Genomic DNA, 56,696 nt, shown 5'->3' with positions numbered 1-56,696 from the left:
CTTCTTTACAGGTGCAATGCCGGACGGTGAAGTTTATCCTCACCACCACCCGAAATTTGATTTTAAAGAAGAAGCCATGCTGTTGGCCGCTAAAACACTAGGCGCGGCAGCAGTCAATTTCCATAAATAACAAAAACCAAGTCCGGCATCGATTTCAGATGCCGGACTTGGATTATTTTTTACCGCTTTTTAAAACGGCAGCAGTTATGAAAGAAACAGCTAGAATGACAGCAAAAGTCAACAAGGCCGTAATTGGCTCTCCCATCACCAACAACACTGCCGCAGCAGCAATGCTTTGCAAAACTTGCATCGCCAGGATCAATTTCCGCACAGCTTGTTGCCTGCTGAACCGGGTCAACGGAAACAAATTGTCCATCCGAAAATGCTGGGTATGCGTCAGCCCCTGCCAAATTTGAATGACCGTCGCGAATGCCAGTGCACCCGCAAACAACGCGACACCAATTTGGAATGGAATAAACCATGCCCCCACCATGATGATGGCCGTTAGGCGCACCCATAAATAAAACAATTCATCGGACCGGACAAAAGTTCTCCAGACCAAAAACAAATGCGCATTTTTTGGACCCGGTTTCACCAATCGGTAAATCCAGTTCAGCCACGTTCTCGCTTTGATTTTGCCTTTCAGATGGGGAACATCGGTAAAATAATTCGCAAACTGGTAAAAACGCAGCATGCGATTTTCTTCTAATCCAATGAAATGTTCATAAGCAAAAGGTTTTCCCACCGCTTTACGGGCAACCCATTTCCCATAAAAAATGATAACGAACAAGACGAGCACAGCGATTATGAGCTGCTCCTCTATATAAAAGTAAACGAACAATCCAACTAAGACGAATCGCACGAGCCGGTCCAGCCACACACGCTCACCTGCGCCCTGCCGGCGAAAAGCAAACTCCGTCTGAACGTTCCACCACTTGATCAATAACAGCAATATGGGAAAGCCGATCAAGAAAGACGATGGCAGGCCATAAAGCGCATTAACCATCGGCAATGACACAATAAACACAATAACCGGCAAGTACAATTGAGAAAAGAATGACCATTTCAAAGCCGGCTTTAAAAACGTATCCAACTTGCTTTCCAATGGCAAAAAATACACCGAATCGGCTTCCTTCAACAAGGTCGACGGCGGACTGAGTGCCAGCAGCAAGCCGAAGATCACTGCCAGTACCAGTGCTCCTGGAAATTCTGGCGGAATGTCTTGAATCCATTCACTGTATGCAAATCCAGCCGCTCCGATCGCAAACAGCAGGACAACAGCAATATGGCCAGTAAATATATACTTCAGGTAATTTTGGACTTCAACTGTGTATTTATGAAGCCGCTTGGACCAAACATCATGCAAACTCTTCATTTAGCTCATCCTCGGTCATCGCAATATATAAATCATCCAGTGACGCTTCCGGCATATCAAAGGCTTTCCGCAAATCATCCATCGTTCCACTTGCCCGCACCCGCCCATTGTGAAGCAAAATAATCCGGTCGCAATAGCGTTCAGCAGTAGAGAGAATATGTGTCGACATCAGCACCGATGCCCCTTTTTTCTTTTGCTTTTCCATTTGGTCCAATAAGGATTTGATGCCCAGCGGATCAAGCCCCACAAAAGGTTCATCAATTATATAAAGCGCTGGATTCACTAAAAATGCACTCATGATCATTACTTTTTGGCGCATTCCTTTCGAGAAATGCGAGGGAAACCACTTTAAGCGCTTTTCCATCCGAAATTCCTTCAGGAGTTCGGCAGAGCGTTTTTCAAACTGCTTCGGTTCTAAATTATAAGCCATTGCAGTGAGTTCCAGATGCTCGCGAAGCGTCAATTCTTCATAGAGAACCGGTGTTTCCGGAATATACGAAAAAGACGAGCGGTACGTGTCCATATCTTCTTCAAAGGTTTTTCCATTCAAACGAATCTGTCCTGATTTCGGTTCCATCAATCCGATAATATGCTTGATAGTGGTACTTTTTCCGGCACCGTTCAAACCGATCAGCCCAACAAGTTCTCCTTTTCCAATCGAAAACGTTACTTCCTGCAAGACCGGTTTGCGTGTGTAACCGCCTGTCAACGCCTCAACTTCTAAAATATCCATGCAACACACCCTCTTTCTTTCTAAATAAGTTAGACTACTCAGTCTTTAAGTTAGCTTGGAATAATCGTAAATGAACATTATACTACCAGCAACTCTTTAGGAGATGAAGTAAATTGCTGCACATGACTTCGAATAAATTCCATAACTCATGCATTTACCTATTGTATCAAAACCAGCTATCAAATTCTTTTCTGATATGGCAAATATGGTAAAATGAGAAAAATAGAAAGGATGATCCCGATGACAAATTGTATTTTCTGTAAAATCGTTGCAGGTGAAATTCCGAGCGTAAAAATTTATGAAGATGAACACGTCTTTGCTTTTATGGATATCATGCCCTTATCTAAAGGCCATACCCTGCTCATTCCCAAAACACATCGTGAATTTGTCTATGACATGACGCCAGAAGAAGCAGGCAACCTGTTTTCTGTTGCACCGAAAATTGCCAGCGCGATCAATGAAACCTTTCAACCCGAAGGCATGAACCTATTAAACAATAATGGTGCAAAAGCCGGACAAAGTGTTTTTCATTTTCATTTGCACTTTATCCCCCGCTACGGTCAAACCGACGGCTTCGGAGCCAAATGGATGACCAAAGAGAAAGAATTCACTTCAGAACGCATTCAGGAGCTTGCAGAGAGTGTTAAACAAAAGTTAAACGCTGACGCTTGATTTCCGAAAGTGGACAGGATAAAATCAGAAAGAGTTTTTCGCCGGCGGTCATGAGGACACGACCGGGAAAAAGATCTAGCACATAGCTGAGGAGAGATGAGAAATGAATACAAAGAATTTAGTTTTAATGGCGCTGCTGGTCAGCGTTGGAGCCACACTTTACGTGGTGATTCCAGGCATCAATGGTGGAATGAAACCCGATTTCATGTTGACGATGATGTTTGTCGGCATTCTGTTATTCCCAAATGTAAAAAGCGTGTTTTTATTGGCGGTCACTACGGGCGTCCTATCCGGGTTGTTTTCTACTTTCCCAGGTGGATTTTTCCCGAACATCATCGATAAATTCATCACTGCTTTTGTTTTTCTTGCTTTGGTAATGATCCTGAAGAAATTTGTTTCCAAACTGCCAGTCACGATTGCCCTTTGTGCAGTCGGTACGCTATTGTCCGGAACGATTTTCCTTTCTGCAGCCATTTTCGTGATTGGTGCCAATATTCCTTTCAGCCTGTTGCTTGCAACAGTGGTCTTGCCTGCAGTACTGATGAACGGAGTCGCTTTCGCCTTTATCTATCCGATTGTCATTACATTGGTCAAGCGTTCCAAATTCGATACGGCTGTTTCTCAAGCCGCTTAAAAAAGAAGCTTTTCGCCATTATTTGGGGCGAAAGCTTTTTTTTATTGAATAGTCATTCATCTTTATGTTTTAATTAGGTAAAATAAAGGAAAAGAAGCATATAGGATGAAAGGGGCGTTTCATACATGAAAGCATCAAGATTTTTCTTAGGATTAGCAACAGGGTTAGTGGCTGGAGCTGCAACAGCGTTATTCTCTGCTCCACAATCAGGGCCAGAGTTCCGTACGACGGTGAAATCGACATCGGCTGAGTGGAAAGAGTACTTAAATGACCTAAAAGAAAAAGTAAATGGCTTAAAAGAGTCGATTAATCATTTGACAGAAGAAGCCAAAACACAGCTTCCTGAAGCAATTGATGGGTTGAAAGCTTCACTTGAAACTTGGACAGAGAGCACCGCTCCGGCTAAAGAACACCTTCAGCTGGAAATCATGGCCATCCAAAATGCCATCGAAGAGTTGCAAAACACGATCAGCAAAGACAAGAAAGATAAAGATGATGATAAACCGAAAAAAGAAAAAGTCGATGACGATACACAAAGTGCTTAATCTGCTGCCCTCACAGGCGGCTTTTTATTTAGTCAAAATCACCACGCTTGTTTGGCAAAAAACCCTTCACTGCAAGGAAGATCCTCCTTCCAAATCTGCATTTCATTAATATCAGAATATTTCATATTTTACCTGTAAATTATTTTACTATTCTTACTTTAATTACGTTTGCTTTACTGCTATAATAAAGAAAATATTTCGGAAGAAAGTTGGTGCTTGTGTGAACGAGAAGGAATATACCATGAAAGAGGCTATGTTGTTTAGCCAACGCATTGGGCAATTATCAAAAGCGTTATGGAAAGCTGTCGAAAAAGACTGGCAAATGTGGATAAAACCTTATGATTTGAATATTAATGAGCACCACATTCTTTGGATTTCCTACCACTTAAAGGGAGCTTCCATCTCAGATGTTGCTAAATTTGGCGTCATGCATGTATCAACAGCTTTTAATTTTTCGAAAAAGTTGGAAGAACGTGAATTGCTGTCTTTTTCAAAACGTGACACTGACAAACGGAATACGTATGTACAGTTGACCGAAAAAGGTGAAAAGTTGATGCAGGAAATGATAGAAAACTATCATGACACGCCACACTCGGTTATTGATGGGTCCCTTCCTTTGCGTGAAATGTATGGAAAGTTTCCTGAATTCATGGACATCATGGCCGTGATTCGCAATATTTATGGCGATGATTTCATGGAAATTTTTGAAGCGTCCTTCAAAAATATTGAAAATAAGTTCAGTGAAGAAAATCACGTGATTACACATCAGGAAAGCAAGCAATAATCCACAATTTCCTGATTGAAATTTATGGTTGCATTTCCCTATAAATCGTTGTATTGTATGTATCGACTCGAAAATGAATTTAGTACTTAGGAGATGCATGCATGCACTGCTGGAAAACAATCAACATGAAAAAGCAATACGGATTTGATCGACTTTTTATGATCTCTGCACTTTTTGGAATCGCGGTTTTTATGGCGTCCTATATTGGACTGGCGATCGCATACGCTGCACCATTATCCGATCAGTATTTCCTATTTTTTATTTTGGCTGTAATAGCCATTTATCCCGTTCACAAAACCTTACATTTCTTGCCAATGATCGGCTGCCATAAATCATTAAAACTCATCATCCGAAAACACATGAAAGTTTGTCCAGGAATTTCACTGCACGTCAATGAGCCGGTTTCTAAGGTCCGTTTCCTGCTGTCGCTAGCTACGCCATTTCTTGTTTTAAACACGGTTATTGTGGCAGCAAGTCTTACCATGCCTTCGTACAGCCACTACTTTGCTATGCTTTTGGCCTATCACTCGGCTCTATGTTTGACAGACCTCATCTACCTGCGCAACTTGCTGCGTTCTCCTAAGCATGCGTTTATAGAAGAAACAGAAACTGGTTTTGAAATCCTTGTGCCACCAGTGGTTAGCTGATTCCTGTTTTTTCTTCCCGTTTTTGTTATACTAGAAAGTAAAGCCAGAGGGGAGGAAACTCATGATTATCGCACTCATTGTTATGTTCTCCGTGTTTTATCTGTTTCAGATTAACCGGATGACATTGGCACTTGTCACTTCTCGGGAAATCCCGGAAGAAAATCATCAAAAAATATTCCGTACGATAAATATATTAATCACAATATTGTTGGTCTCGTTGTATGTAGGCGTAGAATTTACACCTTAAATCCACTTGCCTTATGGCAAGTGTCTTTTTTTAGGAACTTTTTAGCTGCTAAAACGTGTATACTATTGATAAGAACTGCATCTAGATAGAAGTTGGGAGCGATATTGAATGAAAAAATCTTTTTTAACAGTTACTTTAGCTGCATCTGTATTGGCATTGGCCGCATGCAGCGACAACGGTGATGGAGAAGTTATCATTACCTCTGACGCTGGAGATGTCACAAAAGATGAGCTTTATGAAGAAATGAAAACATCAATCGGTGAGCAAGCAGTCCAAATTCTCATGATTGAGAAAGTGCTTGCTGAAAATTATGAAGTGACTGACGAAGAAGTCAACGCAGAATTTGATAGCAACAAAGAAGAACTTGGAGATAGCTTTGAGCAATTTCTAACGCAAAACAACCAAACAGAAGACAGCTACAAAAAAGTCATCCGTTTGAATTTATTGCAGGAAAAAGCATTGACTGAAGGCGTCGAAGTGACAGATGAAGAAATCCAAACACAATACGAGCGCCAAGGCACTGAGTTGAACGCACGCCATATCCTCGTGGCGGATGAAGAAACAGCCAATTCTCTTAAAACAGAATTGGATGAAGGCGGCGATTTTGCTGCTTTAGCTGAAGAAAATTCTACGGACACTGCTTCTGCTGCAAATGGCGGAAACCTTGACTGGTTCGGTCCAGGAGCGATGGTTCCTGAATTCGAAGAAGTTGCATACGGCCTTGAAGTTGATGAGATCAGCGAGCCGGTAGCTTCAGAATTTGGATTCCACATTATTCAAGTTCTTGAGACGCGCCAAGTAGAAGACCAACCCGCACTTGAAGACCAAGAAGAAGACATCCGTTCTGAAATTGCACTTTCAAAAGCAGATCAAACCACTTTGCTGCCGAAAGTTGCTGAATTGATGGAAGAAGCCAATGTAGAAATCCAAGACGAAGATCTTGAAGGCGCTTTGGATGATATTTTAAATCCAGAACCCGCTCCAGAAGCTGCTCCTGCAGAATAATAAATGAAACCCAAAACCCCCACTTCCTTGTTTGGAAGTGGGGGTTTTTCTCAAATCTTCGGTTTGTAGAATGAGCGATTATCCAATGCAAAGACGCGTTCGGAAAACTCGCCTTCTTTGGTTTTTCCAAGAACGCGGTCCAGCATCATCATCTTGGCATCGATGTTATCGATATAATGCAAGATTTCCGCTTCTTTCAACATCGGTTTTTTTGGACTGCCCCACTCTTCCTTGCCGTGATGCGACAAGATGATGTGTTGAAGCAGCATTACTTCCTCTCCTTCAATCTCCAGCTCTTCCGCAGCTTTTGCCACTTCTGTCACCATGATGGAGATATGGCCGATCAAGTTGCCTTCTACAGTGTAAGTTGTAGCGATTGGACCTGAAAGCTCGATAACTTTGCCAATGTCATGCAGGATAATCCCCGCAAACAGCAAATCTTTGTTCAATCCCGGATAAATTTCCACCAACGCCTTGCCCAATTTCAGCATGGAAACGACGTGGTCTGCTAGACCTGACACGTAGTCGTGATGATTGCGCGTTGCTGCTGGAAATGTCAGAAATTGCTGCTGGTATTTTTTCAGCATGAAACGGGTAATCCGTTGAATTTGCGGATTTTCCATTTCGAACAGATACTTCATGACTTCTTCCAGCAACTCGTCTGTTGATTTTTCTGACGATGGCATTAAGTCTGCTATGGATTGATTTTCTTCGGGTTTTGCCGGCCGGATGCTTTTGATGCGCAATTGGTTTTTCCCTCTGTAGTTGTGGATTTCCCCGCCAACCCGCACAATTGTTTCCGCTGCAAATGTTTTTTCCTGTTCGTCTTTGGTATCCCATAATTTTGCTTCGATATCCCCACTTTTATCCTGCAATACCAGTGAAATAAATGGATTGCCAGTAGTTGTGACGCCCTTGATCGACTGCTTGATCAGTAAGAACTCATCGACGGTCTCTCCCACTGCACGCTGTGTAATTCCTTTAGTCATGAATGAACGCTCCTTTCGGTATTGGCCACTTTGATGATCTGCGCATTCGGCCAAGCCTCCTGCATGCCTTCGTGGCAAGTAAAATAAATGAACTGATGCTCTTTTTGCAGCTCTGTCACTAAGTTTATCATTTGCTGAAGCCGACTGCGATCAAAATGGACAAAAGCATCATCCATAATTATAGGAAAAGGATGGCTGTTCTTCATGGATTGGGCTAAAGACAGCCTCAACGCCAGATAAGCTTGTTCTTTCGTTGCCTGGCTGAGTTCCGCGATTCGGAAATAGGTGCCATCTTGTCTTTCAGCTTCGAAATAGCCAGCTGCATTCATAGCCAAGCCCTTATAGGAACCATTGGTCAATCGGTTGAAATAAAGCTGTGCATTGTCCAATACTGCCGGCAGTTTCTTGTCTTTTAATTCATCCATGGTTTGGTTGATTGCTTCCACAATCGCTTTGTTGATGGACCATTGGCTTGCCAACTCTGCAAATTCAGCCTTTTTCTCTTCAAATTCCTGCTGTTTTTCTTCATAAGAAGTATCCGACAATAACAAACGTGTCAGCTGCTGCTTATCGGCATGTTCAGCCAATAGCTGGTTTCGCTCCGTTTTGCACTGGGCCAAATGGAGCTGTCCCTTCTCTAATGCCAGTTGAATCCCTTCAGGCTGCCAGTCATCTCCTAAGTCCACTTCTCCAATGGCTGACAGTTGGCCATCAATTAGCACAAGTTCTTTTTCCAGCTGCTGTTTTCGCTCCCACTCTTCCGATGTCTGGTAATATGCAGAAACATCTTTTGCATGGGCATAGTCCAACAAAACAAACTGCTCTTTTTCAAGCTGATTACGGTAAACCGTCAAGCGGTCAATCTCCTGCTGCAGCTCTGCTTTTTTTTCTTCCCCTTTTAACCAGTATTCCTGCTTTTGCTTTCGTTGCGTCAGTTCTGTACGCAAGGCTGGGATCAGCTCACCCGCAGCGAGTTCTTTGCCGCACACTGCCTCTGCTTTGTCCAGCCACTCTTTTTGGCGCTCTTCCAACAGCTGAATTTCTGTCGTGATCCGCTCCAGTCTCGAGTAGATGCCTTGTACGTTCCGAAGTTTTTCGAAGAGCTCCAGCACCATGGTTCGGCTTGCTTGAGGCTGAATGCCAATTTCAAGCAGGAACTGTTGGTAGGCGGCTCTTGCAGGCGGATTGTGGTTTTCTGCCGAATAGAGAGCGAGCTTCTTTTTGTTGGCATCCCGTTGCGCCATTAGACTATCCAAATGGTGGTCAAATTCTGAAACTTTTCTTGATATGGCTTCGTGTTCGCTTTCTTTCCCATCGTATTCTTTTAAAATTGCCTGGTATCCTGTTGAGAACTCTACCGGTTTAGCCATTTTCAAAAACAGCCAGACGCCAGCTCCGATTGCCGCTATCCCCAGCACCACCATTAGGACGGATGGCTCCATCAATCCAAAAACCGTTATGATCAGGCCCAGAGCCATTAACATGTAGTTGACGAGCCGATCCTTTCCACTAGTGGCAGTTTGAAACTTTGAAGCTGCTTTTGCTTCAGCCAATTTAACCGAAATTGCTGGCCACTGTTCTGCTGCCAAGCGTTCTTTTCCGGAGGGCTCACCTGCTAAAAATGAAGTCAGCTCCTTTTCCGTCTGTGCCAGTTTGTTTTTTTCCTCCTGTAGATTGCGAAGACGGTAACGCTGATCCTCTTCTTCGACATCCAAGTCTTTCAGTATGCTGACCAATTGCTCTTCGTTGCTCAAAGAAACATCCACAGCCAGGGCTTGCTGTTCAGACAAGCCAAGCAGCAGTAAAGTTGTTTGGCGGTCTTCTGACAGCTGTGCATGCTCACTGCGTTTATGCTCCAGCTGCAGTCTCAATTGATGCCAGTCAGTTTCACGGTTCAACAGGTTTTCCAGCGCCAAAATGGATTCTCCAGCCTCCAATTCTGGCATGCGGTTCTGCTGATTGGTTAAATGCTCCAGGCTGGCTTTGGTTTCCGACAGTTTATCCACCAATCGGTCCATCTGCCTTTTGCCATCCACCGGAAATTGTTTAAAGCCCAATGCTTTGATTTGTTCAGCCAATGCTTTTTTGTCCGAAAGCAATGGTGCTGCCTGTTGCCATTTGCCAAGTTGCTTTCGTTTTTGTTCCGTTGTCATTTCTTCAGTTTCAATTGCGATCAAACGCAACTCAATTTCCCGCAGCCGCTCCAAATAAGGAGCATATAGCTCGGTCTGTTGCCGGTATTCCTTCAGCTCGGCTTCAATGGCACGGAGTTCGTCTGCCAACACATTTATTTCCGGATTGCGGCCACTCTTTTTGAAGAGCAACGCCAGTTCCTTTTCAAGCTGGTTTTCCAAACGTGTCACTGTATCAATGCCAGTTGTCCCAGAAGCCAGCAAAGTTCGGCTCAGCTCCGTTTCATTTAGCCCTTCAAGCCCTTGCAGCTCATGAATGGAAAAAGAAAAAACGGCTTCAAACGAGTCCCGGTCATAACTGCGCAACAACTGCTTTAATTCTGCTTCTGACCCTCTTGTGCCATCTTCAAAAAAGATTGTCACATCCCCAGCAGATTTCCCGTTTATTCGTTCCACTACAAGCTTCCCATAGTCCGGATCGGTAATATGGAGCTGACCGCCATATTTCCCGCCGTTCTTTGGTTCATAGCGCAATTGTGCATGATTGCGAGACGGAAAGCCAAACAGAATTTGAATGATAAATTGCTGCATGGTTGTTTTCCCAGCTTCATTGGGGCCATAAAATAATGCCAGTTGGTCCGTCAACTCAATTGTCCGATTTTCATGTTTGCCGAAACCGTAGATGACCAGTTTGTCGATTTTCATTCGGTTACTCTCCTGCCTGCATACTGCGTTGAATTTTTTGTGCGGCGGCCCGTTGAAGATCTGCGACGGACTGATCTTCCAGAGGTTCTAAAAAGCGGCTGCTTTTGGGGTGTCTGTATAAATCCTTTAAAACAACTTTCCAGTCTTCTGTGCTCCAACCATCCATTGTTTGAATTAGCGAAACCCCAAGAGGCGAAAGTTCTGTTTCCATCCCTGCTTTCTGAATTTGAATTCCTTGAATCCAACAAAAATGGTCCAGCACATCCAGCGATTCCTGTAAGGTTTCCAGCAGTTCACTTTCTGGAATTTCGGATAGCAGCTGCAAACTTTCCTCATCCAGTTCTGTAAAGACGACATCGACTATTGCTGTTCCTATCGCCTCTCCCAAAAAACTGATTCTATTTCGGCAGGCATCGATCAATTCGTTCATGTGAGAGATTCCTTTGACTGAGATCGCTAGCTGCTCGAATTGTACGACTGAGGTTGGAATAAATTCCAGGGAAGTTTCACTTTTTGACAAGGTCACGTCGTAAAATCCCTTTGCGCCAGTTTCTTTGCGATGGCGCCCTTGAATGTTGCCGGGGTAAACAATTGACGGCTCGCGGAACAGTTCTTGACGCTTATGAATATGGCCAAGTGCCCAATAATCATACTGTTTGCTGAGCAGCTGCTCTTTTTTAAAAGGTGCATACACAGCATGTGTCGACTCACCGTCAAGACTGCCATGCAGCAAGCCAATGTGGTATTCTTGCGTACTTTGCGCTGCCGGGTATTGTTCCACCATCGATTCGCTGACATGGCGTTTGCCATAACTGAAACCGGTAAAGGTTACCGGACCACTTGCCGTTTCCAATTTAAATTGAGAGACGGAATCACCAAACGCATGGACATTTTTTGGCAGTTCAAAACGCGTCCAATTGCCGCTTAAGTGATCATGATTGCCGTAGCTGAGTATGACCGGAATTTCCTTTTCTGAGAGCTTTTGCATTCCTTGCTGAAAGCGTGCTTGTGCACGGATGCTTCGGTCTTCTCCGTCGTAGATGTCTCCGACTATCAGCACAAAATCAGGCTGCTCATCCAGCGCATGCTGAACGAGCCGGTCAAAAGCATCCAAGGTGCTGTCTTTCAGCTTTTTCCAATGTTCTTTCCGCAAGCCCTTCATGCCGATAAACGGGCTGCCCAAATGCAAATCTGCCGTGTGGATAAATCGAATCGATTCCATAATTAACCCCTCTTAAAGACCGAATATTTGTTCTTATTTTACCATGGAAATCCCATAAAAAAAACTGTTTGCAAGAAACTTCCTGCAAACAGCTTTCTTAAGGTTCTGCCAAAAAAGTTCACCTTTTATAATGGTGCTGACATCTACTACTTATTATTCCCTAAACGGATCGCTTTACGGATATCTTTCAGTGACTGGGATGAGCCATACATTAGAACGCCTCCGCGGTAAACGCGGGCGCCGAACCAGCCGAGGATGCCGATGGTCACCAGCATGATCCCGATCGACAACAGCGGCTCCCACAGCGGCAAATCGAGCATGCCGACGCGCAGGAACATCACTAAAGGCGCAAAAAATGGAATAAAAGAGGAGACGGTCACATAACCGGCTTCCGGTATGGAAATGCCTGAAAATGCGATAAGCGATCCGATAATAATCAAAATCATCATCGGCAGCATCAATTGCTGCACATCTTCTGTCCGGCTGACCAATGATCCAAGCAAAGCTGCCAGCACTGCATACAGGAAATAGCCCAACAGGAAAAAGAGAATCGCAAAAAGGAATGTACTGATTTTGACTTCAGAAAAGCCCATAACGCTAAAGAAGCCTTCCGTCAGATCCGTGCCAGCCGTTTGAATGGCAAAATAGCCAGCCAATCCGAAAATCATCATCTGCAAAATCCCCAAACTGCCGATGCCTAAAATTTTTGCAAACATGTGCTTAACCGGCGACACGCTGGAAATGAGGATTTCCATGACACGGGAAGATTTTTCCGTTGCCACTTCCATAGCAATCATGTTCGGGTAGTAGATCACTGCCACATAAATGAGCATGATGAGAACATAAACCAGCCCTCTTGCCTGGCTCAGTTCTTCTTGGGATTTAGACGATTCTGAGACTGCCTGGCGCTCAAATTCGACTGGCATAAATAGCTGGCCTACCTGGTTATCATCCAAACCAAGCGATTCCGCAGTCAATGCTGTATGTAAGGCTTGAACTGCCGTTTCAATCTCGATGCCGCTTCCTAATTCATTGGCAGATTCTGAAATATAGCGGGCTCCCAATTGATCATTTTGTGTTAACACCAAATAGTCGTCAATTGTGCCTTCCCCAATGCTTTCTTGCAACTCATCTTCAGTCAAGTACGTCGGTACAGCTTCGATTCCACTGTCCATTAAATCCAATTGAGCTTGCAGTTCCGCCATTAGCCCTGTGGTTTCATCCAGAACATGCAACACATTTTCTTCAGCTTCATCGCCGTCAAAAGCTGCGATGATGTTTGGTATGTTTGCCAGCAGAAAAAAAGAGGCAACAACAACCAATGTTGTGATAATAAACGATTTTGTTTTTGCTTTAGTCAGAAATGCCTGCTTGAAAATAATCCAGAAACTATGCATGATTTTTCCCCACTTTCGCAATGAAAATTTCTTCCAAAGAAGGTTCTTCTACTGCAAAATGGCGAAGCGTCCCAAGGTTCATCGCGTTTGCCAATAGCACTTGTGCCACCTCTTCATCAGAAATTTGAAACAATGCGCCGTCTTTGGTTTTGGTGAAATGGTCGACGCCGTGAATTGTACTCAATCCGCTCAGGTCGGCATCCATATTCAAGCGGACTTTTTGCTTGCCAAATGACCGCTTCACTTCTTTAATGGAACCGCCGACCACAACTTTGCCGCGATCCAAAATGCTCATGTCATCGCATAATTCTTCCACATGGTCCATGCGGTGACTGGAAAAGACAATGGTTGCTCCTTGTTTTTGGAAGTCCAAAATAGCTCGTTTCAGCATCTCCACATTTACTGGATCAAGCCCAGAAAAAGGTTCATCCAATATGAGCAGTGAAGGCTTGTGCAGGAGCGACGCAATCAACTGAATTTTTTGCTGATTTCCTTTTGACAGTTCTTCTACTTTTTTCTGTCCATAATGCGGCACTTCAAAGCGTTCCAGCCAAGCAGACGTTTCACGTTTGGCATCCGATTTCGACATCTTGCGCAACTGAGCCAAATACACCAGCTGCTCTTCCACTTTCATTTTAGGATACAGTCCGCGCTCTTCCGGCAAATAGCCAATTTCCGGACTGTTTGCATAGGTAATGGGTTTTCCTTTCCAACGGACGGTGCCATGGGTTGGATCCAACAGCCCGAGAATCATTCGAAAGGTTGTCGTCTTGCCGGCACCATTTGCCCCGAGAAATCCATGCATTCCCCCTTCTTCAATCGACAGCGACAGATTGTCCACTGCCGTAAAGTCACCGAACTTTTTTGTCACTCGTTCAACATGCAAAGCCATTTCCGCTCGCCCCTCTCTTTCTACTTACTACGAAGCATCTGCCGAAATGTTTCAACAATTGCAGGACTTTTCAAAAGAAACCCTTTATACTTAAACTGAATATCCATTCAGAAGGGATTGAATTTGCTTGAAAACCTACAAATTGACTGCATTCGAAAAAACAGGAAAACAAATTCTGGACGAAACATTTACAGCTGAAACAGATGAAGAGGCACGCGGCAAAGGACAAGGGATTTTGGAAGAAAAAGAATTGCTCAAACAAACGCATCGATTAGCGTCACCAACCGGCAAACTTCTTCTTTTCCATTCATAAGCGCACAAAAAACATGGCGGAAAATTCCCGCCATGTTTTTTTAATTGCCTTTAAATTCAGGTTTGCGCTTTTCGACAAAGGCCTGTATGCCTTCCAAGTGGTCGGCCGATTTTCGCATCGCTGCTTGCGCTGCCGCTTCCATCTCCAACACTTCCTCCAACTCATGGACCTTCAGCTGATGAAGTATGTGCTTGGATGCAAGCTTGGCACTGACCGGAGAGGCGATGGTTTCTGCTGCGTAGGCTTCCGCTTGTTCCAAGCCACGCCCTTCGGCAGTTACTTCTTCGATTAGGCCTTTTGCGAGTGCATCATGTGCTTTTAAAGTTTGTCCAGTCCAAATAATCTGTCGGGCTTTCGGCACGCCGACACGCTCTTTCATGAAGAAATGGCCCCCGCCATCCGGCACCAGCCCGATGCCAATGAAGTTCATCGCCAATTTGCTGTTTTCTTCTGCAATGACATGGTCGCAAGCTAAAGCCATACTAAATCCAAGTCCTGCCGATGCCCCGTGAATGGCAGCAATCGTAATTTGTGGCAGCGTGTAAAGCGCTTTGGCCAAGCGGCTGACATCTTTCATGACCAACTCAATGTCCATTGGGTTTTCCGGATCCATCATTTCTTTAATGTCGCCGCCAGCTGAGAACGCACGCCCTTCTCCGCGAATAATCAACACTTGCACAGTGCTGTCCTGAAGCAGTGATTCAAAGCAATCCGCCAATTCTTTCATCATCGTTCCGTTCATGGCGTTCATCGATTTCGGCCGATTCAATACCAAATGGCCAATTCGTCCTTGTTTCGTCAATCTAATCGTCTCGTACATAAAAAAAGACACCCCTTCGTAAAAATGAATTGTCATTCACCTTTACGTATTCGGGGTGTCTCTGTGTAATTCCTTTATTTCAGAAAAAATTACATGCTTTCGTATAAAGATTGTACCGGTTTGATCAAGACGCGGTTTACTTCTTCGATCATTTGGCTCAATCCCATTTCGGCTTCAAGCATTGCCAAGATTTTTTCGTTTTGCTGAGCTGCTTGTGCTGTGCTTTGCGCGTTCATCATTTCTTCTTCTGTAATTTCTTCACCTTGTGTTTGCTTTTGCTGAAGAGAAATCTGTAAATCGCGGAAGCTCTTGAACAATTCGTTTGCTTCGTTGTCTGAAGTGACTTGTGCAACAGCCTCCTCCAATTTCTTGAACTCGTCTGTCGAACGGAACGTGCTTTCCAATTTGTTGATGTCGTCGTAAATGTTTACTGCCATTTTCATCATTCTCCTCTGTTTTTAGTTTAGTATCATAACGAAAATTCCTTGGAAGATCCCGATGAATCCTCCCAGAAAAGCGCCCAATACGGTAATCATCTTAAATTCTCTCCGTGATATCCCAAGCACCAATTCTTCCAGGCGGCTGAGCGGCAGAGAATCGACTTGCTCTTTCACCATACCTTCCATATCAATCTTCAATATGGTTTCTTCCAGTTTATGCTCTCCTTGCTCGAAGACAAAGTCTGTCACAAGTGGAGTAATATTGACACTTGTCCATTCTAACCCTCCAGGCCAAGTCTCTGCAAGTGTTGCGTTTAAACGCGTGGATACCGCTGCTTTTTCACGGACATACTGCTTTACTGCGTCCAATGCCGGCTCAAAATCAAATTCATTTAATAGTTCATCGACTCTCCGGTCTTGTACTTTCTCCCATTCACTGTACGCCAACGTTCCAACCAGTTCAAAGGTTCTCGGTGAATTAAGGAATTTAATGATTTCCGGTTGAATGCGGTCGACTAGAGGCTTGGACTCGCCAAGCAGGGAATGCAGCATATGGCCAAAGCGTCCGCGTGACTCAAGAAACTCATCCAGCAACGACTTGATGGTTTGTCTGCCATGCGGTGATTCAAAATAAGTTGTACCTTGGTCAATCGCATACTGCACACCTTCAAACAGCTTTGTCTCCGCTTCAACTTTCCAGTTGTCTGGCATTAGTTCACGAATGGTTTTTCCAGAAATATAAGATTGAAGAGAATCTTTTTGCAGGTCAACCAGTTCATCCAGCTTGGTTTCGATTTTCACATCTACACCTGTTTGCCCAGCTGCCAGGAGCCAGTCATTAAAAGATTTCGGTGAGTCGAACAAGTGCTTATCCAGCTGCCGGTTGATCCATTTTTCTGTTTTCATATGCATTTCTTTATTAAAAAAACGTTTTTTGAACGTTTCCGGTGTTAATAAATGTTCTACGACCGTTCGTCCGAGTTGACGAGATAGTTCATCACGCCGCTTAGGAATCAAACCCGGCGTCAGCGGAATCCGCCATTTGCCAATGTATTTTGCCTCATACGGCCAAAAAAGCATTTTGATTGCGAGGTGATTGGTAACGCCACCGATCAATGCGCCGACCACTGCCATAAAAGCTAACGTCCATATAATATTCACTGTTGTCACTCTTTTCTTTTTCTGCTTTGTGTATTCGTAGTATTCCCCTATAATGGAGGAGTAAGGCAAAGGAGGATCTGCATGCTTCAGCATTTTAAATTCACACCGATGTTTGAAAATCATCAACTGCCAGGATGGAACATTTCCTTCTTTTATAAAAACGAACGGATAACCGGAGAGTATCATCCGGATGGCAGCATCAGTTGGAATTCAACGCCCCCTCAAGACGAAGAGACCATCAAAACCATGATTCATGAGCTCATGCTCTACCATGTATACGATTAAAGCGCGGGAAAGTTCCTGCGCTTTTTTCGTTCGCTGTTTCAATTATAGGGAACACCAGCCGAATTTAACAGCGATAGCTTCTTTACAGACAAAAAAGGGAATGTCCCTTTTACCCAACAGATTGGGTTTGGGACATTCCTGATTGAATTTTATACATTTGGAAATAGGTGCCGCCGAGTTTCATTAGTTCTTCATGAGAACCTGATTCTGCAATTTCGCCTTTTTCCAGTACTAATATGCGATCGGCATTTTTGATTGTTGATAAACGATGCGCAATGATAAAGGTTGTTCTGCCCTTTTTCAATACGTCCATCGCGTGCTGAATGATTTCTTCTGTCTCTGTATCAATATTGGATGTGGCTTCGTCCAATATTAAAATAGCTGGATCGAATGCCAGGGCACGGGCAAAGGACACCAATTGCCGCTGTCCAGAAGAAAGCGTGCTGCCTTTTTCGACCACCGGCTCGTCGATTCCTTTCGGCAAGTGGGCCAATACCCGCTCACCGCCAACCGCCGCCAATGCATCAATCACCATTTCTCTGGTGATTCGTTCATCGCCAAGCGTTACATTTGATTCGATTGTTCCGCTGAACAAGTAAGGGTCTTGCAGAACAATGCCCATGTGCTGCCTGATTGATTGCCTTGGCATGTCATTAATGTTAACGCCGTCAATCGTAATTGTCCCTTTCGAAACATCATAAAAGCGGAACAACAAGTTCATGATAGAACTTTTGCCAGAACCAGTATGGCCAACTAATGCCACTGTTTCCCCCTGCTTTGCTTCAAAAGAAAGATCTTTCAGCACATACTCCTGTTCCTTATAAGCAAACCAAACTTTCTCAAACCGAACATTTCCTTGGTAACGCGCAAGTTTCTTATCGACGACTGCTTCCCCGCTCTGATCCAGCAAACGGAATACCCGTTCTGCCGCGACCAAAGCTTGTTCGAGACGGCCAAACTGATTAACGATGCCGCTGATCGGATTAAACAGCCGAATGATGTAGTCGATAAATGCATACAACACACCAACTGTGACGATGGTATTGCCGGACATGGAAGCTCCTCCAAAATACCAAACAAACAGGATGAAGGTCATTGACCGCAATACTCCCACCAAATTGTAGGAAGCTGCTCCTTCAAGCACCAATAATTTCTTTTGGTACTTGTAATGCTCATCGTTCATTTCCTCAAATTCATCTTTCATCTTGCGTTCCCGGCGGAATGCCTGAATAATGGTCATCCCTTGGACCGACTCGTTGATCATGGCATTCATTTCACTGACTTTCTCCCGCACCACATGATTGTAGCGGGCTGCATACTTGCGGTAAATCAGCATCCAAATATACAGCAAGGGAATCAGCACCAAGGTCATGGCCGCCATTTTCCAATCAAGGTAAAACAACGCAACGTAAATCCCGCCCATGTACATAAAGCTTGTCGCAAATTGAGACAATACCGTCACGAATAAATCGCGGATGGCTTCTGTATCATTGGTAATGCGGGCCACTACTTTTCCTGCCGGCAAATTATCGAAATAACGAATCGGCAAGGTTTGTGTATGCTCGTAAACATCATTGCGCATTTTCCGGATAATCCGATTGGCTCCTTTTTGCAACAAAATGGATTGCCAATAACGGAAAAACGCCGTCACGATTGCCAGTGCGAAAAACAAAGCCAAGAGATACGCGATCGGCTCAAAGTCCACCGTCTCTCCTGACACGGCTATGTGATTATCAATGATCTCCATAGCGATCAGCGGTGCGGCTAAATCGGCTGCCACTGCAATCGCCAACATGATTAACCCCCATGTCAGGACGCTTTTAAAGTTTAATGCGTATTGCAGTAATCGTTTTCCTGTCCCCATGTCTACACCTCCTCGATTTGCTGTCGGAGGAATTGTTCGTTATACCAGCCTTTTGTTTTCAGCAAATCACCATGAGTTCCTTCTTCTATAATTTTTCCATCATCAAGTACGACAATCCAATCGGCATGCTTCACTGCAGAGAGCCGGTGCGTAGTGATGATGGTTGTTTTGCCGGAACGTTCAGCCTGGATGTTTTCAATGATGCGTGCTTCTGTTTTCGCATCGACTGCTGATAAGGAATCATCCAGTATCAAGATTTCCGGGTTTTTAATCAATGCACGAGCGATCGAAATCCGTTGCTTTTGACCACCCGATAACGCAACACCTTTCTCGCCAACCAATGTATCCAGCCCATTTGGCAAGAGCGCCAAATCTTTTTCAAAATAAGACAAGCGAAGGGCTTCGATCAATTCTTCTTCACTGGCATCCGATTTGCCGAACAAAATATTTTCTCGAATCGTTCGTGAAAACAGCACATGATCCTGCGGAACATAGCCGATCCAGCTGCGCAATTGATCTTTTGTCAATTTCTTTAATTCGATTCCATTCATTAAAATGGACCCTTGTCCGGTTGGATACTCCCTCATCAACTGCTTGACGAAAGTCGTTTTCCCACTGCCCGTCTTGCCGACAACCCCCAATGTTTGTCCACTGTTCATCGAAAGATTGATGCCTTGAAGATTGATGGAACTGGACTGTGGATAAGTAAAGCTGAAATCCTTAAAGCCGATCTGTTCCGGACGACCGGTTTTGACAGGTTCTTTCGGATCTGTGACATCTTCCGGATAGTCCAAAGTTTCATTGACACGATCCAAAGAGGCATTTCCCCGCTGCAGGATATTGATGAGTTCGCCTATTGCAAACATTGGCCAAACAATCATCCCCAAGTAAACGTTAAACGCTACTAAATCTCCGAGTGACATCGTTCCCTCTGCTACTAAAAAAGCTCCATAGCCGAGGCCCACCATATAACTAATCGATGTCAGCACTTTGGTCACCGGCGCAAATAAAGCATCAATCCGCTCTACAGCCATATTCTTTTCATAAACATCGTCTGTCATGTCAGCAAATTGCTGTTCTGAAGCGCGCTCCTGGACATAGGCCCGGATGACGCGAACGCCTCCGACCGACTCCAGCACACTGTCATTCATATCGCCGAACGCTTCTTGCGCTTCCATATAGCGGGCATGAATTTTCTTGCCTAGCATTTGGACCACAATCGCTAAAATTGGCAATGGGATCATGGCGAAAAAGGTCAACTCCCAAGAAACCAGCATACCCATTGCAATGATGATGGTTGCCATATATAAAGTAGAATCCACCAATGTCAAAATACCGAATCCAGCTGTTTCAGAAATGGCCTTTAAATCATTGGTGGCACGAGCCATCAAGTCGCCTGTTCGATTTTTCTCGTAAAATGTCGGCGTCATCTTTAAAAACTGTCCCATCAAACTGGAACGAAGCTGCCGCTCAATTACGTACGCACCGCCAAACAATTGGTACTGCCAAACAAAATTGATTAAATAGGCTAGCACCATGGCTGCTGCCAAGACAGCAATATACTGCCACATCAATTGTGCCGTCAATTCTCCTTGGGCAATAGAGTCGATGGCGACGCCAATCAGCCAGGGCGGAATAATTTCTAAAATATTGGCTATAAATAGCAGCACAATCGCTGTCGTATACCGCAGCCAATTTTCTTTAAAAAACCATTTTAGTTTCCATAATACATCAAACATTGTTTACGCCTTCTTTCTTTTATGCAAATCCGCTAATCGCCTTCGAGAGATTCCTTGATCATAATTTTTCCTTTGTGAAGTATTTTCATCTTCAACAGCTCCTCGTTGTATTTTTATTTAAACAGCTTCTAAACTGATCAAACCACAAAAAAGCGCACGCCTCGTTTATGGGCGCACGCTCATGAAAACAGGACAATTTTACAGATCCATCCCGAATATTTCTATTTCCGAAATAAGCTCAGAAAAAAATACAGGAGGGTCTGATAATGATATTAAATTGATTTTTCTCAACAGTTTTAGTCTTTTTCATTATCATAACCTCCATTTCCTTTTATTTGTTAATTCAAGAGTACCAAAGTCTTTTTTGAATTGTCAACATTTTTCGAAAATACTTTCTTTGATGAATTGTTTACGAATGTTTCATTCTAGGGCTTGAGGGTAATTTAAAAATAAGAGTTAATGAGACAGGGGTGAAGGAAATGTATAAAAACATTGCAGTTGCATACGACGGATCTGACGGAAGCCGGATTGCACTCGAAAAAGCAGTTGAACTTGTCAATGCATTGCCAGATGCCAAGCTTTCCGTAATTTATGTGAATGAAGACTATAAAGAGAGTGTTGGTTATATGGATGCTGGAAATGCTTCAGCTCCTGTTATTTCAGCCAATGTTGACAGCAATTACGCGCAGTTTATGCCACCTGGAATTGGCGATGAGGGATTCAGTCCTCCAAAAGAGTATGACAATTCCACAGTTGAATATTCGAAGCATATGCATACCTCTATTCAGCAGCAGTTGGATGCACAAAACACCAAAGCATCCGTCCTTGCTTTAGAAGGCAATGCCACCAAAACGATTTCTGCTTTTATCGAGGAACAAAATATTGACCTTTTAGTAATTGGCAACAGCGGAAAATCAGGATTGCAAAAGTTCTTCGTTGGCTCAGTCAGCAAAAAGCTGATTAGAGATTCTTCAAGTTCCATATTGGTCGTCAAATAAAAAATCCGATTTGCTGGCGAAGGTTATTTTACCGGCAGATCGGATTTTCAAAATTCAAATAAAAAAATCACAAATTCATCACAAATTCAACAGTTTACTTTCCCAGTTGATGGGTAAAGATTACTAGAAGAAAAAATAAGGGAACCAACAGGAAGAAGGGATCACCCATGCCAAGACAAACAGTTTACTTTTTATCTTCTCATCAGCACCGTGGTTTAATGGCTGAAATTTGGGCTAATCGACTCATGCTTCCTGATTGGGAAATTCGCAGTGCTGCCTGGACGCAGGATCCAACCTCCTCTGCCAATGACATGCCTTTGGAAGTCATGAAAGAAGTTATATTGGATCTTCCAGCAGTTAAAGCCAGAACTTATGATCCAAACGAAGTAAGCGAGGCTGATTTAATCATTGCACTTCACGACGGCGAACTGGAACAGGACGACATTCCATCTGATTTGCCCAGCCAGAAGTTATTGCGTTGGGACATTCGCAATCCTGAGCTCCGTACCACTGACAGTGTTGAACAATGGGCACTGTACCAGGAAATCTGTGATGAAATTGCGATGAACATTAAAAACATGGAATCCTATTTCCGTGCAGATTACGTATAAAACCTTCACCGGTAAATTCGGTGAAGGTTTTATTTGTCTTTAAAATACAATATGTTGGCTCGAGATGCCCGTCGGATCTACACGGGCGCTTTCGCTTTTCTTATTGTCCAGACTCCAGCAGCCAGCCCCTCGAGTCGCTTCACCCTTACCAGCAAATGGCAAAGACCGCCATTACCGGTAAGGCTTCCAGCGCTTGTCGGGGCTAAACGGCTGCTTCCGCTTTTCTTCATTGTCCAGACTCCAGCGCCCAGCTCTTTGGGTCATAAGCCAACCCGGCTGTGCGGCTGAAAACATGCCGCTTCGCCGGTCTGTCTTATGCCCGGCAGAGCTACACGGGCGCTTTCGCTTTTCTTATTGTCCAGACTCCAGCGCCCAGATCCTAGCGTCATAAGCCTGCCCAGCTGCGTGGCAAAAAACGCCACACTGCTGGGCTGTCTTATGCCCGTCGGATCTACACGGGCGCTTTCGCTTTTCTTAGATATAAAGAATTGCTCGTACGGGGCTGCCTTCTGCGCCTTTAATTTTTAATGGCAATGCCGCCAAACGGTAAATACCTTCTGCCACATCGTCCAATACGATGCCTTCCAGAATAAACCGCTGATTCCGGTTCATTGCCTGGTGCATCGGCAATTCTTTGCTGGTTTCAGGGTCTACTGATGGCACGTCGACTCCAAGAAGCTTGACTCCATTGCCCGCCATCCATTCCGCGATAGACTCGTCAAACACCGGCCACTTTTCAGGAAAGCGGCTTCTGTCTTGCCAAGAGACGGTTTTTAACAACAAAGTCGTTACGCCTTCTTCGAGCGATGCCAAATCTGTTGCACGGATTGTGCTCAATCCGCTAACGTCCACGACTTGCGCTTTTGACAAATAAATATCCAAAGGCAGCTCATCTATTTTGATTCCCTGGTCATCGTAATGAAAAGGGGCATCGACATGGGTGCCAATATGGGTGCTTGACTGCAATTTGCCAACATTGACTGATCCGCTTTGTTCTTTGGTAACAGACAATTCGTAGCTAAATGGCATATCGCCGGGCCATTCCGGCGTTCCATTGCTCAATTCCATAGAAATATCGATAATTTTTTTAGGTTCCATTAAGCCACCACATTTCGTTCATTGCTGAACTGTTTATACGTTTCATTTTCCATGATGCTCTGGAGCTTTTCTGCTACCTGTTCCACGTCGCTGAACGACGTGTAAAAAGCGATAGGCGCCAACCGAATGATATTCGGTGCACGGAAATCCGGAACAATTTTTGCTTCTTTCAATGCTTTGCAAATCCGCGCAGCTTCCGGATGGGAAAAGGCAATATGGCCGCCTCTTTCCGCATCTTCCATAGGTGTTACGTCAATCAATTCAGGAATTTGCTGTCCAACCAACTGTCTTAAAAGACTTGTCAGTTCAAGCGACTTTTGGCGAACCGCATGAATTCCCGCTTCTTCGAACAATTCAAGGCTTCCCAGTAAAGGCGCCATGCTGAAAATATGCGGCGTGCCAATCTGGTAGGCACCTGCCCCCTGCGCTTTCGAAAACTCATGGTCCATGTCAAATTGGCGCGTCTTATCAGAACCGAACCATCCGGCGTTGCCCGGAAGCAGATGATGGTGCCGCTCATGCAAATAAAGTCCACCCGTTCCGCCGGGTCCGGAGTTCATGTATTTATAATGGCACCACACGGCAAAGTCTACTCCTGCATCATGCAATTCATGCGGCATGGCACCAATCGAATGGGCCAGGTCAAAACCAACCAAAATTCCTTTTTGATGGGCTGCGTCTGTAATTTCTCGAATCGGCAATAATTGCCCGCTTCGGTACAACACAGATGGCAGCAATAAAACAGCTACGTCGTCTTTTAGCTGCTCGATAATATCATCAAGCGCCAGTGTATAACCTTCTCGGCTCCCGACTTTGCGCATGGCCTCAACTGGATCCCGTCCACGCAGACGCAGATGGCTCTCTACCGCATAGATGTCCGAAGGAAAGTTCAAGTCATCCACAACGATTGCGTAACGCTCAGCTGTCGGTTGATATACGGTTGATAACATCTGATGGATGTTTGATGTAATCGATCCTGTAACCATCACTTCATGCGCTTTTGCGCCAACCAATGGTGCAACGCGCGCACTCATTGCTTCCGCTAAAGTAAACCAAGGATGTTCTCCTTCAGTCCATCCATCGATTCCAAACGTCTTCCAGCTGTCCATCAAGGTATTTAGTGCTGCTTCTGACCTTCTGGACATCAGTCCAAGTGAATTGCCGTCCATGTATACCGTACCTTTTTCTACAAAAAACTCCTGTTTGAAATTTGCTAACGGATCCTGCTGATCTCTTTCGTTGCTCGTTGCCATTTCCATCCTCCTTCAGCCATTACATCGCATATGCGATTGCACCAAGAACTGCCGTCACCAGAACAACAATCCACGGAGCCAGTTTAAAATAGACTAACATTGTGAAGGCAGTTATCGCAATCGCAAAATCAACTGGCCCACGGATTCCTGAAGTGAACACAGGATCATACAGCGCAGCCAGCAAAATTCCGACTACGCTTGCGTTAACACCTTTCAGCGCTGCCTGCACTCCGGATTTAGTTCGGATGATGCTCCAAAAAGGCAAAGTTCCGATGATCAATAAGAATGATGGCAAGAACATCGCAACCACAGCAATCACCACTCCCCAACCGCCGTTCATCAATTGCCCCAAGTAACTCGCCAAGGTGAATAGTGGCCCTGGGACAGCTTGTGCTGCTCCATATCCAGCGATGAATGTGTCCGGCGTCATCCATTCCGGTACAACTTCGCGCTCAAGCATCGGCAGCACCACGTGCCCACCGCCAAAAACAATCGAACCAACACGATAGAAAATATCAAAAATAGCAAATGAAGTGTTTTCAATGAATGGCCGAATCAGTGGCAAGCCAATCAATAATGCGGCAAAAATAGCCCAAGCTGCCAAGCCCGTCTTTTTCCCAAAGCTCAATACCAGTTTGACTGGATCAGGTGCTTTGTCTTTGCGGTAAATGGCATAACCAAGAATCCCAGCCAGAACAATGACTCCGATTTGAGCCCATGTAGTGGGTATCAGCAATATAGTGATTGCCGCTCCCACAGCAATTGCAATTCGCTGCCTATCCGGTGCCAAACTCTTGCCCATCCCAAGCAAAGCGTGGGCTACAACAGCGACGGCAACGATTTTTAGCCCTTGAATCCATCCGCTGTCAAACGAACCGTTGGTGACGATAAGTGCAAACAACATTAACAGAATAACTGAAGGCATCGTGAATCCGAACCAGGATAAAAACCCACCGAATATCCCGCCGCGCAGCATGCCAATAGAAATTCCGACCTGTGAACTGGCCGGTCCAGGAAGAAACTGGCACAGTGCTACTAAGTCCGCATAAGCTTTATCATCCAACCATTTTCTTCTAGTGACATATTCATCTCTGAAATAGCCGATATGTGCTGCCGGTCCCCCAAAAGAAGTTAATCCCAATTTTGTCGAAGCTTTTAAAATTTCTGCATAGTTGTTCTTTTTCTTAGCCATAGCCCTCTCCTTTAAAATAAAGATTCTATCTATAAGCATAACTGTTTGCTTATATGTTTCAACATTAAATTTATGTAAAATTTATGAACGGCTCTGCGCGGAGGTATTTCGGTATTGACATTGCCTCAAAAGACATCGATACTATTTAAAGACGCTTTCGCGGCAATCATATATTTTGCGTCTATATCCTGTTGCATACGCAGGCCAGAACATGAAAAACTGCTTAATAAAATTTAGAACCTTTCTAACATACAAAATAAAGATCGTGAAACGGCCCTCCTTTGAGGGTCGTTTCACTTTGTTTCAGCGACTTGGAGGCGGGAAACTTTATGGACCTGTATACAAATTTACGCAAAGGGGAAAAAGGGGCCTGGATCAGCATTGGTGCTTATGTATTTCTAAGCGCCATCAAGCTCTTATTTGGATTTTGGGGTTCTTCTGAAGCTCTAAAGGCAGATGGTTTTAATAACTTGACCGACATTATTGCTTCCATTGCAGTTTTGGTCGGACTCAGAATTTCCCAGAAGCCGCCTGATGAAAATCATCATTATGGACATTTGCGTGCAGAGACCATCGCTTCCCTGCTGGCTTCTTTTATCATGGCGGTCATTGGTCTGCAAGTTTTGACCAACGCTGTCCGGTCGCTTTTCGAACCGGCTGCTGAAACGCCTTCGCTGATCACCGCATGGGTCGCTTTTTTCTCAGCAATCATCATGTATGCCGTGTATCGCTATAATTTGAAACTCAGCAAGGAAATCAAAAGTTCAGCCGTCCGGGCTGCAGCTTATGACAACCGCTCAGATGCTTTAGTCAGTATTGGTGCCGGAATCGGGATTATTGGCGCTATCTTTGGTGCACCGATTCTCGACGTCATTACCGCGTTTGTTGTTGGACTGATCATCATCAAAACTGCATTGGACATCTTCAAAGAATCTGTCATCACCTTAACGGATGGCTTTGATGAAGATGAAGTTGAAACCTTGTCTGTTTTAGTGCGGAGGGTACCTGGCGTCATCGCGCTGCGTGACTTTAAAGGACGCAATCACGGAAATGTCATGTTCATCGATTTAACGGTCAGTGTCGGCCCTTATTTAAATGTTGTGGAAAGCCATTGGATTACTGAAGAAATCGAAAGAAAGATCCAGAAAGTAAAACCTCATTGCGTCATTCTGGTGCATATTGAACCAGATTATGCGTATGCTCAAGATGATGAAGAGGTTTGATACTGAAAAAACTATAAAAGATCCATGGCCTACTTCGGCCGTGGATCTTTTACGGTTTTTCATGCAATGTTTGAGCCAACTTTATCTCATTCTGTATAAAGTCATGGGCGATGGCATGCCGAATCCGGCTTTCAAGCCTGTCTTTCATTTCGACATCAAATACTTGAACTTCCACTTGGAAATCCAGCGCCGAATTCCGAAAATCGATAAACCGCACATCCGGTTGTTTTTCAGGAATTCCTTTCATCAGTTTCATCGCCTTTAAAGCAGATTCTGTGAGAAGCTGCTCTATTCTTTCCGTGTCACTGCCGTATTCCACACTTACCACCACACGTGCATACAATTGGGCACTGGAACGATTTTTGACAATTTGTTCAATGAAATATTGATTGGGCACTACCAGCGTGCCTTCTTTCAAGGTTTCAATAACAGTGGATCTGAGTTTGATTTTGGTAATCCGCCCGATTTTCTTATCAATCTCCACCATTTCCCCGACTTCCATCGGCCGCTCGAACAAAATGATGATTCCGGATACAAAGTTAGCTGCAATATTGCGGACACCAAATCCGATGCCGATTCCCAAAACGCTGAATACAAAGCCAAGCGCCGTTAAATCCAGCCCAACTGTCGTAAAACTAATAGCGAGCGCTAAAAACATCACGACATAGTATAATAGCCGGTTAATGGTATAACCCATTCCAATGTCCACATTAAATTGTTCATAGACAAACGGCATCACATAGTGGTTGAATGCTTTGACGATGCGACTTGCAAACGTGACGATCATCACGGCCACGACAATCAGCAAAACGGAAATTTCTACTCCTTCCGTCTCATAAAAAGCGAGTGTCAGCCATTGCTCTCTGGAAAAATAGAACAGAAAGAAAAGAATGCCGCCATAAAGTACCAACCAATTCAGTACATCTTCTATGACTGGATAAATACGCTCCTTGAAATCAGTGGAAGAAACCAGCTTTCTCAAAACATACAAGACCAGGGATTTCACAACTAAAATTAGCGCTAAATAAACAAAAAACATTAGAAATTCTCTGATAGACAAATCTCTTAAAAAAGCAATCCCTTCAAACAGCTGATTGTTCTGCATCGTTGTCCTCCCCCACAGGCTCTGTCCCTGAACCTTCCGAAAAAAGACTCATTAGCTTTTCTCCGTTAATAGGAAATTGTAGGAATGGTTGCCTGTGGCTTCTGCCAGCTGATCAACTTTCTCCTGAAGCGCTTCCTGGTCAAATGATTTAAAGCCGCCAAGCTCCACACCTTCCAAAATGTACGAATGGATCTTCCATAATTCTTCGTGATGCTGATGGGGTGCGGTTTCAGCTGCCACTCTAAGTGATTCAAGAGTCGCAATCAATACTGAAATATCTTCTTTGCCGTAATGGGAGATTTGGTAGAACGTTTTATAAAGAATCGTTTTATATGCCGGAAATCGGTACAAGATCCGTTCTGCTCCCAGCAGAAACGGTCCGGTTTTTAATTGGCCCAACTGGCCCAGCAAACGGCCCAGGCGAACGATGATTTCGTTCGCCGTATTCGGGTCATTGGTTCCTGGAGATATGGCACGAAGCGCTACTTCCACCAACTTTTGAACAGCAAAATCAACATCCTGTTCAGAAGTTCTTGAAGAGCCGAGTGAATAAAATTTAGCAATCGACACTTCGGCATCCCCGATTTTAAAAATATGGAAAATCGGCTTTCCTTCGTATACATAGTCTCCCGTCTCAACGAGGATTTCTACTTTAAGATCGTGTTCCTCTGCGTAATCCACCAACTTATCGAAAGAAAGATATTGAACATACCCTTCTTTGTCAGCCCGATGTGTTTCTTTGATGCCCACCGGATTCCATTCAGTTTCTTGTCCGTCCTGTTGTTCCTGCAAATCCTTGATTTTGGAAATGGCTTGTTCTGTATCGGCAATCAGCTGATTGACCAATTGGCCAACCTGAACATTGGTTGCGATATAGTGAATAAAGTAAGCAAAGGTCGAAAGGCAGAAAAATGCGAGGACAATTCCAACAAATGTCGAACTCACATCCGTTGTGTACAAATCATCTCGCATAAACAATAGCGATAGCGTATTGTAGATAAAACCGCTTAGAAAAATCCCCAGCACCCGCCAAGTGACCTTATCATGAATGAAATTTTTCAATGTTCTGGGCGAAAATTGAGATGAATACATGGTCAATACAACCAAAATGGTTGAGAATGTGAAAGTTGTCATCGTCAGCAGCGCACCCGATAAACTACCCATGATGGTTTTTGCTAAATCGACATTCGTTAACAAAATTTCAGGAATATAAGGTTTCAGCCTTTCGATATATAAAAGATCAATGTAAAAAAAAGTGACCGACAGCAAAACTGCCATCACAATGTACAATGCGGGAGTAAGCCACAACTTTTCTTTCAGCCAAAATGTGAGTGACTTCATCTTCATTCCCCTTTCTTATGTATAAACTTTACCATATTTTTTGCTTTGCTCGCTTTAGAACAAACAAAAAGACTGGAGACTGTCCAGCCTTTTTGTTTGTTCACTCCAGTTTTATCGGCAGTTCTTTGACACCACGGACAATCATGCCTGGCCGCCATTCCAAGTCATTGCTCTTTACCGCCAGCTCCATGTGTGGGAAACGGTTCAGCAAGCCGGTAATTGAGATCTCACCTTCCAGACGCGCAAGAGGCGCGCCGAGGCACATGTGGATGCCTTTGCCAAAAGCCAGATGCGGACTTTTCTCGCGCTGAATATCAAACAATTTTGGGTCCGAAAACTGATCCGGATCATGGTTTGCAGAATTCAGCGACACTACGACCAAGTCCCCTTTTTCCAACTTTTTCCCTTGAAACTCAAAGTCTTCAGCTGCCCACCGGGATGTACTGAATTCCACAGGGCCATTAAAACGCAAAGACTCTTCAATTGCCTGACTGACAAGTTCTGGATTGTTCACCAACAGTTCCCGCTGCTCCGGATTTTCCAATAAGGACAACACAGTATTGCCGATTAAGTTCACGGTAGTTTCATGGCCAGCGATGATCAACAGCAAAACCACACCATAAAGTTCCCGCTCGCTCAAGCGGTCTCCTTCTTCCTCTGCTTGAATCAAGTTGCTGATCAAGTCTTCCCCCGGCTGCTCGCGAACGGTTGCAAACCATTGCCCCAGGTATTGAACAAACTCATTCATGTGCTGCTGGACAGTCACTCCCTGCTCTCCACTGGTTCCTTCGATCATCGAGTTTGACCATAGCCTGAATTTGTCGCGGTCAGCAGATGGTACACCCAAGATTTCACAAATGACAATAATGGGCAGCGGGAAAGCAAATGCATCAATCAAGTCAACTTGTTCCTTGCCTTCCATTGCCTCCAATAACTCATCTGTGATTTCCTGGATTCTGCCGCGCATGCCGGAAATCATTTTAGGCGTAAAAGCTTTCTGAGCAAGACCGCGCAGCCGTTTATGGTCTGGCGGATCTGAGAACAACATGTTTTGAGTGAAAACGCTCATCTGATCCATGCTTCCACCATAAATCTTCGACAGATCTTTCGTAAATCGCGGATCTTTTAATACTTTTTCTGCATCTTCATAACGCGTTACCATCCAGCCGCTTTGGCCATCTGGGAAACGAACGGAGTGTATTGGATCTTCTTCACGCAGTTTGCTGTAAGCCGGATAAGGATTTTGTGTAAATTGCTCTGTAAACAAGCCATCATGATTTGATGTCATTTCCATTCCTCCTTTTCCTCCTTCTATACCCTCCATCCGCCGGATTCATCTCGTTCATATTTACCAAATACTCTACGATGGCTACTTCTGGGAAGCCGTTGCTAGAGCATGGGCGATCAGACTTTTAACGTATTGATCAAAATGGGCAAACCGGGTGTCCTGTGTTTGACCTTTTTGATAGCGATAGTAAATTTGCTGGATAATGACCGCTAACTTAAAATACGCAAACGTTAAATAAAAGTTCATATCCGAAACGTCACGCCCACTCTTTTTACCGTAGCTCGCAATAAACTCTTCGCGGCTATAGAATCCTTTCAAAACGGTTACGGGTGGTTTGCCGAGTCCATTTTTCAACAATTCCGGGTCTTCCGCCTGAATCCAGTAACTCATCGCAGCACCTAAATCTGCAAGGGGATCTCCGACCGTTGTCATTTCCCAGTCAAACAATCCCGTCATTTCTGAAAAGTCCTCTGAAAACATGGCATTGTTCAGCTTAAAGTCATAGTGAATAATGGCAGGTGCTTGCGAGACCGGTATCTTCTCCAGCATCCATCTTTTTAGCCGGTCTATCCCTTCAATGTTATCCGTTTGTGCACGTTCATAACGGCCAATCCATCCCTCGACTTGCCGCTTCATGAAACCTTCAGGCTTTGCCATATCGGCTAAAGCGGTTTGCCGATAATCCAACGAATGAAGTTCGACCAAGGCATCAACCATTTTCTCTGAAATTTGCTGTCCCAATTCTTCGGTCGATTGAATTCCCTCTGGAAACTCACTGTCCAACACAATACCGTGCCTTCTTTCCATAATAAAAAAAGGGCTGCCAATAATTGATGCATCGTCCGAATAGACCAATGGCTTTGGCGCAGTCTTAAAAACCGGATGCAGCGCAGACAGGATCCTGAATTCCCGTTCCATGTCATGCGCTTTAGGTGCGACAGGACCAATCGGCGGCCTTCTCAGCACGGCTTCCCAACTTCCGATCTGCAGGGCATAAGTCAAGTTGGAATGGCCCGTGCCAAACTGTTGTATACGAAGCTCTCCTTGAGGCAAACCTTTTAATTTATCGCGCAGAAATTGTTCAAGCTCAGCCTTGTCCAGCTCTTCTCCAGATCTGACAGGAATCAGCATATCTTTTTGCATCATCGGTTCTCCACCTCTTCTGTTCCTAATAAGTTTAAGTGCCGGAAATAATCGGAATAGTCACTTTATGTTAGCGCTATCATTCGGTTAATGCAAGAAGCCTCTTTTTCAATACTCCAAAAATTTCCCTTGACCAGAAAGAAAGTTTCATTTATCGTTAAGGTAACTTGAAGAAAGAGGTGAGGCATTATGGCTATTTTATTTTTGAATACGCAATTCCAGTCTATAGTGTCTCCCCCTGTGTATCGCTGACGATACGCTTCTTCCATTATGCCTGGAGACCACGGACTGCGAATTGCGCGCATCCGTGGTTTTTTATTTTGCATAATTAGGAGGAAACAACATTGACTAAGATAGAACAGTACGGCTGGAACACCAGCTGGCAGGAAAAAATAAACGCACCGGGAATCCCGGGACGCGTCACTTTAGAACATAAAAATTTATACCGTGTTGTTACAAACAATGGCGAGTGGCTTTGCTCATTGTCCGGCAAATACCGGCACCAGCATAACCACACCGATTTTCCTTGTGTCGGTGACTGGATTATGGCCGAACAAATGCCCGGAGAAGAAAAAGGCATCATCCATCAAGTGCTGCCTCGCACTTCCCAGTTTTCTAGAAAAACGGCGGGTGAAACATCGGATATTCAATTGATCGCCGTTAATGTGGATTATGTCTTTTTGGCAATGTCGCTAAATCATGACTTCAATGTCCGGCGTCTGGAACGTTATCTACTGGCCGCCTGGGATTCGGGATCGAACCCTGTGATCGTGTTGACCAAGAAAGACCAATGCCAAGATATTGAACCGTACCTGCGGGAAGTAGAGAATATAGCATTCGGTGTTCCTGTATATGCCGTGTCAGCAGTTACCGGCGAAGGAATCGAAGAGCTGCAAAACCAGTTGGCTGGATCCAAAACCGGTGCATTGCTCGGTTCTTCCGGAGTTGGCAAATCATCGTTGATCAATGCCCTGTCCGGCAGCGAACGGATGACGGTGCAGGACATTCGGGAAGATGACAGCAAAGGGCGGCATACGACGACGCACCGGGAAATGATTTTACTACCAGCAGGCGGATTGATGATCGATACTCCCGGCATGCGCGAATTTCAGTTGGGGGATTATTCACAAGGAGTCGAAGCAGGATTCAGTGACGTGGAAGAATTGGCGCTCGATTGCCGGTTCCGAGATTGCGCCCATCACGATGAACCGGGATGCCGCGTGCAGGAAGCCCTCCAAAGCGGCGAACTGGACGCTGGACGTTACCAGAGCTATTTGAAACTGAAGCGCGAATTGGCCCATATGGAACGAAAAAGTGATGCGGCTGCACAAAAAGCCGAACGAAACAAGTGGAAGCAATTGACCAAAGACTACCGGAAACGGCCTGTTAAAAAAAGGTAAAAAAGAGTGCGACGGAAAATTCCGTTGCACTCTTTTTATCTTCTTTCAGGCTCTGTCAGTCCGTGTTTGACGGCATAAAGCGCTGCCTGTGTCCGGTCTTGGACAACCAGCTTAATAAAAATATTGGAGATGTGGGTCTTCACTGTTTTTTCAGTAACAAACAAGGCAGACGCGATTTCCCTATTGCTTTTGCCTTTCGTCAATTCAGCAAGTACTTCCTGCTCTCGCGGCGTCAGTTGGTTGATCGTATGCGGCGCAGGTTCAGCCGGAGCTTTCATGAGCTCGGACGAGGCTTTCGGATGAAGCGTATTTTCTCCCCGCATCAAACTGCGCAGTGAAGCGACCAATTCATCCGGTTCGATATCTTTCAATTGGTAGCCAGCCGCTCCTGCTTCAATCGCCGGCACCACATGGTCCTGATCTGAAAAACTGGTCAGCATCAGCACAATCATATCTGGAAATTGTTTCTTGATCATGCGAGTGGCCTGAATGCCGTCCATTACCGGCATCATCAAATCCATCAATACAATATCCGGCTGAAGCACTGCGGCCATTTCCACAGCCTCCTTGCCATTAACTGCTTCGCCCACCACTTCAATGTCTTTTTGTGTTTTTAAAAAAAACAACAAACCGCGCCGAACCACATGATGGTCATCGGCTATCAATACTTTCACCATGATTTTCACTCCCCGTTAATACGGAATCCGGACCAGGATTTCCGTTCCCTTGCCAATTTCACTCGACCAGTCAGCAGTTCCGCCTTCTAATTTCGCGCGGTCGCGTATGCTTTGGATGCCAATAGATGGCAGATTTATTCCTTGGTCAAAGACAAATCCGCGCCCTTCGTCTTTCAATACCAATAAAACATCTGTTGCTGTGACCGACAAATACAATTCGACTTTATTGACCCCTGAATGTTTCCGGACATTGTTCAGCGATTCCTGCGAAATTCGAAACAAGGTCTCTTCGATGCGGGAAGGCAATTGAATAACGCCCGTCATTTTGGTTTCGACTGTCAGGCCAAGCATTTCACCATAGCCTTTTATGGCATCAAGCAATCCGCTTTCCAACCCTTTTGGCCGCAGCTGCCAAATTAACGCCCGCATTTCATTCAGCGCTTCTTGCGTCAAATGCTGAATATCGCGAAATGTGTCCTGTACCAGTGCGTCCTCTGACATTTCTACCCCTCCACGAGCGGTCAAGGTTACCGAAAACAGTAATTGATTGACCGAATCATGCAAATCGCGGGCTAATCGATTGCGTTCTTTGACGAGTGCCAGTTCTTGTTCCTGTTTGGTCAAGCCAATTCTTTTGATAGCTGATCCAATTTGAAAAGCCACCGATTCCAAAAGAGCCAATTCGTCATTAGAAAATCGGACCGTGTCTGGTGCAGCAATGTTCAACAGACCGAATTTTTCCTTGCCTGACTGCAGCGGAACCGTAGCGTGATGCGTAATGCTTCCAGGCTCTCGAGATTTGGCGGGCATGGCATTTTCGATTCGCTGACAGGCAATAATATTGGACGCTTTGTCCAAATCGCCATCGTGGTAGCGCTTGACGCACCAGCAGCCGCCTTTTTGCAGATGTCTGCAACCATTATCTTCTAACGAATTTGGCAAGTTTGCTTGTGCCACCAATTGATGTTTTCCTTTTTCATCAATAAAAAAAATCCACGCCGTTTCAAAAGTAGAGCCGCCCAACAATTTTCGGATAGCGCCTTCCAGCATGCGCACCATGTCGGTTTCCTCATTAAGCAATTCAGCGATTTCTTTCAACAATGTGATATTGGAAGGTTCTCCGACCACCATAAACGCTCACCTCATTCATCCTCATTTAACCATACACGTTTTCAAAAAAATCCTCCCTCGTACTTTTGTCCGAGAAAAGCGGAAGCAGCCGGTTAGCCCCGACAAGCGCTGGAAGCCTTACCGGTGATGGCGGCCTTTGCCATTGCTGGTAGGGCTGAAGCGACTCGAGGGGCTGGCTGCTGGAGTCTAGACAATCGAGAAAAGCGGAAGCGCCTGTTCAGCTCTGACAGGCATAAGACAGACCGGCAAAGTGGCGTTCTTTGCCACGCAGCCGGGTTGGCTTATGGCCCGAAGAGCTGGGCGCTGAAGTCTGGACAACCGAGAAAAGCGGAAGCGCCCGTTCAGCTCTGACAGGCATAAGACACACCGGCAGAGTGGCGTTCTTTGCCACGCAGCCGGGTTGGCTTATGGCCCGAAGAGCTGGGCGTTGGAGTCTGGACAATCGAGAAAAGTGAAGTGCCTATACCAGTAAGAAAAAGCCCCCTTTTCAGGGAGCTGGTTAATTAACGGCTATTGACTTCTTCCAAAAACGATTCTTTCAACAGTTCCAGTTTTTCATCGCTTTCCTGTTGGGTTGCTGCTGTAATGCCAAAGTAATACTTTACTTTCGGTTCTGTGCCGCTTGGGCGAACACAGACCCAGGAGCCGTCCTCTAGGAAATATTTGATAACATTCGATTGCGGCAATTCGATTTTTTCATTAGTGCCCAAATCGACAAAACTGCGGTTTTGGGTTTCATAGTCTTCAATCGATACGACAGGAATGCCGGCAAGCGCTTGAACCGGCTGCTTCCGCAAGTCTTCCAGCAGCGCAGTGATTTCACGTGCCCCATCGATGCCTTTTTTAGTAACGGATACCAGCGATTCCCGGTACCAGCCAAAACGGTTATAAAGTTCAACCAAAATATCATGCAGCGTTTTGCCTTGCTTTTTATAGAACGATGCCGCTTCAACCAGCAATAAAGTTGCTTGCACTGCATCTTTGTCCCGTGCAAAGTCTTTGATTAAATAACCATAGCTTTCTTCATAACCGAATAAAAACTCAAATTGCGGGTCGGCATCATTATGACGCAATTTTTCCCCGATAAATTTAAAGCCGGTCAAAACATCTTCACAGCCAATGCCGTAAGATTCAGCCACTACACGGCCAAATTCAGACGTTACAATGGTTTTGAAAATACGGCCATTTGTTGGTAAGGTGTCTTTTACCTGTTTTTGGCTCAGTAAATATTCTATAAGGATAGCGCCAGTCTGATTGCCGCTCAGCAATTCGTATTGCCGTCCGCTCCATACAGCGATGCCGACGCGGTCTCCATCAGGATCAATAGCAATCAGCAAGTCAGCTTCTGATTTCCTGCCGTATTCCTCAGCCAATTCAAACGCTCCAGCTTCTTCCGGGTTTGGAGAGCTCACCGTTGGAAATTCGCCATCAGGTTCCATCTGTTCGGCCACATACGTTATCTCATCATAGCCCGCCGAATCCAAGAGCCGTTTGACGGTTGCACCCGAAGCTCCATGAAGAGGCGTGAAAACAGCCGAGATCGGTCTCGCATCATGCTCCTGAACAGTCAATACATTGGACAGATAAGCCGTATCCAATTTTTCATCGATCCGGACAAGCAGGGACTCGTCAAATCCTTCGTTGTCGATGGCCAGTTCGTCTTCTACGCGGCTGACATAATCAATCACGCGGTCAGCATCTTCCAGATTCAACTGGGCACCGTCTTCTGCATAGACCTTATAGCCATTGTATTCCGGCGGATTGTGGCTGGCCGTGATGACAATTCCCATAAATGCATTCAAGTAGCGTACGCTGAATGACAGCTGCGGTGTTGTACGTGCAGCGCTGTATAAATAGGTGTGGATGCCGTTTGCAGCAAACGTACGGGCTGCTTCTTCCGCAAACTCAGGGGACATGCGGCGGCTGTCATAAGCGATCACCATTCCACGCGCCATCGCTTGTTCGCCGTTGTGTTTTATGTAATCCGCAATGCCCTGTGAAGCTTTTCGCACCGTGTAAACGTTCATGCGGTTTGTGCCGGGTCCAATTTCACCGCGCATTCCCCCGGTACCAAATACCAGATCCTGATAAAAAGCATCTTCTGCCGACTTTTCATCTTCTTTTAGCAGATCTAATGATTTCCGTGTTTCTTCGTCAAGCCCTTTGTGATCCGACCAGCGTTTAAAGCGTTCTTTCCATGACATGTACATTCCTCCATCTATTGTTATTTAAGTATGTCCAACAAGTCTCACTTATAGCTATTCTACAAAAGGCCTGTGCATTCCTGCGGATGTTGTGCCGGAAGCCCTTTATAAAAATAAATTCTTTTGATTAGTCTCCAGTTTACCAAATAACCCAAAGAAAAACCGCTCCCATTTAAGGAAGCGGCTGTAATTAATCTTTTTTGTATTCCACTCTGTAGACATCGTGGCGGCGGTCTTTCAATTGCTTAACCGTTCCGTTTTGGCGCTGGCGACGCAGGATTTCCAAATCGACATCCCCAATCAGCACCATTTCCAGGTTTGGATTGGTTTCTCCGACAATTCCATCACGTGCAAACTCGAAGTCGGATGGAGCGAAAATGCCCGATTGAGCATATTGGATGTCCATATTTTCGGTTTGCGGCAAGTTGCCGACCGTCCCGGAAATGACGGTATAAATTTGGTTTTCCACTGCGCGCGCCTGTGCACAGTAGCGAACACGCAGATAGCCTTGTCGATCTTCTGTACAGAACGGCGTGAAAATAATATTGGCGCCCATATCTGTTGCGATGCGTGCGAGTTCAGGAAACTCGATATCGTAGCAGATCTGAATGGCGATTTTTCCGCAATCGGTATCAAAGACGCGGACCGAATCTCCGGCAGAAATCCCCCACCATTTGCGTTCATTTGGCGTGATGTGAATTTTGTACTGCTTGTCGATAGATCCATCGCGGCGGAACAGGTACGCAATGTTGTAGATTTCATCGTCTTCTTCTTTGACGAAATGCGATCCCCCGATAATGTTGACGTTGTAACGAACTGCAAGGTCCGTAAACAGTTCAATATACTGAGGCGTGTATTCAGTCAGTTTGCGCACTGCCTGGCTTGGCGACGGCTCATTCAGGAACGACATTAGCTGTGTGGTAAAGATTTCTGGGAATACCACGAAATCTGAATGTGCGTCAGAAGCAACGTCTACAAAATATTCAACTTGGCTGGCCAAATCGTCGAATGATTTAATGGCACGCATCAAATACTGCACGACACAAATCCGGACCGGCAAACTCGTTTTAAAATGGCGTTTGGATATCGGCTTGTAATCGACATTGTTCCATTCCATCAAGGTTGCATATTTGCCGGATGCTAAATCGTCCTGCAAATAGTTCGGGTTGATGCGCATTAATTGGAAGCCGTTCATCAACTGGAAGGTTAATACAGGATCGTATACTTTATGGCGCGATACCGAATCAACGTATTCACGCGGCGACATTTCATCCGCGTGTTTGTGGTAATTCGGGATGCGTCCGCCGATAATAATGGATTTTAAATTTAGTTCGCGGGCAAGTTCCTTGCGGGCTTCGTATAAACGCTGCCCCACTTTCATCCGGCGGTATTCCGGATGCACCATGACTTCAATGCCGTACATATTGTAGCCGTCCGGATTATGGTTAGTAATGTATCCGGCGTCTGTTACGTCGTCCCAAGTATGGCGATCGTCGTATTCATCAAAGTTAATCAGCAAACTCGAACATGAGCCAATCACTGTGCCGTCCAATTCAGCAATCATCTGACCTTGGGGGAAAACGCCCAAATGGCTTCTTAATTGTTCTTCTTTCCATGGATCCATTCCAGGAAAGCATAAACGCTGCATTTCCAGGATGGCATTTATATCTGCATAATTCATTTCACGAATGATCATGCTTTTTTCGAAATGGGATAAATCGAATTGCTCTGCCACAGTACAGCTCTCCTTCACAAAAGTTTCAAACTTTATTATATAGCATAGTTGCTCAGGTTGATATTATTTTACTTGTATCACGATAACAATTATAATTCTATGGAAGTATTTTTTGAAAAGAGGGAACACCAAATGACGAAACGCCAGGAAAATGTTTTGCTTTCCATGTGGGTAGTGGCTCTCATTGCCACATCAGGTTCGCTTTATTTTTCTGAAATCCGCGGCTATGCCCCGTGCAATCTGTGCTGGATCCAACGCATTTTCATGTATCCGCTCGTCATCGTCATTGGCGTGGCCTATGTCCAGAAAAATGTGCAAATCGCAGCGACCACATTAATTTTTTCTATTGTAGGTGGAGGAATTTCGCTATATCATTACGGGTTGCAGAAACTTGATTTCTTGGCAGATTCCGCACCATCTTGTGGACAGGTTCCATGTACTGGAGAATACATCAACTATCTCGGATTCATCACCATTCCATTTTTAGCGTTGATTGCATTTATCCTGATTGCTGGAATGAGCATTTATTTACTGAAGTCCCTTAAGGAGGAAAATCACAAATGAAAAAATTATTAATCATCGCGGGAATTGTTGTTGTCATATTCGCTGGAATCATTTTTTTGACAAGCCAGGCAAATAATGAAAAAATGGCAGACAATCCGTACGATACAGAAGATTTAGAGCAAGCGACAATTGACCAGTTGGATGACGAGAACTACCAAAACATCATCGTACCAACTGATTTGGATGAACAAATTGCCAGCGGTGATCCGACGACGGTTTATTTCTTTAGCCCGACTTGCCAATACTGCCAAGAGACCACACCTGTTTTGATGCCGGTTGCTGAAGATATGGATGTAGACGTCTTACAGTATAATCTGTTAGAGTATGATCAGGGATGGCAACAATACTCTATCGAGGCTACACCCACATTGATCCATTATGAAAATGGCGAAGAAGTTTCACGTTGGGTCGGTGCTCAGCCGAAAGAGAACATTGAACAATTTTTCACTGATGTAGTTAAAAAATAACTGACAAAAGGATCATGTGCCTGTCACATGATCCTTTTTTATGGAGGAAACCACATGACTTGGAGTTACGAAATCAAAGATGACGGCATGACCGTTGAAGAATTATTAAGAACCGAATGGGGCCTTGGCAAGAAAGTGGTCCATCAAATGCGTATGGCCAAAAGCGTCAAAAACGATAAATTCCAGGAGGTCATTTGGAAAGAGCCATTGCCTGCTGGAACTGTCCTGCACTTTGACTTGCCGCCTGCGGACTCGCCATACGAACCGAAACACGATGTTGAGCTGCCGGTCCTTTTTGAAGACGATCACTTTATCGTCGCCCGCAAACCAAAGGGCATGGCGACGCATCCAAACGAAGTCGGCCAAACCGATACATTCATCAATGCTATCCTTGGACATATCATCCGCAACGGTGGATCTTACGGTGAGCACGTCCATCGCTTGGACCAAGGAACTTCCGGCCTGTTAATGGTCGCAAAGCATCCTGTCGCCAAAAATGTCTTGGACCGTATGTTGGAACAAAAACAGTTGGTCCGTGACTATGAAGCTGTCGTCAAAGGCAAAGTCCATAATAAATCCGGCACCATTGATTTCCCGATTGGCCGCGACCGCCATCACCCAACCCGCCGCATGGTTTCCCAAACGGGCCAAAGCGCCGTAACGCATTACCGTGTGTTGAAGCAGATGGAAGGAAAATCCTTGCTTCACCTGACACTTGAAACAGGACGCACGCACCAAATCCGTACCCACCTTGCCCATATCGGCCACCCAATTGTTGGCGATACCTTATACGAAGGGCCGTCTACACAAGACGGCGCCTACCATCTTCACGCGTTCCGCATGTCATTCATCCACCCGTTCACTAATGAAAAAGTGGTCGTGGAAGATTCGGCAAGATAAGACAAAAGCAAGTTCCTTTTCGGGGAACTTGCTTTTCTTATGCTTTAATATCGTCAGGATGTGTGCCGCTGCGCCAGTCCTGGTTCAGTCCGTCAATCATTTTCATTTCTTCTGTCGTCAATGAAAAATCGAATACCTGTGCATTTTCTTTGATGCGCGAAGGGGTTACGGATTTTGGGATGACGATCAAGTTGCTTTGCAAATGCCAGCGGATGATGATTTGTGCAATGGTCTTTCCATACATATTGGCGATTTCCGAAAGCACCGGATCTTCCAATAGCCGACCTCGCGCCAATGGTGACCAGGATGTTACCGCAATGTCCTGATCGGTACAAAAGCTGCGAAGGGGGATCTGTGTCAATTGAGGATGCAATTCGATTTGATTGACCATCGGTTTGGTATTGGCCGTTGCCAAAAGTTTCTCCAAATGGTGCTGCTGGTGGTTGGAGACGCCGATTGACCGGACCAACTTTTCATCATAGAGGCGCTGGATGGCACGGTAAGTATCCACGTACTTCCCTTCGATCGCCCAATGTGTCAAATACAAGTCTAAATAATCAAAGCCGAGACGCTCTAACGAAGCTTCAAACGCACGCAAAGTTTCATCATATCCCTGGTCGGTATTCCAAACTTTAGATGTGATGAACAGCTCTTCCCGCTTAACGCCGGAGTTCCGCACTGCTTCGCCCACTTCGGCTTCGTTGTCGTACACGGTAGCCGTGTCAATTGCTCCATAGCCTGCCCCAATCGCTGTGATCATCGCTTCTACTGCCGCTTCTTTATCAGTCATTTTGTACACGCCTAACCCAAAACGTGGCATTTCTACACCATTATGTAAAGTTTTTGTCGAGTCGATTGCTAATTTCATTTTCATCATCCTTTCTTTTTTATTGTACAAATAATATTAGATAAATTCGACTTTAAGGTTTTGTTGAAAAGCCCTTGCTTTCTATTAATAAAACGAATAATATATGTTTTGTTGTTTAAAAATGTTCGTGTTTTAGGAGGAACCCCTTATGTTTCATTTAAAAGAAAATAATACCACGATAAAAACTGAAATTACTGCCGGAATGACGACTTTCCTGACGATGGCCTATATCGTCATCGTCAACCCTGTTATTTTAGGTGCTGCGGGCGTTCCGTTTGACCAGGTGTTTTTGGCGACGATTATCGCGGCTGCCATCGGTACTCTCTGGATGGCATTAGCCGCCAATTACCCAATTGCCATTGCACCGGGCATGGGCTTGAACGCCTACTTCACCTCCATGGTGCTTGGTTCGGATGGTGCCATTGACTACGTCACAGCATTTGCGGCAGTATTTGTCGCTGGCCTTATTTTTGTGTTGCTGTCACTCACCTCTATGCGGAAAATATTGATTCAGGCCATTCCTGAAAACTTGAAGCATGCCATCACAGCTGGAATCGGGTTGTTTATTGCTTTTATCGGCATGCGGTTGAGCGGCTTGATTGTTGCCAATGAAGCCAACCTCGTCGGATTGGGAGATTTGACTTCCCCACCGGTCGCACTGACGCTGCTCGGTTTACTGGTTACAGTTATCTTTATGTCTTTGAACATTCATGGAGGCATTTTCTATGGAATGATCGTTACCGGAATCGTTGCCTTTTTTACAGACCAACTAAAATTTGAAGGCGGCTTGATGCAATTGCCTTCATTGCCTGAAGGCATCCTCATTTGGAACCCGATCGAAGCATTCCAATTGGTGATTGAGTTTGGTCTGTATGGCGTTGTCTTTTCGTTCCTGCTGGTGACCTTGTTTGATACGACCGGCACAATGATCGGTGTAGCCAAGCAGGCAGGCTTGATGAAAGACAATAAAATGCCAAGAATGCGCCAAGCCTTGCTCGCTGACTCTGTTGCGGCAACAGCCGGTGCCATGGTTGGGACAAGCCCGACTTCTGCTTATGTGGAATCATCTGCAGGCGTGGCAGCGGGTGGTCGCACCGGCTTGACCAGTTTGACGGTTGCCATCCTGTTTATTATCGCTGCGTTTTTTGGTCCTTTAGTCGGCTCCTTATCGAGTGTGGCCGCAATTACGGCACCTGCATTGATCATTGTCGGAAGCTTGATGATTGGTGCAGTCAAACACATAGAATGGGAAAAATTCGACGAAGCCTTTCCAGCATTCCTCATTGTTTTGGCAATGCCCTTAACTTCAAGCATCGCGACCGGTATTGCTTTCGGATTTATTTCGTATCCATTGATGAAACTGTTTAAAGGGAAAGGCAAATCGGTTCATCCAATTCTTTATGTATTTGCCGTGTTGTTTGTCATCCAATTGCTTATTGCGCCTCATTAAATGATTGCATTTAAAAAACCGCCAAAAGGCGGTTTTTTGTTTAGACGCGTGCTCTATTGCCAGACACAGCTGCTGTGATTAACAAGACGGCTGCTGTAATCAAATGGAACACCCAGCCGATACCTGGTATCCAAGCTATCGTACTAGTAATGATTCCAAGAATCGATCCGGATTTCGGTGAATACTCGCGGAAGCAGAAGAACAACGTGATCGCATGAAGTACAAACATGACCCCCAAAACTGAATAGCCGGTGCTGATGACAAAGCCTCCGCCAATTAGTGGAATTGCCAGAAATGCTTCAGCCAGACCCGTGATCCAGAGCAAAGCGACAGAAATTTTCATTTTCATTCATTATCATCCCTTCTTTAACTATCTTATCTACTATATACGGACGGGCATCAAAAAAGTTTCATTTTTTTCGTCAGTAGTCTTTCCGACCGACAGAATTTATCCACATTTCAATAGATGTTACATATTTCATTTTTCCCTATGGTAAGCTATACTAAACAAAGATGCACATTTCAAGGAGGTCATTATTATGAACTTAATCCTTATTTTGGGTATTTGTGTTTCGTTCCTAGTAGCTATTTTCACTGCTGGATACGATGACAAGCCTGGAACAAACGAAAGAGAATAGTACAAAAGGACAGCGAACTTCGCTGTCCTTTTTTCTATTCCAAGCCTGGGTAATCCTGTTGGCGCAGGGCTTCGTACATCAAAATGGCCGCCGTGTTCGACAAATTAAGCGACCGGATATGGTCATTCATCGGGATGCGCAAGCAGTGGTCGGGATTTTGCTCGAGCAATTCCTTCGGCAATCCTTTTGTCTCTTGTCCAAAAACAAAGAAATAATCACTTTCTCTGTCCGAAAAATCAAATGAGGTATGCGGCTTTGCGCCGAACTTCGTAATATAATAGAATTCGCCATCTTGATAGCGGTCGAAAAGCTCTTGCAAGCCATCATAATAATGAATATCGACATGCTCCCAGTAATCAAGTCCGGCACGTTTCAGCATCTTGTCGTCCGTGGAAAACCCGAGCGGACGGATCAAGTGCAGCTTTACTCCCGTCCCTGCGCATGAACGCGCGATATTTCCTGTATTCGCTGGAATCAGCGGCTGGTATAACACAATATGAATAGCCAAATCTGTCACTTATCCTTTCAATCTTTCAGCAAAAAATGCCAATCCTTTTTGAATTTCTTCTTGAACGTCTCTATCTTTTTCTTCCTGCTGCGCACGTTTTAGCGCCTCCAAGCCTTCAGATGCCCCAATCTTACCGATTGCCCAGGCCGCGGTTCCACGTATGACCGGCCGTTCGTCGCTCGTCAATAAATTGATCAGCACGGGCACTGCCGTCTCTTCCTTGAAATGCGCCAGCGCCAAAATGGCATTTCGCTGAATCGGCTTTTTGCCCCGCCACGAACCGGACACATATCCGAACTTTTCCTTGAACTGCCGATTTGAAATGGTCAACAGCGGCTCAAGCAGCGGCTTGGCAATTTCTGGATCCGGCTCAAATTCTGCGTGGATTTGATTGGCTTTGCGCTTGTTCTTCGGGCACACGGTTTGGCATGTATCGCAGCCATACAGCCGATTGCCGATCTTGCCGCGAAATTCATCCGGCAAAAATCCTTTGGTCTGCGTCAAAAACGAAATACAGCGCTGGGCATTCAACTGCCCGCCTTCGACAATTGCATCTGTCGGACAAGTATCAATGCACAATCGGCAGTCGCCGCATTGATCTTCCATGGCCTCATCAAAACGAAACGGAATGTTGGTAATCATTTCGCCAAGATAAACGTAGGAACCAAATTCCGGCGTGATGATGTTGGTATTCTTTGCGCTCCAGCCAATGCCGGCGCGTTCGGCCACTGCCCGGTCAGACAGCTCTCCTGTGTCCACCATCGACCGCATGCGTGCTTCCGGGTAACGCGCCGCTATGAACGCTTCCAGCAGCGTCAGCCGCTCCTTGAGTGCCGCATGATAATCTTTGCCCCACGACGATCTCGAGAATATTCCGCGCCGCGCACCTTTGACTCCCTGCGGCGCATCCGCCATTTTTGATGGATAGGCGATCGCAATGGCAACAATGCTGACGGCCTCATTCAGCAGCAGCTCCGGCCGCGTCCGTTTTTCTACGTCCGGCTCTTCAAATCCCGACTGGTAATTCAACTGCTGCTGGCGAATCAACTGATGCTTTAAGCTATAAAAAGGTTCTGCTGATGCAAAGCCGATTTTATCAATTCCGATCTCCGAGGCATACGCAACAAGCTCTTTTTGAAATTGATCAAGATTCATGTCGTAACCCCTCACTCAATTCTATGATACGATAATAAAAACCCCTACGCGAAAGGAAGATTGCAATGAAACTGACAATCGATCCTCACATAAACGAAACGATCAGCGATTTTAAAATTGGCATCATTCATTATAACAATATCACCGTTTCAGAGTCACCTCAAATGTTAAAAGGCCGCCTCCAGCTTTTTCAGGAGCAGCTGTACTTTGATTTGGAAGATAAAGACCCGACAGATTTTCCTGGACTGCTTGAATGGCAATTGGTCTGGAAAGCACTGGGCGCTGATCCGAGCCGTTACCGGCCATCCGCAGAAGCGCTGTACCGGCGAATCAAAAAACAAAATTACTTGTCGACGATCAATTCCGCCATTGACATGAACAGCTTTCTTTCGCTGCAATACGAAATTCCGCTTGGGCTTTATGATGCGGACAGCATTAAAGGCGATGTTGAAATTGCCGTTGCGAGCAGCACTGACCGCTATGAGGGCTTGAACAACCGCGTCAACACACTAACTGGCATTCTCGTATCCAAAGATGCAGAAGGTGCCTTTGGCAGTCCCTATGTTGATTCCAAACGGACCGCTGTCACCGAACAGACAAAAAATGCCTTGCATATCTTTTATTTGCGTCCGTCCATGGAGAGAGACACTGCTTTGCAGCTGCTGACTGCTGCATCCAATATGTTTACCGGCATCAACGGTGGAGATGCTGAGTTTTACGTAGTTTAACGCTAAAAATAGCAAGGCCGACGCTTCGAGAAACAGAGCGCCGGTCTTTATTTTATTTCATTAGTGCTTAAAAATTTCCTTCTCAGCACGACGCATACAACCGAATTCCAGCCTATAGGCATATTCTTTTCTATTCGTACAACGATGCAGTAAACTCTTCTTACATTGATGAATAAAAGAGGGATCCAGATGAAACGAGTACACAGCGACATTGTTCAGTTTCGGGGAAGCCATTACGATTTTGGCCGGATGCAGGGAGAACTGCTGAAAGAGTCTTTGATTCTTCCCAACCGCCAAAAACAACGCAAAGCTTCCAGCCGCCATTTGATCATAGACGAACAACGCGCACAAAATATCTTAATGACGTTAGCCCCAAGAGTGTGGGAGGAAATCAACGGCCTTGCCGATGCCTTGAATTGGCCAATGCATGACGCTATCCAGGAGTTCGGTGGCTACTACCTTGAATACACTCGGAGCGGCTGTTCCATTTACACCGAATCTGATTTTATGGTCCGAAATTACGACAGTTCACCTGAAGGCTATGAAGGGCGTTTTGCCTTGTATCAGCCGACGGACGGCGGGTTTGCAACCATCGGACCAACCATGCAAATTACCGGCCGCACTGATGGTATGAACGAAAAAGGTTTGGTAATGGGCTATAATTTCATCAACCGCCGCAATTCGGAGAACGGCTTTATCTGCAATATGATCGGCCGACTCATCTTAGAAAACTGCGCCACCATCGATGACGCGGTCGCATTGCTGGAAGAATTGCCGCATCGCCGTTCTTTCAGTTATGTACTGTTGGACCGCACCGGGAAATCGGTCGTCGTGGAAGCTTCTCCGCGTTCTGTTGTGGTTCGGGAATCCGCTGTTTCCACCAATCATTTTGAATTGCTGGTGGAAGAAAACCGCTACCAGACAGACGACTCCCGCAGAAGAGAGCGAGAAATGCTGGCGCAGCAGCAAAACCAAATCGACGCCTACAGTGCATTTCGGCTGCTGAATGACTCCGATAAAGGGGTTTTCTCGAAAAAATACAGTACAGCTTCCGGCACCTTGCATACTGCCTCTTATTTCCAGCATAGCCTGGAAGTTGGATTTGCCATTGGCCCGGACCGTCTGCCACTCATGCTTGATTTCGAGAAATGGCTGCAGGGCGAACGCTTATACGCTAAACGCATTAACGGAAAAATCGACACACACCTACCATTTGCTCATATGGTGGAACTATAAAATGACAAGCGCCGGCAATTTAAATGCCGGCGCCTTTTTCTTGTTTGGATGGAAATTGCTTGTCTACGTGTGCAAAACCAATATCCGTATCCACCGCTCCGTGGATTTTTTGAATGTTCAACTCTTCTCCCTTCAGCCAGCTGTCAAAATTGAAAACTGCCGGCTGCTGGTTTCCGCCAAGCGCGAACCAAACACTCTTTTCCTGCGGCAAATAAAGAGACGTATGTATAGTCCCTGCCCAGCTTTTATACAACTGCGAGAACACACCTTTGTCCGTATCGTTGAACAAACGGAACGCCTGCAGCGCATCTTCTGTCTGGCTTTGCTGATTGTATATGGCTTCCTGACGATCATACGAGTCTTTTAAGTAGTTGCGGTTTTCATGTTGCTGGATTTCAAAATGATTGGTGCAGACATTGTTGATCCGGACATCGACCGATCGGGGGCTTGCTTCAATGATTCGTGTTTCACCGCTTGTGTCGGTCACGATGTAACTGAACGAACCACGATGCGGAATCTCTTTCAGCAGTTCCACAGCTTCTTCAATGGTGGCGCAAGTTTCCAGGATGATTCGGCCAATCAGGTAGCAAACAAATCCGTCTCCTGGTTTTTTCCGATGCGTAAAATTATACCCCATTGCCAGCCCTTTCTCATTCATGCCATCCATCCGTCCGGTAATACGGGAAGTTGGTCCGATAATGGCATAGCCCTGGTCATTTGGCTGAAATAGGCTAAACCGTCCTTCATAGGTTTGCGGATGAAAGTCGTAATTGCGGACCATAAAGTCCGATCCGGTAACAATCGAGCAGCCAGAAGGCATTGCGTCAATCCGGTAGCCTCCAAAATCACGCAGCACATCCTCCAGCGGCAGTTGAAGGCTTTCCTGCAAACCCGTCAGTTCGTCCCAAATGCCAGGGGCAAATTGGCGGTAAGCCGCTTCTGTGTCTTGTACATCTATTTCAAACCTTGGTCTTTTCGCCTTCCATTGCTTTGTGCGATTGTCCAGGGTAATGCTGTCTTTTAAAAGTTCTCCTTGCTTCACCCCAAAATCGTAATGGCTTCCTCTGAACTCCAAAATATCACTGTGTATAGGTCTCATCAAATTCTCCTTTGTTCTGCAGAATTACCGATTATGTCTCAGCATACACATTTTCAGAGTGAAACTCAAAAGCTCCGTTTTGAAGAACCCGCAAGCCTCAACACAAAAATACTGTCTTATGGAAATCATAAGACAGTTTTTTTAAGGGATCATCTGGATTCGTTAAACTGGCGCACAGTCCATTTCTCCAGTTCCACAATTGCAAAAACTGAAATTCCAATTGCGAATGGCCACAACCAATACTGAGCTTGCAATTGAACTGTTCCGAGCAGGAAGTTCATGAAAGGCACGTAAGTCACCGCAAGCTGTACAGCAATCAAAATGCCTGACACCAAAAATGCAACTTTGTTCGAAAAGAAGTTTCGGTTTAAAGCAAATTCAGTTTCGCTGCGGCAATTAAATAAGTACATTAATTGCGACATGACCAATGCTTGGAGCGTCATCGTATTGATGATCGCAGGGTCCAACTGCTGGCTGGCCAACAGCGTATTCATTAGTAAAATTCCTCCACAGATGACGAGTGAAACAAACGCGACTCGAAAAATATAATAAGAGCTCAGCAATTTTGTATTTGGTTTTCTCGGCGGCCGCTCCATGGCGCCCGGCTCCAGTTTTTCGAAAGCAATGGCCAAGGAAATGGTCACAGCGGAAATCATATTCACCCAGAGAATTTGAACCGCCGTTAAAGGCAGTGCAGTTCCGAATAAAATACTGACAAAGATTAAAGCACCTTCCGATACATTGGTCGGCAGGATAAACAGGATTGTTTTTTTCAAGTTGTCATATACACGCCTGCCTTCTTTTACCGCATTGACAATAGTGCTAAAGTTGTCGTCCACCAGGACCATTCCTGCAGCTTCCTTGGATACTTCCGTCCCTTTGATCCCCATTGCCACGCCGATATCCGCACGTTTGAGCGCTGGTGCATCGTTGACGCCATCACCAGTCATAGCACAAATATGTTGTTCGGCTTGCAGCGCCTTCACCAGCTGCAGCTTATTATTCGGACTGGTGCGCGCAAAGACATCGTAATTCAGCACTGCGTGCGTCAATTGCCGCTCATCCATTCGGTCCAAGTCTTTGCCTTCAAGTACACGTTCGCCATCTCCTATGCCCATCTGAGCTCCAATAGCCACGGCTGTGTCTTTATGGTCTCCAGTAATCATTTTCACAATGATTCCAGCTTTCCGGCATTGCTGGATCGCTTCAATCACTTCTTCCCTCGGAGGATCAATAATTCCTGCTACCCCGATCAACCGGAATCCGGACTTCATGTCTTTATGGTCAATTGACAAAGTCTCATCATCGACTTTTTTTGCCGCTGCCCCGATCAGCCGCTCTCCCTTATTGGTGTGCTGAGACAACTTCTCCTGCCACCGCTCACCTTCTCCAAAAGAAATTTCTAAACCCGCCATTTTCAATAGACGCTCTGGCGCCCCTTTCACATAAATCCATTTACTCCCGTCGATTTCAACCAATGCCGCCATATACTTGTAACTCGAATCAAAGGGTATTTTCGACAGGATTTGCAGTCTTTCGACCGTTTCTTCTGCTTTTTCAGCAAGAGTAATCAGACAGCCTTCTGTCGCATCACCACTGATGACCCAGTGCCCTTTTTCATCGCACCTTAAATGCGCTTCATTGACTGTTTTGACAGCTGTCAGAAACTCCTGCAGCTCTGAATGATCTGCAAGTTTGATTGGCTTTTTGCCAAAAAGGATCCTCCCATCAGGTGAATAGCCAGTGCCTGTCACGGTATACTCTTTGTCATACAAAGTAACCGAAGTAACGGTCATTTCATTTCTGGTCAAAGTCCCTGTTTTATCCGAACAAATCACTGACACGGCTCCAAGCGTCTCAACAGACGGCAAATTGCGGACAATGGCGTTCTTTCCTGCCATCCGCTGCACACCAAGCGCCAGAATAATTGACAATACCGCTGGGAGCCCTTCAGGAATCGCAGCTACTGTCAATCCGATAATCGCCAGCAGCAGCTCTGCTGTTTCATAATCATGAAAAAAGTAGCCGATTCCGAACATCGCAGCAGCACTGATGACAATAATCAGCGAGATAACCTTTCCAAACGCTGCAGTTTGCTTTAATAAAGGGGTTTGCAACTTATCGACTTCTTCCATAGAAGAGCTGATTTTTCCGAGCTCGGTATTTTCTCCGATTGCCACAACAATTCCAGTCCCTGAACCTGAAGCTACCGTCGTCCCTGCAAACAACATATTCAAGCGATCACCTAACCCTGTATCATCCGGCAGCACGGCTGGATTTTTTTCGACCGCAGTTGATTCACCTGTTAGCGATGATTCTTCTACATTCAAATTGTCCGCCACCAAGATGCGGATATCTGCCGGAATACGATCTCCAGCACTGAGCACCACAATGTCGCCGGGCACTAAATCAGCAGAAGGTACTTGTCTTCTCACCGTGCTGCGCAGCGCGGTTGCTTTTAATGACAGCATTTTGCGAATACTGTCCAATGCCTTTTCCGCTTTGCTCTGCTGGATATAGCCGATAATCGCATTGATGACCACAACCATTAAAATCACAGCTGTATCGATGTAATGTCCTAAAAACAAAGTGATGACAGCGGCACCGAGCAGCACATAAATGAGCACGTCGTTGAAATGCTTAAAAAACTTGATGAGCGCCGGGTCTTTCTTCGGTTCTGGCAATTCGTTCGCCCCGAATTCCAACTGTCGTTTTGCTACCTCTTCTTCCGTAAAACCGTCATCTTCTGCCACCTTAAAAACCTTCAGGACGTCAGCAGTTTCCAATGCATACCAGTTTTCCGTCTGCATGGTTATCCTCCTCAGCTAATGGAATAAAACGGTTGCGACGATTTTAAAATTACGGTGCTCTCTTATGCTCATTATTTTAAACTGAATTTTGCCTGTTTTCCATATATTTCTTATAGTTCCTTATGAATAATTATGATAGTATTAGAATATTAATTCGTAGGAGGGATTTCAGTGGATCGACTATTTGATAAGCTTGATGAGTTGTTCGATGAAATTGTAGACATCCGGCGCTTTCTCCATGAGTACCCAGAACTGTCTTTTGAGGAAGTCGAAACCGCTAAATACATTGCTGATTTCCATGAAAAACTGGGACACGAAGTGCGGACAAACGTTGGTGGAAATGGGGTTCTTGCTTTTCTAAAAGGTGCCAAACCGGGACCCACAATTGCTTTGCGGGCTGATTTTGATGCATTGCCTATTCAGGAACAGACGGAAGTCGCTTATAAATCTAAAAATGATGGAGTGATGCATGCTTGTGGACACGACGGGCATACTGCAAGCTTGCTCGGGTTAGCAAAAGCATTAAACAGCATGCAGGCGAACATCGAAGGCACGATTGTGTTTCTTCACCAACATGCTGAAGAATTGCCTCCAGGCGGTGCAAAGGCCATGATCGAAGATGGCTGCCTAGATGGTGTCGATGTCATTTTTGGTACGCACCTTCAAGCTCAGATGCCCCTTGGAGAAATTGGCTATCGCTCAGGCCCTCTTCAAGCTGCGCCTGACCGCTTCGATATCAAGATTCTCGGAAAAGGCGGCCATGGAGCTGGACCACATGACACAAAAGACAGCATTGTCATCGGAGGACAGCTGATCAACAACCTGCAGCAGATTGTCAGCCGCCGTATTGATCCATTGGAATCTGCTGTTGTCTCTATCTGCAGTTTTGAAGCAAAAAATCCATACAACGTTATCGCAGATACAGCTGAAATGACTGGAACTGTTCGAACATTCAAAGAAGAGATTCGCAATTTTATTGAAGAGGAAATCGATCGTGTCATCAAAGGAACGTGCCTGGTGTCAGATGCTGATTATGAGTATACCTACACCCGGGGATACCCAACTACGGTCAATCATGAAGTAGAAACGATGTTTGTGGCGGCTCTTGCACCTTCTGTCCCAGGTGTAGAGAATGTCAGAGAAACCGAACCTATCATGGGCGGCGAGGATTTTTCCTATTACCTTCAACATAAAAAAGGAACATTCTTCTTTACCGGTGCTAAAAATCCAGAAGAGGTTGAAGCATACCCTCACCATCACCCTAAGTTCACTATTGACGAACGCGCCCTGTTGATAGCTGCGAAAGTTTTAGGCGCGGCGGCATTGAGTTATACAAAAAAAGATCAGCCTGCCGTTAATGCAAACTGATTAATCATGGAGAGCCGTTGTTCTCCCACACAGAAGGAGTAGGTGCTATATGAGCGAACAAGCTCTGAAGTTATGGAAAGATTGGCGGCTGCATGTTATTGTGTTGGCCATTGTGGCCTTAACCGAATCGATCGGTACATTCGCTATTCCTGTTGGACCGGGAACCATTCTGTTGCTGCCGATGCTTTATGCGGTAGTAATCGGTCTGGCATTATATTTCACACCACTGGTCAACGACAAACAATCCATCAATGCAGAACCTTTGGTATTTCTTTCAGTTTCCGTTTTGATCGCGAAGTTTGGTGTGCAAGCAGGTCCTGCCCTTCCCCAGATTATTGAAGCAGGTCCAGCTTTATTGCTTCAGGAATTTGGAAATCTGGGCACCATTTTAATCGCTTTGCCCCTGGCTGTCTTTCTTGGCCTTAAAAGAGAAAGCATCGGCATGACACATTCCATCGGCCGCGAAGCCAACCTTGCTTTGATTACCGATAAATACGGACTATCTTCTCCTGAAGGGCGCGGCGTTATGGCCATGTATATTTTCGGTACGGTTTTCGGGTCAATTTTCATTGGATTGATTTCAGGATTCTTGGCAACCGTGACACCACTGCATCCGATTTCGTTTGCGATGGCAACGGGTGTCGGCAGCGGCAGCATGGCTGCAGCTTCTCTCGGACCTTTAGTTGCTGCCTTTCCCGAGATGAGCGAAACCTTAACCGCCTTTTCAGGAGTCAGCAATTTGATTTCGTCAGTGACTGGCTTGTATATGAGTATTTTTGTCGGGTTGCCATTGACCGTCAAAATGTATGAAATCTTATCAAAAAACAAAGAGAAAAAAGAACAAGCAGCGAAAGGGAGCGTAGACTATGTTAAAAAGCCTTAAGGAATGGATTTTGGTCTTCATGATCATTGGCACCATCATGCTGGTCGGCAATTGGATTGGCTATGATGTGCTGCCTTGGAACGCGCTTCCCGGCATAGCCATCCTAATAGGCATCAGCCTATCCGGCTTAATCATTCACCGGCTGCTTCCCTTCCAACTGCCCAGCATCGCTTACATAGGAATTATTGGCCTTATTTTGACGATACCTGGGATGCCGGGTGCAGAACAGATTGTCACTTACACAACAGAAGTCAACCTATTGGCCATTGCCACACCGATTTTGGCTTATGCCGGTGTTTCTATCGGACGCTCATGGTTTGATTTTGTTCAGTTGGGATGGAAAACCATTGTTGTAGGCATGTGCGTCTTGCTTGGTACTTTTCTCGGATCAGCTGTTATTGCTGAAGTCATTCTTCGATTTCAGGGAATCATATAATAAGTTTACACAAAAAAACAACGCCCTGACGTTAACGTCAGGGCGTTGTTTTTAACTTGCTGTATACCGGCGGTCGGGGTCGAACCGACACTCCGGTGAAGGAACGGGATTTTGAGTCCCGCGCGTCTGCCAATTCCGCCACGCCGGCAAGTAGTGATTTAGCGGACAAGAATTATTATAGCACATCTTATTTCTCTAGCCAATACTTTATCGACATAACAGATGAACTTTTATATAACATTTGGAATAAAAGCCAAACAAAAAAGATCTTTCAGTTAATACTTAAAAATTCATGTGCAAAAAATCTGCTAGCTAATAAATTGCAGCTGGTAACGAGTTACTAACGAATCAGATTCTTTCAGTGCTGCTCCAGCTCTTTCAGTAAGACCACAAATCGGTAATACTAGAACCTCAGCCCGAGACTTACCGGAGCTTGTCTAAATTTGATGTGCTTTAATGGTTCACCGCACACATGAGCCTGTGTCCCATCGAAATTCCGTGGCACACAGGAATTTATGCAACAGTTTTTTAAAAGTTGCTGTTACAAAACATAATTGTTTATTTCCACCTCCTCCCGCTTGTTATTTTTTCTATTTGAGTTTTAATATAAAGCTATCAGACAATCGACTGACACAACAAAAAACCTCCTACAGTGATTACTCACTGTAGGAGGTTTTGAAAGGGCAGGCAGGCCCTTTGATGATACCGGCGGTCGGGGTCGAACCGACACTCCCGTGAAGGAACGGGATTTTGAGTCCCGCGCGTCTGCCAATTCCGCCACGCCGGCAAAATAGTTATGGAGGCGGCAACCGGACTCGAACCGGTGATAAGGGTGTTGCAGACCCATGCCTTACCACTTGGCTATGCCGCCAAAAATTGGAGCGGAAGACGAGGTTCGAACTCGCGACCTCCACCTTGGCAAGGTGGCGTTCTACCACTGAACTACTTCCGCATAAAGCTGGGGTACCTGGATTCGAACCAGGGCATGACGGGATCAAAACCCGTTGCCTTACCGCTTGGCTATACCCCACTAATAAGATGGGGCGGACGAGGGGAATTGAACCCCCGAGTGCCGGAATCACAATCCGGTGCGTTAACCACTTCGCCACGACCGCCACTTTACTAAATTTATAAGTACAAAAACGTGAATGAAAACTTGGGGCGGACGAGGGGAATTGAACCCCCGAGTGCCGGAATCACAATCCGGTGCGTTAACCACTTCGCCACGACCGCCAACATAAAATTTTAAAAATGGCAGGGGCAGTAGGAATCGAACCCACATCGGAGGTGTTGGAGACCTCTGTTCTACCGTTAAACTATGCCCCTAAAAACTGGTGGTGGGGGGCAGATTCGAACTGCCGAACCCGAAGGAGCGGATTTACAGTCCGCCGCGTTTAGCCACTTCGCTACCCCACCGTAAAAATGGTGCCGGAGAAAGGACTTGAACCCTCAACCTACTGATTACAAGTCAGTTGCTCTACCAGTTGAGCTACTCCGGCATGGAGTTGTTTCTTTAATAAAAAATGGTGGGTCAGGACGGAATCGAACCGCCGACACTTAGAGCTTCAATCTAATGCTCTACCGACTGAGCTACTGACCCACAACTTTGAAAAAAATGGCGGTCCCGACCGGGATCGAACCGGCGATCTCCTGCGTGACAGGCAGGCATGTTAACCGCTACACCACGGGACCATTTGGTTGCGGGGGCAGGATTTGAACCTGCGACCTTTGGGTTATGAGCCCAACGAGCTACCGAACTGCTCCACCCCGCGATAATATTAGTATACTTTACAAATTACATTCGCAGTTTCAGAACTGCTTATTTCTATGTAAGAGTAAAATGGTGGAGGATGACGGGATCGAACCGCCGACCCTCTGCTTGTAAGGCAGATGCTCTCCCAGCTGAGCTAATCCTCCATGAAATTGGTGACCCCTACGGGATTCGAACCCGTGTTACCGCCGTGAAAGGGCGGTGTCTTAACCGCTTGACCAAGGGGCCATATATATTTTGGAATTTATCTTCTGGCGGAGAGCAAGGGATTCGAACCCTTGAGACGGTTGCCCGCCTACATGATTTCCAATCATGCTCCTTCGGCCACTCGGACAGCTCTCCAAAATTGGCTCCGAAGGTAGGACTCGAACCTACGACCATCGCATTAACAGTGCGGTGCTCTACCACTGAGCTACTTCGGAATAATGAATCAGACTGGCAACGTCCTACTCTCACAGGGGGAGACCCCCAACTACCATCGGCGCAAAAGAGCTTAACTGCCGTGTTCGGGATGGGAACGGGTGTGGCCTCTTTGCCATCATTACCAGACTGATTTTATTTTGAAAGACAAGATTGATTATACCAATCTCACAGGTTTTTACAAGCTTTTTTTGACAAAAAACTTTTCCTTATTCTTTCAAAACTGGATACCCGACATTGATTGATTGGTGAAACGTTCACGATACAAAGTTGGTTAAGTCCTCGATCGATTAGTATTCGTCAGCTGCACGTGTCGCCACGCTTCCACCTCGAACCTATCTACCTCATCGTCTTTGAGGGATCTTACTTGCTTGCGCAATGGGAAATCTCATCTT

At 45.4% G+C, this 56,696-nt stretch carries 53 protein-coding genes, 17 tRNA genes and 2 rRNA genes (1 of these 72 running past the window's edge); 23 read left to right on the top strand and 49 right to left on the bottom strand.

The annotated features are described in order from the left end of the window. Positions 1-130 carry the 3' end of an amidohydrolase gene (locus AC4EHK_RS16290; protein ID WP_490979821.1) on the top strand. Its footprint begins 1,040 nt before the window's first position, so 130 of the gene's 1,170 nt are visible here — the last part of the coding sequence; its start codon lies off the left edge, out of view; its stop codon occupies positions 128-130. A 42-nt stretch (positions 131-172) separates the two neighbouring features. On the opposite strand, the gene AC4EHK_RS16285 is transcribed toward AC4EHK_RS16290, so the two are convergent. Both AC4EHK_RS16285 and AC4EHK_RS16280 read right to left on the bottom strand, forming a co-directional pair. Continuing rightward, positions 173-1,375, bottom strand: a complete 1,203-nt coding sequence (locus tag AC4EHK_RS16285) for an ABC transporter permease (protein WP_490979820.1) — start codon at positions 1,373-1,375, stop codon at positions 173-175. Further along, positions 1,359-2,108 (bottom strand): ABC transporter ATP-binding protein, encoded by a 750-nt coding sequence (locus AC4EHK_RS16280; protein ID WP_490979819.1) that lies wholly within the window; start codon positions 2,106-2,108, stop codon positions 1,359-1,361. Before AC4EHK_RS16280 ends, AC4EHK_RS16285 begins: the two co-directional genes overlap by 17 nt. Before the next feature lie 240 nt (positions 2,109-2,348). Between AC4EHK_RS16280 and AC4EHK_RS16275 the strand changes: the two genes are divergently transcribed. The 7 genes from AC4EHK_RS16275 to AC4EHK_RS16245 all read left to right on the top strand — a co-directional run bounded on the left by AC4EHK_RS16275 (position 2,349) and on the right by AC4EHK_RS16245 (position 6,642). Beyond that, positions 2,349-2,780 (top strand): HIT family protein, encoded by a 432-nt coding sequence (locus AC4EHK_RS16275; protein ID WP_490979818.1) that lies wholly within the window; start codon positions 2,349-2,351, stop codon positions 2,778-2,780. A 103-nt stretch (positions 2,781-2,883) separates the two neighbouring features. Then, positions 2,884-3,414 (top strand): tryptophan transporter, encoded by a 531-nt coding sequence (locus AC4EHK_RS16270; RefSeq protein ID WP_142828760.1) that lies wholly within the window; start codon positions 2,884-2,886, stop codon positions 3,412-3,414. 125 nt (positions 3,415-3,539) lie between these two features. Beyond that, positions 3,540-3,959 carry a YtxH domain-containing protein gene (locus tag AC4EHK_RS16265; RefSeq protein WP_490979817.1) on the top strand — a complete coding sequence of 140 codons (420 nt, stop codon included), beginning with the start codon at positions 3,540-3,542 and terminating at the stop codon, positions 3,957-3,959. Positions 3,960-4,179: 220 nt separating this feature from the next. Beyond that, positions 4,180-4,743 (top strand): HTH-type transcriptional regulator Hpr, encoded by a 564-nt coding sequence (locus AC4EHK_RS16260; protein WP_490979816.1) that lies wholly within the window; start codon positions 4,180-4,182, stop codon positions 4,741-4,743. Between the two features lie 101 nt (positions 4,744-4,844). Next, positions 4,845-5,390: a DUF3267 domain-containing protein gene (locus AC4EHK_RS16255; protein ID WP_490979815.1), complete on the top strand. Its 546-nt coding sequence runs from the start codon at positions 4,845-4,847 to the stop codon at positions 5,388-5,390. A gap of 61 nt (positions 5,391-5,451) precedes the next feature. Next, on the top strand, positions 5,452-5,637 hold the full coding sequence (locus AC4EHK_RS16250; protein ID WP_490979814.1) for a hypothetical protein: 186 nt from the start codon (positions 5,452-5,454) through the stop codon (positions 5,635-5,637). 108 nt (positions 5,638-5,745) lie between these two features. Continuing rightward, positions 5,746-6,642, top strand: a complete 897-nt coding sequence (locus AC4EHK_RS16245) for a peptidylprolyl isomerase (protein ID WP_490979813.1) — start codon at positions 5,746-5,748, stop codon at positions 6,640-6,642. A gap of 50 nt (positions 6,643-6,692) precedes the next feature. On the opposite strand, the gene yhaM is transcribed toward AC4EHK_RS16245, so the two are convergent. The 5 genes from yhaM to AC4EHK_RS16220 all read right to left on the bottom strand — a co-directional run bounded on the left by yhaM (position 6,693) and on the right by AC4EHK_RS16220 (position 13,979). Continuing rightward, positions 6,693-7,631, bottom strand: a complete 939-nt coding sequence (yhaM, locus tag AC4EHK_RS16240; RefSeq protein WP_490979812.1) for a 3'-5' exoribonuclease YhaM — start codon at positions 7,629-7,631, stop codon at positions 6,693-6,695. Then, entirely contained in the window at positions 7,628-10,468 is a 2,841-nt protein-coding gene (locus AC4EHK_RS16235; protein ID WP_490979811.1) for an ATP-binding protein, read from the bottom strand. Before AC4EHK_RS16235 ends, yhaM begins: the two co-directional genes overlap by 4 nt. Before the next feature lie 4 nt (positions 10,469-10,472). Further along, positions 10,473-11,690, bottom strand: a complete 1,218-nt coding sequence (locus tag AC4EHK_RS16230; protein WP_490979810.1) for a metallophosphoesterase family protein — start codon at positions 11,688-11,690, stop codon at positions 10,473-10,475. Positions 11,691-11,836: 146 nt separating this feature from the next. After that, the gene (locus tag AC4EHK_RS16225; protein WP_490979809.1) at positions 11,837-13,087 is read right to left on the bottom strand and encodes an ABC transporter permease; all 1,251 of its coding nucleotides are present in this window, start codon (positions 13,085-13,087) and stop codon (positions 11,837-11,839) included. Beyond that, positions 13,080-13,979 (bottom strand): ABC transporter ATP-binding protein, encoded by a 900-nt coding sequence (locus AC4EHK_RS16220; protein WP_490979808.1) that lies wholly within the window; start codon positions 13,977-13,979, stop codon positions 13,080-13,082. The genes AC4EHK_RS16225 and AC4EHK_RS16220 overlap by 8 nt, the downstream gene beginning before the upstream one ends. 127 nt (positions 13,980-14,106) lie before the next feature. On the opposite strand from AC4EHK_RS16220, the gene AC4EHK_RS16215 reads away from it, so the two are divergent. Then, positions 14,107-14,292, top strand: coding sequence for a YhzD family protein (locus AC4EHK_RS16215; protein WP_490979807.1), 186 nt, complete (start codon positions 14,107-14,109; stop codon positions 14,290-14,292). 40 nt (positions 14,293-14,332) lie between these two features. Here the strand turns inward: AC4EHK_RS16215 and AC4EHK_RS16210 are convergent, their stop codons facing one another. From AC4EHK_RS16210 to AC4EHK_RS16200, 3 genes are all read right to left on the bottom strand, one after another. Next, positions 14,333-15,112: an enoyl-CoA hydratase gene (locus AC4EHK_RS16210; protein ID WP_490979806.1), complete on the bottom strand. Its 780-nt coding sequence runs from the start codon at positions 15,110-15,112 to the stop codon at positions 14,333-14,335. Between the two features lie 89 nt (positions 15,113-15,201). Continuing rightward, positions 15,202-15,549 (bottom strand): YlbF family regulator, encoded by a 348-nt coding sequence (locus tag AC4EHK_RS16205; protein ID WP_142828736.1) that lies wholly within the window; start codon positions 15,547-15,549, stop codon positions 15,202-15,204. A 21-nt stretch (positions 15,550-15,570) separates the two neighbouring features. After that, positions 15,571-16,713: a DUF445 domain-containing protein gene (locus tag AC4EHK_RS16200; protein WP_490979805.1), complete on the bottom strand. Its 1,143-nt coding sequence runs from the start codon at positions 16,711-16,713 to the stop codon at positions 15,571-15,573. Between the two features lie 81 nt (positions 16,714-16,794). Between AC4EHK_RS16200 and AC4EHK_RS16195 the strand changes: the two genes are divergently transcribed. Continuing rightward, positions 16,795-16,998 (top strand): YheE family protein, encoded by a 204-nt coding sequence (locus AC4EHK_RS16195; RefSeq protein ID WP_490979804.1) that lies wholly within the window; start codon positions 16,795-16,797, stop codon positions 16,996-16,998. Positions 16,999-17,107: 109 nt separating this feature from the next. On the opposite strand, the gene AC4EHK_RS16190 is transcribed toward AC4EHK_RS16195, so the two are convergent. Together AC4EHK_RS16190 and AC4EHK_RS16185 are read right to left on the bottom strand one after the other, a co-directional pair. Continuing rightward, positions 17,108-18,862: an ABC transporter ATP-binding protein gene (locus tag AC4EHK_RS16190; RefSeq protein ID WP_490979803.1), complete on the bottom strand. Its 1,755-nt coding sequence runs from the start codon at positions 18,860-18,862 to the stop codon at positions 17,108-17,110. A gap of 2 nt (positions 18,863-18,864) precedes the next feature. Beyond that, positions 18,865-20,601 (bottom strand): ABC transporter ATP-binding protein, encoded by a 1,737-nt coding sequence (locus AC4EHK_RS16185; RefSeq protein ID WP_490979802.1) that lies wholly within the window; start codon positions 20,599-20,601, stop codon positions 18,865-18,867. A 479-nt stretch (positions 20,602-21,080) separates the two neighbouring features. Between AC4EHK_RS16185 and AC4EHK_RS16180 the strand changes: the two genes are divergently transcribed. Further along, positions 21,081-21,599 (top strand): universal stress protein, encoded by a 519-nt coding sequence (locus AC4EHK_RS16180; protein ID WP_490979801.1) that lies wholly within the window; start codon positions 21,081-21,083, stop codon positions 21,597-21,599. A 167-nt stretch (positions 21,600-21,766) separates the two neighbouring features. Continuing rightward, positions 21,767-22,210 (top strand): arsenate-mycothiol transferase ArsC, encoded by a 444-nt coding sequence (locus AC4EHK_RS16175; RefSeq protein WP_490979800.1) that lies wholly within the window; start codon positions 21,767-21,769, stop codon positions 22,208-22,210. A gap of 77 nt (positions 22,211-22,287) precedes the next feature. Here the strand turns inward: AC4EHK_RS16175 and AC4EHK_RS16170 are convergent, their stop codons facing one another. The 4 genes from AC4EHK_RS16170 to chrA all read right to left on the bottom strand — a co-directional run bounded on the left by AC4EHK_RS16170 (position 22,288) and on the right by chrA (position 25,753). Then, a complete protein-coding gene (locus AC4EHK_RS16170) occupies positions 22,288-22,440 on the bottom strand; it encodes a hypothetical protein (RefSeq protein ID WP_490979799.1) in 153 nt (50 codons plus the stop codon). A gap of 244 nt (positions 22,441-22,684) precedes the next feature. Further along, positions 22,685-23,308 carry an arylformamidase gene (gene kynB / locus AC4EHK_RS16165; protein WP_490979798.1) on the bottom strand — a complete coding sequence of 208 codons (624 nt, stop codon included), beginning with the start codon at positions 23,306-23,308 and terminating at the stop codon, positions 22,685-22,687. Then, positions 23,308-24,561 (bottom strand): kynureninase, encoded by a 1,254-nt coding sequence (kynU, locus tag AC4EHK_RS16160; RefSeq protein ID WP_490979797.1) that lies wholly within the window; start codon positions 24,559-24,561, stop codon positions 23,308-23,310. Before kynU ends, kynB begins: the two co-directional genes overlap by 1 nt. A gap of 19 nt (positions 24,562-24,580) precedes the next feature. After that, complete coding sequence (gene chrA / locus AC4EHK_RS16155) at positions 24,581-25,753, bottom strand: chromate efflux transporter (protein ID WP_490979796.1); 1,173 nt, start codon at positions 25,751-25,753, stop codon at positions 24,581-24,583. 329 nt (positions 25,754-26,082) lie between these two features. On the opposite strand from chrA, the gene AC4EHK_RS16150 reads away from it, so the two are divergent. Then, entirely contained in the window at positions 26,083-26,976 is an 894-nt protein-coding gene (locus tag AC4EHK_RS16150) for a cation diffusion facilitator family transporter (RefSeq protein ID WP_490979795.1), read from the top strand. 49 nt (positions 26,977-27,025) lie between these two features. Here the strand turns inward: AC4EHK_RS16150 and AC4EHK_RS16145 are convergent, their stop codons facing one another. The 4 genes from AC4EHK_RS16145 to AC4EHK_RS16130 all read right to left on the bottom strand — a co-directional run bounded on the left by AC4EHK_RS16145 (position 27,026) and on the right by AC4EHK_RS16130 (position 31,856). Next, complete coding sequence (locus tag AC4EHK_RS16145; protein WP_490979794.1) at positions 27,026-28,081, bottom strand: mechanosensitive ion channel family protein; 1,056 nt, start codon at positions 28,079-28,081, stop codon at positions 27,026-27,028. Positions 28,082-28,132: 51 nt separating this feature from the next. Further along, positions 28,133-29,422, bottom strand: coding sequence for a DUF2254 domain-containing protein (locus AC4EHK_RS16140; protein ID WP_490979793.1), 1,290 nt, complete (start codon positions 29,420-29,422; stop codon positions 28,133-28,135). A gap of 100 nt (positions 29,423-29,522) precedes the next feature. After that, positions 29,523-30,710, bottom strand: a complete 1,188-nt coding sequence (locus AC4EHK_RS16135) for a cytochrome P450 family protein (protein WP_490979792.1) — start codon at positions 30,708-30,710, stop codon at positions 29,523-29,525. Positions 30,711-30,791: 81 nt separating this feature from the next. Beyond that, on the bottom strand, positions 30,792-31,856 hold the full coding sequence (locus tag AC4EHK_RS16130) for a phosphotransferase family protein (protein WP_490979791.1): 1,065 nt from the start codon (positions 31,854-31,856) through the stop codon (positions 30,792-30,794). Positions 31,857-32,197: 341 nt separating this feature from the next. Between AC4EHK_RS16130 and rsgA the strand changes: the two genes are divergently transcribed. Continuing rightward, on the top strand, positions 32,198-33,253 hold the full coding sequence (gene rsgA, locus AC4EHK_RS16125) for a ribosome small subunit-dependent GTPase A (protein WP_490979790.1): 1,056 nt from the start codon (positions 32,198-32,200) through the stop codon (positions 33,251-33,253). Between the two features lie 35 nt (positions 33,254-33,288). On the opposite strand, the gene AC4EHK_RS16120 is transcribed toward rsgA, so the two are convergent. The 4 genes from AC4EHK_RS16120 to AC4EHK_RS16105 form a co-directional block, all read right to left on the bottom strand. After that, positions 33,289-33,930: a response regulator gene (locus tag AC4EHK_RS16120; RefSeq protein WP_490979789.1), complete on the bottom strand. Its 642-nt coding sequence runs from the start codon at positions 33,928-33,930 to the stop codon at positions 33,289-33,291. A gap of 15 nt (positions 33,931-33,945) precedes the next feature. Beyond that, positions 33,946-35,061, bottom strand: coding sequence for a GAF domain-containing sensor histidine kinase (locus AC4EHK_RS16115; RefSeq protein ID WP_490979788.1), 1,116 nt, complete (start codon positions 35,059-35,061; stop codon positions 33,946-33,948). A 503-nt stretch (positions 35,062-35,564) separates the two neighbouring features. Continuing rightward, positions 35,565-37,265: a phospho-sugar mutase gene (locus AC4EHK_RS16110; protein ID WP_490979787.1), complete on the bottom strand. Its 1,701-nt coding sequence runs from the start codon at positions 37,263-37,265 to the stop codon at positions 35,565-35,567. Between the two features lie 190 nt (positions 37,266-37,455). Continuing rightward, the gene (locus AC4EHK_RS16105; RefSeq protein WP_490979786.1) at positions 37,456-39,000 is read right to left on the bottom strand and encodes a GNAT family N-acetyltransferase; all 1,545 of its coding nucleotides are present in this window, start codon (positions 38,998-39,000) and stop codon (positions 37,456-37,458) included. 132 nt (positions 39,001-39,132) lie between these two features. Between AC4EHK_RS16105 and AC4EHK_RS16100 the strand changes: the two genes are divergently transcribed. The 3 genes from AC4EHK_RS16100 to AC4EHK_RS16090 are packed head-to-tail and all read left to right on the top strand — an operon-like array spanning position 39,133 to position 40,931. Further along, the gene (locus AC4EHK_RS16100) at positions 39,133-39,564 is read left to right on the top strand and encodes a disulfide oxidoreductase (RefSeq protein ID WP_490979785.1); all 432 of its coding nucleotides are present in this window, start codon (positions 39,133-39,135) and stop codon (positions 39,562-39,564) included. Then, the gene (locus tag AC4EHK_RS16095; protein ID WP_490979784.1) at positions 39,561-40,031 is read left to right on the top strand and encodes a thioredoxin family protein; all 471 of its coding nucleotides are present in this window, start codon (positions 39,561-39,563) and stop codon (positions 40,029-40,031) included. The genes AC4EHK_RS16100 and AC4EHK_RS16095 overlap by 4 nt, the downstream gene beginning before the upstream one ends. A 54-nt stretch (positions 40,032-40,085) precedes the next feature. Further along, positions 40,086-40,931 (top strand): RluA family pseudouridine synthase, encoded by an 846-nt coding sequence (locus AC4EHK_RS16090; protein WP_490979783.1) that lies wholly within the window; start codon positions 40,086-40,088, stop codon positions 40,929-40,931. 37 nt (positions 40,932-40,968) lie between these two features. Here the strand turns inward: AC4EHK_RS16090 and AC4EHK_RS16085 are convergent, their stop codons facing one another. After that, positions 40,969-41,799, bottom strand: coding sequence for an aldo/keto reductase (locus tag AC4EHK_RS16085; RefSeq protein ID WP_490979782.1), 831 nt, complete (start codon positions 41,797-41,799; stop codon positions 40,969-40,971). Positions 41,800-41,947: 148 nt separating this feature from the next. Between AC4EHK_RS16085 and AC4EHK_RS16080 the strand changes: the two genes are divergently transcribed. After that, complete coding sequence (locus AC4EHK_RS16080) at positions 41,948-43,249, top strand: NCS2 family permease (RefSeq protein WP_490979781.1); 1,302 nt, start codon at positions 41,948-41,950, stop codon at positions 43,247-43,249. 40 nt (positions 43,250-43,289) lie between these two features. On the opposite strand, the gene AC4EHK_RS16075 is transcribed toward AC4EHK_RS16080, so the two are convergent. The 3 genes from AC4EHK_RS16075 to queG form a co-directional block, all read right to left on the bottom strand. Further along, entirely contained in the window at positions 43,290-43,598 is a 309-nt protein-coding gene (locus AC4EHK_RS16075) for a hypothetical protein (RefSeq protein ID WP_490979780.1), read from the bottom strand. 323 nt (positions 43,599-43,921) lie between these two features. Then, positions 43,922-44,395, bottom strand: a complete 474-nt coding sequence (trmL, locus tag AC4EHK_RS16070; RefSeq protein ID WP_490979779.1) for a tRNA (uridine(34)/cytosine(34)/5-carboxymethylaminomethyluridine(34)-2'-O)-methyltransferase TrmL — start codon at positions 44,393-44,395, stop codon at positions 43,922-43,924. A 9-nt stretch (positions 44,396-44,404) separates the two neighbouring features. Further along, positions 44,405-45,550 (bottom strand): tRNA epoxyqueuosine(34) reductase QueG, encoded by a 1,146-nt coding sequence (gene queG / locus AC4EHK_RS16065; RefSeq protein WP_490979778.1) that lies wholly within the window; start codon positions 45,548-45,550, stop codon positions 44,405-44,407. Positions 45,551-45,615: 65 nt separating this feature from the next. Between queG and AC4EHK_RS16060 the strand changes: the two genes are divergently transcribed. Together AC4EHK_RS16060 and AC4EHK_RS16055 are read left to right on the top strand one after the other, a co-directional pair. Continuing rightward, positions 45,616-46,278: a B3/B4 domain-containing protein gene (locus AC4EHK_RS16060; RefSeq protein WP_490979777.1), complete on the top strand. Its 663-nt coding sequence runs from the start codon at positions 45,616-45,618 to the stop codon at positions 46,276-46,278. 189 nt (positions 46,279-46,467) lie between these two features. After that, positions 46,468-47,514: a C45 family autoproteolytic acyltransferase/hydrolase gene (locus tag AC4EHK_RS16055; RefSeq protein WP_490979776.1), complete on the top strand. Its 1,047-nt coding sequence runs from the start codon at positions 46,468-46,470 to the stop codon at positions 47,512-47,514. Between the two features lie 19 nt (positions 47,515-47,533). Here the strand turns inward: AC4EHK_RS16055 and AC4EHK_RS16050 are convergent, their stop codons facing one another. Then, positions 47,534-48,613: a C45 family autoproteolytic acyltransferase/hydrolase gene (locus tag AC4EHK_RS16050; protein ID WP_490979775.1), complete on the bottom strand. Its 1,080-nt coding sequence runs from the start codon at positions 48,611-48,613 to the stop codon at positions 47,534-47,536. 149 nt (positions 48,614-48,762) lie between these two features. Then, positions 48,763-51,423 carry a cation-transporting P-type ATPase gene (locus AC4EHK_RS16045; RefSeq protein WP_490979774.1) on the bottom strand — a complete coding sequence of 887 codons (2,661 nt, stop codon included), beginning with the start codon at positions 51,421-51,423 and terminating at the stop codon, positions 48,763-48,765. Positions 51,424-51,594: 171 nt separating this feature from the next. Between AC4EHK_RS16045 and AC4EHK_RS16040 the strand changes: the two genes are divergently transcribed. The 3 genes from AC4EHK_RS16040 to AC4EHK_RS16030 are packed head-to-tail and all read left to right on the top strand — an operon-like array spanning position 51,595 to position 54,110. Further along, the gene (locus tag AC4EHK_RS16040) at positions 51,595-52,791 is read left to right on the top strand and encodes a M20 family metallopeptidase (RefSeq protein ID WP_490979773.1); all 1,197 of its coding nucleotides are present in this window, start codon (positions 51,595-51,597) and stop codon (positions 52,789-52,791) included. Between the two features lie 49 nt (positions 52,792-52,840). Next, positions 52,841-53,674, top strand: a complete 834-nt coding sequence (locus AC4EHK_RS16035; RefSeq protein ID WP_490979772.1) for a DUF3100 domain-containing protein — start codon at positions 52,841-52,843, stop codon at positions 53,672-53,674. Next, the gene (locus AC4EHK_RS16030) at positions 53,658-54,110 is read left to right on the top strand and encodes a hypothetical protein (RefSeq protein WP_490979771.1); all 453 of its coding nucleotides are present in this window, start codon (positions 53,658-53,660) and stop codon (positions 54,108-54,110) included. The genes AC4EHK_RS16035 and AC4EHK_RS16030 overlap by 17 nt, the downstream gene beginning before the upstream one ends. Before the next feature lie 64 nt (positions 54,111-54,174). On the opposite strand, the gene AC4EHK_RS16025 is transcribed toward AC4EHK_RS16030, so the two are convergent. From AC4EHK_RS16025 to AC4EHK_RS15935, 19 genes are all read right to left on the bottom strand, one after another. Next, positions 54,175-54,258: transfer RNA gene (locus AC4EHK_RS16025), tRNA-Leu, on the bottom strand. A 555-nt stretch (positions 54,259-54,813) separates the two neighbouring features. Then, positions 54,814-54,897 (bottom strand) — tRNA-Leu (locus AC4EHK_RS16020). A gap of 10 nt (positions 54,898-54,907) precedes the next feature. Next, positions 54,908-54,981 (bottom strand) — tRNA-Cys (locus tag AC4EHK_RS16015). A 6-nt stretch (positions 54,982-54,987) separates the two neighbouring features. Next, positions 54,988-55,062, bottom strand: a tRNA-Gly gene (locus AC4EHK_RS16010). 6 nt (positions 55,063-55,068) lie between these two features. After that, positions 55,069-55,140: transfer RNA gene (locus tag AC4EHK_RS16005), tRNA-Gln, on the bottom strand. Between the two features lie 9 nt (positions 55,141-55,149). After that, positions 55,150-55,225 (bottom strand) — tRNA-His (locus tag AC4EHK_RS16000). A gap of 42 nt (positions 55,226-55,267) precedes the next feature. Beyond that, positions 55,268-55,343, bottom strand: a tRNA-His gene (locus AC4EHK_RS15995). 19 nt (positions 55,344-55,362) lie between these two features. Further along, a tRNA-Trp gene (locus AC4EHK_RS15990) sits at positions 55,363-55,436 on the bottom strand. A 6-nt stretch (positions 55,437-55,442) separates the two neighbouring features. Further along, positions 55,443-55,526: transfer RNA gene (locus AC4EHK_RS15985), tRNA-Tyr, on the bottom strand. Positions 55,527-55,533: 7 nt separating this feature from the next. After that, a tRNA-Thr gene (locus AC4EHK_RS15980) sits at positions 55,534-55,609 on the bottom strand. Between the two features lie 25 nt (positions 55,610-55,634). Then, positions 55,635-55,710, bottom strand: a tRNA-Phe gene (locus tag AC4EHK_RS15975). A gap of 16 nt (positions 55,711-55,726) precedes the next feature. Beyond that, a tRNA-Asp gene (locus tag AC4EHK_RS15970) sits at positions 55,727-55,802 on the bottom strand. A gap of 3 nt (positions 55,803-55,805) precedes the next feature. Continuing rightward, positions 55,806-55,882: transfer RNA gene (locus AC4EHK_RS15965), tRNA-Met, on the bottom strand. Positions 55,883-55,951: 69 nt separating this feature from the next. Beyond that, positions 55,952-56,027 (bottom strand) — tRNA-Val (locus tag AC4EHK_RS15960). Positions 56,028-56,034: 7 nt separating this feature from the next. Then, positions 56,035-56,109 (bottom strand) — tRNA-Glu (locus AC4EHK_RS15955). A gap of 24 nt (positions 56,110-56,133) precedes the next feature. Beyond that, a tRNA-Ser gene (locus AC4EHK_RS15950) sits at positions 56,134-56,223 on the bottom strand. A gap of 5 nt (positions 56,224-56,228) precedes the next feature. Beyond that, positions 56,229-56,303: transfer RNA gene (locus AC4EHK_RS15945), tRNA-Asn, on the bottom strand. A gap of 11 nt (positions 56,304-56,314) precedes the next feature. Then, positions 56,315-56,430 (bottom strand): 5S ribosomal RNA (gene rrf / locus AC4EHK_RS15940). Between the two features lie 141 nt (positions 56,431-56,571). After that, positions 56,572-56,696, bottom strand: a 23S ribosomal RNA gene (locus tag AC4EHK_RS15935); the annotation flags it as partial.

Source organism: Planococcus sp. TJ-307, assembly GCF_058268435.1.
This window is presented reverse-complemented; position numbering and strand designations above follow the sequence as displayed.

Bases quoted from the DNA above. Each gene is read 5' to 3' on its own strand.
- AC4EHK_RS16250 (WP_490979814.1), top strand. From the start codon at position 5,452: ATGATTATCGCACTCATTGTTATGTTCTCCGTGTTTTATCTGTTTCAG.
- AC4EHK_RS16275 (WP_490979818.1), top strand. From the start codon at position 2,349: ATGACAAATTGTATTTTCTGTAAAATCGTTGCAGGTGAAATTCCGAGC.
- yhaM (WP_490979812.1), bottom strand. From the start codon at position 7,631: ATGACTAAAGGAATTACACAGCGTGCAGTGGGAGAGACCGTCGATGAG.
- AC4EHK_RS16195 (WP_490979804.1), top strand. From the start codon at position 16,795: ATGCTTCAGCATTTTAAATTCACACCGATGTTTGAAAATCATCAACTG.
- AC4EHK_RS16135 (WP_490979792.1), bottom strand. From the start codon at position 30,710: ATGACATCAAATCATGATGGCTTGTTTACAGAGCAATTTACACAAAAT.
- AC4EHK_RS16075 (WP_490979780.1), bottom strand. From the start codon at position 43,598: ATGAAAATGAAAATTTCTGTCGCTTTGCTCTGGATCACGGGTCTGGCT.
- AC4EHK_RS16170 (WP_490979799.1), bottom strand. From the start codon at position 22,440: ATGAAGAAAAGCGGAAGCAGCCGTTTAGCCCCGACAAGCGCTGGAAGC.
- AC4EHK_RS16095 (WP_490979784.1), top strand. From the start codon at position 39,561: ATGAAAAAATTATTAATCATCGCGGGAATTGTTGTTGTCATATTCGCT.
- AC4EHK_RS16090 (WP_490979783.1), top strand. From the start codon at position 40,086: ATGACTTGGAGTTACGAAATCAAAGATGACGGCATGACCGTTGAAGAA.
- queG (WP_490979778.1), bottom strand. From the start codon at position 45,550: ATGAATCTTGATCAATTTCAAAAAGAGCTTGTTGCGTATGCCTCGGAG.
- AC4EHK_RS16285 (WP_490979820.1), bottom strand. From the start codon at position 1,375: ATGAAGAGTTTGCATGATGTTTGGTCCAAGCGGCTTCATAAATACACA.
- AC4EHK_RS16205 (WP_142828736.1), bottom strand. From the start codon at position 15,549: ATGGCAGTAAACATTTACGACGACATCAACAAATTGGAAAGCACGTTC.
- AC4EHK_RS16030 (WP_490979771.1), top strand. From the start codon at position 53,658: ATGTTAAAAAGCCTTAAGGAATGGATTTTGGTCTTCATGATCATTGGC.
- AC4EHK_RS16050 (WP_490979775.1), bottom strand. From the start codon at position 48,613: ATGAGACCTATACACAGTGATATTTTGGAGTTCAGAGGAAGCCATTAC.
- AC4EHK_RS16225 (WP_490979809.1), bottom strand. From the start codon at position 13,087: ATGCATAGTTTCTGGATTATTTTCAAGCAGGCATTTCTGACTAAAGCA.
- AC4EHK_RS16210 (WP_490979806.1), bottom strand. From the start codon at position 15,112: ATGTACGAGACGATTAGATTGACGAAACAAGGACGAATTGGCCATTTG.
- AC4EHK_RS16060 (WP_490979777.1), top strand. From the start codon at position 45,616: ATGAAACTGACAATCGATCCTCACATAAACGAAACGATCAGCGATTTT.
- AC4EHK_RS16055 (WP_490979776.1), top strand. From the start codon at position 46,468: ATGAAACGAGTACACAGCGACATTGTTCAGTTTCGGGGAAGCCATTAC.
- AC4EHK_RS16220 (WP_490979808.1), bottom strand. From the start codon at position 13,979: ATGGCTTTGCATGTTGAACGAGTGACAAAAAAGTTCGGTGACTTTACG.
- AC4EHK_RS16045 (WP_490979774.1), bottom strand. From the start codon at position 51,423: ATGCAGACGGAAAACTGGTATGCATTGGAAACTGCTGACGTCCTGAAG.
- AC4EHK_RS16145 (WP_490979794.1), bottom strand. From the start codon at position 28,081: ATGCAGAACAATCAGCTGTTTGAAGGGATTGCTTTTTTAAGAGATTTG.
- AC4EHK_RS16265 (WP_490979817.1), top strand. From the start codon at position 3,540: ATGAAAGCATCAAGATTTTTCTTAGGATTAGCAACAGGGTTAGTGGCT.
- AC4EHK_RS16175 (WP_490979800.1), top strand. From the start codon at position 21,767: ATGCCAAGACAAACAGTTTACTTTTTATCTTCTCATCAGCACCGTGGT.
- AC4EHK_RS16280 (WP_490979819.1), bottom strand. From the start codon at position 2,108: ATGGATATTTTAGAAGTTGAGGCGTTGACAGGCGGTTACACACGCAAA.
- AC4EHK_RS16245 (WP_490979813.1), top strand. From the start codon at position 5,746: ATGAAAAAATCTTTTTTAACAGTTACTTTAGCTGCATCTGTATTGGCA.
- AC4EHK_RS16190 (WP_490979803.1), bottom strand. From the start codon at position 18,862: ATGGGGACAGGAAAACGATTACTGCAATACGCATTAAACTTTAAAAGC.
- AC4EHK_RS16270 (WP_142828760.1), top strand. From the start codon at position 2,884: ATGAATACAAAGAATTTAGTTTTAATGGCGCTGCTGGTCAGCGTTGGA.
- AC4EHK_RS16120 (WP_490979789.1), bottom strand. From the start codon at position 33,930: ATGGTGAAAGTATTGATAGCCGATGACCATCATGTGGTTCGGCGCGGT.
- AC4EHK_RS16100 (WP_490979785.1), top strand. From the start codon at position 39,133: ATGACGAAACGCCAGGAAAATGTTTTGCTTTCCATGTGGGTAGTGGCT.
- AC4EHK_RS16080 (WP_490979781.1), top strand. From the start codon at position 41,948: ATGTTTCATTTAAAAGAAAATAATACCACGATAAAAACTGAAATTACT.
- kynU (WP_490979797.1), bottom strand. From the start codon at position 24,561: ATGGCAACGAGCAACGAAAGAGATCAGCAGGATCCGTTAGCAAATTTC.
- AC4EHK_RS16185 (WP_490979802.1), bottom strand. From the start codon at position 20,601: ATGTTTGATGTATTATGGAAACTAAAATGGTTTTTTAAAGAAAATTGG.
- AC4EHK_RS16255 (WP_490979815.1), top strand. From the start codon at position 4,845: ATGCACTGCTGGAAAACAATCAACATGAAAAAGCAATACGGATTTGAT.
- AC4EHK_RS16150 (WP_490979795.1), top strand. From the start codon at position 26,083: ATGGACCTGTATACAAATTTACGCAAAGGGGAAAAAGGGGCCTGGATC.
- AC4EHK_RS16230 (WP_490979810.1), bottom strand. From the start codon at position 11,690: ATGGAATCGATTCGATTTATCCACACGGCAGATTTGCATTTGGGCAGC.
- AC4EHK_RS16085 (WP_490979782.1), bottom strand. From the start codon at position 41,799: ATGAAATTAGCAATCGACTCGACAAAAACTTTACATAATGGTGTAGAA.
- kynB (WP_490979798.1), bottom strand. From the start codon at position 23,308: ATGGAACCTAAAAAAATTATCGATATTTCTATGGAATTGAGCAATGGA.
- AC4EHK_RS16035 (WP_490979772.1), top strand. From the start codon at position 52,841: ATGAGCGAACAAGCTCTGAAGTTATGGAAAGATTGGCGGCTGCATGTT.
- AC4EHK_RS16110 (WP_490979787.1), bottom strand. From the start codon at position 37,265: ATGTCATGGAAAGAACGCTTTAAACGCTGGTCGGATCACAAAGGGCTT.
- chrA (WP_490979796.1), bottom strand. From the start codon at position 25,753: ATGGCTAAGAAAAAGAACAACTATGCAGAAATTTTAAAAGCTTCGACA.
- AC4EHK_RS16180 (WP_490979801.1), top strand. From the start codon at position 21,081: ATGTATAAAAACATTGCAGTTGCATACGACGGATCTGACGGAAGCCGG.
- AC4EHK_RS16235 (WP_490979811.1), bottom strand. From the start codon at position 10,468: ATGAAAATCGACAAACTGGTCATCTACGGTTTCGGCAAACATGAAAAT.
- AC4EHK_RS16115 (WP_490979788.1), bottom strand. From the start codon at position 35,061: ATGGTGGTCGGAGAACCTTCCAATATCACATTGTTGAAAGAAATCGCT.
- AC4EHK_RS16130 (WP_490979791.1), bottom strand. From the start codon at position 31,856: ATGATGCAAAAAGATATGCTGATTCCTGTCAGATCTGGAGAAGAGCTG.
- AC4EHK_RS16140 (WP_490979793.1), bottom strand. From the start codon at position 29,422: ATGAAGTCACTCACATTTTGGCTGAAAGAAAAGTTGTGGCTTACTCCC.